Raw genomic sequence first — 57634 nt, 5'->3', positions numbered from 1 at the left:
ACCAGGCGTGCCATCGATTTCCATGAGGGCGACACGATGGACGAAGAGGCGTTGAAGGCGCTCATCCGCGCCGCCGTGGCACTCAACACGTCCTCGGATTCCCCACGGCCGAGAAGCCCGTCGGCGCGCTCCAGCGCGACTTATTCGAAAAGTTCGTCCTAGGCCTTCTTACAAACTTGCATAGCGTAGGCATATGCGGATAGCAACAATATGAAGTGCCTCGGTGAAGAAGCGGGCGAGCTTGTCATATCGCGTGGCGATAGCGCGATTGATCTTCAGGTGACCAATCAGGCGCTCGATGTGGTTGCACTCGCGATACAGCTGCCGATCCAGGAGTGTCGGCCGAGGGTGGACACCCTCGCAAGGCGAAAACCTCCCTCTGTCAGATCTCGCAGGATGCTGTCAGCATCGAAAAGCATCATATTCCCTGAAGGCAAGACGCTCATCTTCGCACCCGCCTTCAGCATCTCCCGTTGCTGCGGCTGCAGGATGCAGCGCCGTGCACGTTCCCTTTTAGGCATCCGCCCGATTGGGAGGTCTGAAGGTCTGCAAGCTAAGGCAGTTTAGGCAATGTAATTCCATGCCCTGCAGCTTAAAGACAGGGAGCATTAGGAGGTGGATATGAGCAATTGGAGTGTCTGGGCGACAGGGCGAATGACGATCCTATTCCTTGTTCTCGTCTTGGCGATCGACATTGGCGGCGCTGGAAGCATGCTTGCGATCGGGGCGGCTAAGGCACACGGGCAGAAGATTGATATTCTCTCTGGGCCCTGAAGTCCGTGAGCGCTCCGGTACCAATACCGGTGTGACGATGAACAAGCCCAGGGCAGCCTTCCATCCTGCCCTGGACAATCTATCGGCGGTGATGAGGAGTCATTCCAATGCTGCTCTCTTGAACGGTCGCAGCAGAGAGTGTGACAATCCCTCATGCAATCACTTAGCGTGAGGTGCCCCCGGCGACAGTAACTGGCACACCTCGTGCCCTGTGCCATTCCATGCCGGCAAACCGCCCTGACGCTGATCCAGCTCTCAAGGCTTCATTGGAGCGTGGGAGAGCCAGACGGCGGAACGATGCAGGCGCAGTCTTCTATTTTCTGCTGGAATATCGCGCGGCCGACAAGACCAAAGCCTGTAAAATCTGACAGACGCTTGATTTAGGCTCGATAAGTTAAGAGATGTTTTAGGTATGACTAGTCTTACAAGCAGAGGCTGGGCAATGGAGCCGCAGATCGTAGACAATGATCCAGAGGGTAGACAATGATCCAGAGGATTGCAGCCCGAGTGTCGAATCCAAGGACCCACACTTTCTTCGTGTACTCGGCCCGGGTCTAATCACGGGAGCGTCCGACGACGACCCGAGTGGAATTGCCACGTACAGTCAGGCAGGCGCTCAGTTCGGCTACATGCTGGCTTGGACGATTCTGCTCAGCTATCCACTCGTGGCAGCGGTCCAGATGATCAGCGCCCGACTGGGGCGCACGACTGGTCATGGGATTGCCGGCGTTCTCCGACTGCACTACCCGAACTGGTTCCTCCAGGTGATCGTGATGCTGCTGCTGGTCGCCAACATCGCGAATATCGGCGCGGATCTGGGAGCTATGGCCGACGCCACCCACCTGCTTCTCCCTGGCCCGCGAGGATTCTATATCCTCTTCTTTGCCGGGCTTTGCGTCTATATGCAGGTGTTTCTGCGATACGAGCAGTATGTTGCAGCCCTAAAGTGGCTGACGCTGGCTCTCTTCGCTTATTTTGCGGCAGTGGTCACGACCCATGTTGACTGGACGGAACTCGCGTCCGGTCTATTTCTTCCAACCATCCGATGGGAGAAGGACTATTTCACGACTATCGTTGCGATATTCGGCACAACAATCAGCCCATATCTGTTCTTTTGGCAGTCCGCAGAGGAGGTGGAGGATATTGGCGCACACCCACGCCGACGCGAGCTGATCGATGTCCCAGCTCAGGGTAACGCTGCTCTGCATCGTATTAGAATTGACACTCTGATCGGCATGGCCCTCGCTAACCTCGTTGCACTTGCGATCATCGTCATGGCAGCGGCAACCCTGAAGGCGAACGGGATCACCGACATCCAGACATCCGCTCAGGCTGCCGAGGCATTGCGGCCAATCGCAGGGCAGTTTTCGTTCATCGTATTTGCACTCGGTATCGTCGGCACGGGTCTGCTCGCGGTCCCTGTTCTCGCCGGTTCGGCTGCATATGCTATTGGAGAGGCCCGCGGCTGGCCTGTTGGTTTCTCCCGCCGACCGATGCAGGCGAAGGCGTTCTATGGCACAGTGGCCCTAGCGACCGCGATCGGAGTTCTTATCGACTTCAGCGGTATCAACCCTATCAGGGCTTTGTTCTGGAGTGCTGTGATCAATGGAGTGATCGCGGTTCCGGTCATGGCGGCCATGATGCTTGTCACACGCCGCTCAGATATCATGGGGCCCTTCGCTGTCACAGGGGGGCTACAGGCAATCGGTTGGACAGCCATGGGTGTGATGGCCATCGCTGCCGCGGCCATGTTCATCATGTCTTTCTGAGGCACGTTCGAGATGAAAGCTGACGCCTCTGGGATCCGTCGTAAGCTCGGGACCGAAATCCAGGGGCATCCATGCCCTGACGGACGCTCTCGTGCACATCTTTACAGAGATCACTTGGGGAACTGGTCCCGAAAAACATCTTTATCGGCGCTGGGTCCGCCGTGGCCCTTGCAGCTTCGACGATCGCATTAACGACGCCTGCTTCGGCTTTGCCTCCCCGGATCACCCCAGCCATCATAGGTGCAGGTCGCAGCGAATTAGGTGATGGCGCTGAAGCGGGTCCAGCCAACGCTTGGACGACAGGAATGATTGGATTTCCTCCTGTAGCAGTTCCACCAGCGGCCCAGTACCACGCCCCATGCTACCACGTGGAGCGCCTGTTATCTGGCCCGTGAACGGGGCAGTGGCGGCTGGCGGCATGTCGAGATCTATTGATAAGAAATGAAGTTGGAACAGAACAGCCACTGGGTAGCATTGTGTCACCCAGCGGCGGTCTGATTATTTCTTTCTGTCATTAGAGATAGTGGGGATCCACTACGAATACAAAATTGAGTCAAAGCTCGAACAGCATGGCGCCTCAGTTAACCTTGACGCCCCGCTTCCTCATCTCGGGGAAGCGGGCAGGGAGAGAAGCTCCTTGACTCTTGATGATCATGCTATCCCACGCTTCCCGTGCTGACTGCAACAAAATGTGTACCCTGCTGGCTCTGGACACGCAGAAGGACGATTTTCTTTCCTTCCTTTTGCGCCCTTATGAACTCGGCCCTCACCTCCGCTGGGCTCGATATGGCTTGGCCTCCAACCTCGACAATCACATCCCCAACCTCAATGTCCTTGGCGGCGGCGGCGCCCGAGGGGTCGACATCAACCACGATAACGCCCTTATCACCGGCACCGGGAACAGAAGACGCAGGCGCAAGCCGCAGCCCAAGCTGTGAACCATGATCTAGATGAGTTTCGGCCTGGGCTGTTTTCCCCTCCGGTTGGGTTCCGATCTGAACGCTTGTTGTCTGCTGCTTGCCATTGCGGAAATATGTCAATTCGGCCTTGCTGCCGGGCCCGAGCGCCGCGATCTTACGCGACATTTCGCGAGCATCGGCAATCGCTTCGCCATTGATCGCCGTGATCACGTCTCCAGGCTTCAGACCCGCGTTGGCGGCCGGAGTGCCATCCTCCGTGTCATCGACCAAGGCACCCTTGTCCATCGATAATCCGAGGCCATCGGCCATCTCTTTGGAAAGCGGCTGGATATGCACGCCGAGATAGCCACGTGTAACCTTGCCGCCTTTCTCAAGCTGCGCGATCACGGACTGCACGGTGTCTGACGGGATTGCGAACGCGAGGCCGACGCTTCCACCCGAAGGTGAGTAGATAGCCGTGTTCACCCCCACGACTTTGCCATCGAGGTTGAATGTTGGACCACCCGAGTTACCCTTGTTGATGGGGGCATCGATTTGTAGGAAATCGTCATACTGACTCTCACCGATGTCGCGACCACGGGCCGAGACAATACCCGCGGTCACGGTACCACCGAGCCCGAATGGATTGCCGATGGCAACTACCCATTCACCGACACGCGGTGTTGCCTCGGCGAGATGCACATAGGGATAGTTGCCGCTCTCCACGACCTTAAGAAGCGCGAGGTCGGTCTTCGGATCAGTGCCAATCACCTTTGCGTCGAGAGTGCGGCCGTCATCCGTCACGACTTGGACATCTCCGCTCTGCTCGACGACGTGGTTGTTCGTCACGACATAGCCGTCAGCTGAGATGAAGAAGCCAGAACCCAATACCATGCCTGAGCGATGCTGCCTGTTCTCGCCGAAGCGGCGGAACAACTCACGCAGTTGCGGCGGAAGTTGTTCCAAGTTCTGCGAGGGGAGGGTGCCCTCGCTCGAGGCGACGTCCTCTATTTTCACCCGCACAGCGACGACAGCTGGCTTCACATTATCCACCACATCGGCGAAAGTAGCCGGGAGCAGATCGCGCGGCCCAGCTTGGGCGGGAGGAACGGGAGAGTTCGGCGCAGTTTGCGCGGAGGCCGGCGCCCAGGATTCGACACCCGCTGTGGCCCCGAGAACGCTCGATGTGATAATGGCAATGGCAGCAACGGAGGTGAACACCTGTCGGGAACGCCGACGAGATGTGACAGGACTAAGATTTGGCATGACACCAACTCCTTGAACGAGCCCGACCGCAACAGCGGCGTAATCTCAACAAACATGGGTTGACCTCATGGTGATGTCAGCCTGTGAGATCTGACAGAGACCCCATCGCACAGCGTTCGCCGCCATCCGCTCGAACTGGCCTGCTCATATAAGCGGACGCTCTCCGAGGCGGTGGCTCAGCCCTCGCGTTTCAGGCGAGCCACGCTGAACGCGCGATATGCCAACTGATCGTCTGCTCCCTTCCGCCAAATTCAAGATCGAGTTGTCACCTTGTCAGAACTCGCAGGCTGATTGGCAGACGAGGATCCCCAATCGCTGACGAGTGTTGAATCGGGTGCCGGTTGAGTGTGTATCCGATCCGGACTTGGCGGATCGACTCGCTCCGAAAGAGATCGTCGTCGTCTCAGGGGCGCCGTCGCCAAGTCCGCTTTGAGTGAACTTGTTCTGGGCTCCGCGTATTTTCGGCTTTTATCTGGTCAATATCATCCTGTTTAGCCGGATGGCCGAGCAACTAGGCCTCGGCTGCTTGATGGCAATCGGCAAGTCGCAGCCGAAGGTCTATATCGAGACCGACACAAAGGTCACTCTCAAGGATGTGGTTGGCGTTGATGAGGCGAAGTTCGAACTGCAGAGGGTCGTGGCCTTCTCAAGGATCGGGGAGCCTACTTCCGGCCAAGCGCGGGTTCCGAGAGGAATCCTTCTGACGGGCCCGCTTGGGGCAGGAAAGGCACGTCTCATGCGAAACGCCGTTCAGATCCTGCTTGGTCGCTGATCGGATTTCCGGTGAGAGGTGGGCACGTTCAAGTCGCCTCATTCACGGTCGGGAAAGCGATCTGGCGAAAAGTTCAAACGAGAGCGCCAGCGTCGGCTGATGCTGAGTGCTAGGCAACGCTCCGCGATGCTTCGTAATGGGCCGCGGATCGAGTGGCAGGGGATCAAAAAAGCTATCTGGCGGTACTTCCGCCTTTATCACTCTTCAAAGCCGTATCGAGGCACTGGAGCAAGATTTGCTCGTCGAATGGCTTGCTCAGGAAGCAAGTCGCTCCAGCCCCCAGCAATTGGGCCCGGATTCTCTCATCGGGAAAGGCCGTGATGAAAATAATCGGCGTGCGTTGACCTTGTGCAATCAAGAGGCGTTGCAGCTCGATCCCGCTCATACCCGGCATGTGGATATCTGTAATGAGGCACGATGTATCGTCCGTATAAGAGGACTGCAAGAAATCCTCAGCGGACCCAAACATGTGTACGATCAAGCCAAGCGAGTTCAGGAGACTCTTCATCGCAACACGAACGGCCTCATCGTCATCGATAATGGAAATGACAGGAACCTTGGGCAAGTCGCCCGCCTCCTGCATGTGGGGAACCAAAACATTCCGCTGTGAAGGCGCGGAAATGCAAAGAGTATGATCCGAATTCAGCCCAGCGATATCATACTTAGGTTTATGGACGCTGCGGATGAGTGCATATCTCAGCAATGCTGACTGCTTCCGACAAGTTGGCCAAACTTAGCCGTTAACCCAGGCTGCAATGCCGAAGGCGTGGATGGCGGGAGGAAATCCATGACGGGAAACATACTCAGGCTGCATCTCGCAGCGATCCACCTTGTATAGTTTCGATGGTAGATCCCGCTCTGACTCAAACGGCCCAGCTGTCAGGTTCAACCGCTCCAGCTTTCGGGCGGATGAGAACAAGTAATTGGATAGCCGAAAAGAACCAGGGCAGTGGCGTGCTACCACGCGCAATGGCTCAGATGTTCTCACCGAGAACAATGAACAGTTCGACGGTGACAGTCAAATGTTCGTGGACAACAGCGGTAAGATTCAAGTTGTGTGTTTCGGCGCTAGCGGCTTCAGGGACGTGCGACTTGATGACCGGCCTAAAGTTCTGGGCTCACGTTCTGGAGACGTGCCCAGATTGCCTCGGCAGCCTTGGTGTAATCCCCATCAAAATGGTGGCCACCTTCAAGGGCGATCCGCTGTGCTTGGCCGAGTTCAGGAGCGGTACAGGAGGTTTCGTTGTCCTCCGCTTCGTCCTTGCCGTAGATGCACTGCGTCCGTTCGAGCGGCAGTTGGGCGAGCAAGGGAGGCAGAGGCGCACTCTCAGTCGACGCCGCACCAACGAAGCCCTCGACCGTCACCTCGAAATCTGCATTCGTGCCAAGGCCCAGGAGAGAAACGAGGGAGACGCGGTCCTTCACACTCTTCGGCAACATAGGCCAAACATTTGGCATGATATCGGCGCCAAACGAGTACCCGATGATAGTATAATGGTTGGTAGCGAACTCGGTACCGTAATGGTTTAAAAGCAGAGCCAGGTCAGCCGCCACTTCGCCAGGACTTCTCTTTGACCAGAAGTAGCGCAGCGAGTCCATTCCGACGACCGCGATTCCTCGGTCGGCGAGCCACTCACCGATGGACTTGTCGATGTCGCGCCAGCCGCCATCGCCTGACACAATGAGCGCGAGCCCCTTCACTCGGCCATCCGGTTTGATGATCGAGACAGGCAGTTGTGAATAGCCGTGCTCGCCTGTCTGGCTGAGTTGGCTTGCGCTCTCAACCAAGGCTTGCCGCGTCGAGGCGTCGTCCTGCGCCGGCACGAATTCCGCGTTTTCCTCGGGCTTCTGAAAGGCCTCTACGCGCTGACGCTCGCTTTCGGGCGCGATGACCCGCCAGGGGCCGGGCAGATCTTCCTCGCTGGGAAGAGCGAAGAGACCGTCTCCAGCTGGATCCAGCCATGGATCGAAGCAATAGGTCCGGTCGGACCGTAGAACCGGCTGGAAACCGATGCTGATCGCGCCGCCTAATGTATTCGCGGGAGCCTGAGCCAGAGCAGCATAGGCGAAAGCCGAGCCGTCACCACGACCTGCGAGAACGGGGAAGAAGTAGTGCTGGAGACCGAGTTTGCGTTGCACAGCTTGGGCAAGATCCTTCATGTCGTCGGAGACATAGTGGCACTCATCCGAGGGAGGAGACTTGGCGAGCTCTGCGCGAAAATTCTCGAAATTGAACGAAACTGCAATCAACCCGCTCTTCGCGAGAGCGATTGCATCCTGCTGACGCGTCTGCGCATGTGGCGCGTCCTCCACCAGGATCACGAGACCGCGTGCGGGCCGGTCGGAACGAACCACATCGACAGTGCCGAACTCGTCAATTTCGATAGAGGCGGTGGATATGCTGGGCGTCGCTACAGCCGACCACGTGGAGCGGCCGAGGAGAACCCCTCCGAGTGCGAGAGTACTCAGTGCCGCTACGATGATGAGGCCGCGGAATGTGATCGTTGCCTTCATGATTTCGCTTCCCTAGTCATGCTTCTGGCCGGGCTGCCCGAGATGAGACTCGTCACGTCGAGCAGGATCTGCGGAAGCACCCATCCACCGGGACAGGCGAGATAGCGCGGTTCCCAGACAGGTCCGAATTTCTCCTTGTAGGCCCGAAGCCCCCCGAAGCCATAGAAGTTCTCGCCGTTACGGGCCACGAAGGCTGCGATCTTATGCCAGCTCGGAGCAAGGCGGTGGCCCGACAGGCCTGAAAGGGGAGCCATGCCGAGATTGAACCAACGATAGCCGCGGCACTTTCCCTCCTGCATTAGGCTGACGAACAGAAAATCCATGATACCGGGGATATGGGGCAGGTGGCGCATAAGATCGACTGTGATCTCGCCGCTTCGTTGGCCGTACCAGATGTTGGCGAAGGCAAGGATTCTGCCCTCGCGTTGAACCACTGCGACATCGAAGCGGGAGAGATACTTCTCGGACCAGAAGCCCATGGAAAAGCCTTTCTCCACAGCATTTCTGTCCGCAAGCCACGCATCGGACACCCCTCTGAGCTTGAAGAGATGGGCTGGCACCTCGACAGCCGGGATGATGGTGAATTCAAGGTTTTCGCGCTTGGCGCGGTTGAGCGCAGCGCGCCAATCCCTGCCAGCCTTACCCTCAATGGTGAACGTGGTGAGATCGACACGAGCCTCTTCTCCGAGTTTGACAAGCGAGAGACCTCCGTCGAGATAGAGTGGCAGATAGGCTAGGCTTACCTGGTAGAACACCGGCCAGCCATCATGCCGATCGACCTCCTCCAGGAACCGCCACATGAGGTCTGCCGCATGCTCGGGATTGCCGATTGGGTCGCCCATGGCGATCCAGCTCTTGCCACGTACCGCGTACATGAGAAAGGCGTCACCTTCCTCATGAAGGAGGAAGCGCTTGTCCTCAAGCAACGCGAGGTACGCATCCGACCGCTCGGCATGAGCCAGAGCGGGCGCGAGGACGTCAGGATTGAGAGGCTCGGCTTCGTGCATAGGCGCCGAGCCGTGGATCATCGCATAGAGCGAGACGCCAGCTCCCGCAATTACTGCGACGAGGCTGCTGCGCAGGAATCGTGATGCATCGTCATGCCAGCTGAACTGCCACCAAAGGTCATGGCTGTAGGCAACGTCATGAAATGCTGTGAAGCCGAGCCAGATCGTGCAGCCGACAATGAATGCGATGGCGATGTGCCAGCGGGGCTCGAGAGGTTCCGCGAAGATGCCAGCCTTGCGGTAGAATGCCGGGCGATGGGTCAGGAGAAGGAGCAGCACCGAGCCGAGAACCAAGGCTTCCTCCCAATCGAAGCCTTTGGCGAACGACACCACCATTCCAGCGCCAATGACGATCACGGCAAGAATCCACGCGCTCTCGAGACGGCGCATCAGGCCGCGGGAGAGAATGAGAAGCGCTACTCCGGCAGTACTGCCAACAAGGTGTGACACCTCAGCGAAGGGCAGCGGCACGAGATGCCTCAGCGCCCGGATGCGCGAGTAGTCGCTTGGCAGGGCGCCGGAGGTGAGGAGCACAAGACCACCGAGAAAGGTCAGTGCCGCGAGGGCCATCGGCACAAACGGCAGCATCAGCCGCCGAATGCGCCGGACAGCCTTGGCCAGCTTCGTGTCCGTACGGCGCAGTTCGTGCGTGACGAAAAGCGTAATAGCGAGCAGGAAGGGGACTAAGGTATAGGTGAACCGCCAGATGAGCAGCGCTGAGAGCAATTCCGCGGTCGGGACACCCGGACATGCAAAGAACACCGCTGCCTCGAAAGAGCCAAGCCCGGCGGGGACATGACTTGCCACCGCAAGCACGATGGCGCCAGCGAAGATCGCCGTGAAAGCCGGGAACCCGAAGGTGATCTGAGAGGGCAGGAGAACCCAGAGGGAGGCTGCGGCCGCAGACACGTCGATCAGCCCGAGACCTATCTGGACGAGAGCGGCTTTGCCGCCCGGAAGGCGGACCCGTGCCTCGCCGCTCCCGATCTCACGGCCGCCTTGGCGGCTCCACAGCAGCCAGACGGCGAGGGCGGCAATAAGGGCAACGCCAATACCCTGATTGAGGCGAGCAGGAAACCGGTCGAGAGCGGCGAGCGCCTGCGGCTCCAGCAAAGCGCCGAGGCCTAAAACCGCGGCCATACCAATCCAAAGCGTAAGCCCCGCGACCGCTGTCAGCTTCGCCACCTCGGTGAGCGATAACCCGGCGGAGCCATAGATGCGCCAGCGCACAGCGCCTGCCGTCACCAAGGGGAAGCCAAGGCTGTGGCCGATGGCATAGCTCGTAAAGGAGCCGAGAGCGATCTGTCCAAGCGGCACGGATTTCTCCGTTACCACTCGGAGCGCGAGGGCATCGTAGCCGATAAGCGCAGCGTAGCTGAGAGCGCTGAAGAGAAGCGATAGCTCGATCAATGAAGGCGGTTTGCTTACGGAACTCTCCATCACGGCCTGCACATCAAAGCCAGTGGCGATTTTAACGAGCAAAGCTGCAAGGCCCATGAGGATAATCAGGGGCAGCGCAGGAACTGCCCAACGTTTGAGAGAGTGGCGGAGCGTGTCGGACATCGCTGAAGACATCTTCATGCTCCAGGACGACGGAGGCGTGTTCTCCGCCTGAGCGGCCGTCGCGGTTCGGAGGGCATGGGACGACATGGCAGCAATCTCTTATCCGTCGGAGAGGCTGGAATGGATTAGGTCAGTCTGTCGCAAAATGCTGCTCGCTAATTGTGGGCAGCAATCTAGCAATTCACGTTGCTGACCATAGAACCGATGCTCTAGGCTTGTGGCAGCAGGTCTCTAAATCAGCGTACAGAACGCTTGCTACTTCGAGCGAGCGATGATCCCAGTCCATCGCTGTCTCCTGTTTGTTGATCCGGCATCAATAGTGTGAGTAGAGTTGCGTGGTGTCAGCCTGTGAGAACTGACAGGGGCTCGGCCGCACAGCCTGTCTCATGGAGATCTCCGAACGTCCCTGCTGCAACAGACAGTTGATAGAGATGAGCCAGGTGCCGAACGTAAGGCTCTCGGTTGTGCTGATGGCGCTGCTCGAGCTCCTCCGCAAGCCGATGCCGAATAGGATCAGGGTAGATTAGGAGGCTCCCAAGCTTCATGTCATACCAGTGATCTATCTCGCTAAGAGCCGCCAAATCATCTTGGATTGCGAGCTCAAGATTTGGGAAGGATACTTCGCACTTTTGAAGATCTGAGGGTAGTTGGATCATGCTCGTTTCTCTGTTGCCCCGGAGGCAGCCCTATGCATCCCTGAGGGTCCGGGTAGGGGAAGCCCGCGTAACCCCTGGTCGGCCGGAACCGTTAAATCATCTGCATGCATCTAATTTAAATGCGCGCACGGCTCTCCTGTCAGATCTTGCAGGCTGACACTTCTGATTCCGAGCGAGAGTGATTCAGAACGAGCCGTGGAGATCAACCCCAACATTCTGAACGGGGTCTGCCGGAACTGCTGAGCTGAGCCATTGACTCTGCAGAAGCCAGTCCATGCGATCTGCTTATGCACGGAAGGGACGGCGAGCGGTAGATACTGGAAATGGTTATCCTTGTCTGCCCGGCTGCGAGGGATCTCGCCTGTTGGGAGTGGAAGCACGGCATATAGGCGGTTCCAGTTGGGCATTCTCGGCAAGATTGCTGATGCGGTATTTCGCACGCTCCCAGCAGGCATGAAGCTATCTGAACGTTGGCAAGCCGCTCGGATCCGCAACTGTGGCGGCCGCTTTCCCGGTAGTCATAGCTTAGGTGGGAGCCGCTCAAAACTGTAACAGAACCATCGAGGCTGCCGCGCATGTCATCAATGAGACTTTACGGTGAGATTCTCGGCGGGCCAGTCTTCTGCCGCAAGACCGGCCCGCCGGTGCTCACCAATTATAGCGTGGTGCTATTTATTGGCACTTGCAAGAGCTTTTGCCTTGGCCTTTGCCTCTCGCATCTCCTCGATAGCTTCGTCGTGCTGGATGAGCTCGACCTTGTAGCCATCGGGATCCTCGATGAATGCGATCGTTGTCCTACCGAATTTCACCGGGCCTGCTTCGCGGGTGACCTTTCCGCCGAGGCGGCGTACGTGATCGCAGGTAGCCGCGACGTCTTCCACACCAATTGCAAGATGTCCGAAGCCGGTTCCGACCTCGTAACCGTCATTCTTGCCCCAGTTGTAGGTCAACTCGATGGTGGCTTCCGATTCTTCATCGCCATAGCCCACGAACACCAGCGTGTACTCGCCCTCGGGCACCTCAATGCGTCGCAGCACGTTCATGCCGAGGGCTTTGGTGTAGAAGTCGACGCTCTTGGGGAGATCCTTTACTCGGATCATCGTGTGCATATAACGCTGCTTCGCCTCTGTCATCTCAAACCTCCGTTGACATGAGTTTTCGGTTTTCTGTCCAGCGGCCGGAAGCTGGAGCCAGTGTATGGCCCCTAGTGCTTGCGAGCCTACTCGTGCCGGGTTGGCGCTCCGCGAAACGCCGGCGGTTCGCGCGGCGGCGGAGAGCGTGACTGGCCACGAAAATTGCGATGGTGATACCGGTGATCATCGAGGAGACCGCCGCAATTGTCGGGCTAATATAGAGCTGCATCGTCTGCCACATCCGCACTGGCAGGGTGGTTTCGCCGGGGCCCGCCAAAAAGAGTGCGATGATGAACTCGTCGAAGGACACCATGAAGGCGAACAGAGCACCCGACAGGATACCCGGACGAATGATCGGCACGGTGATGCGGAAGAAGGTCGTGGCCGGGCCTGCTCCCAGTGAGCTAGCCGCCCGCTCAAGGGTCGCCGGATAGCCCTGCAGGCTCGCATGAACGTTCAGAACAGTGAACGGGATGGCGAGGATCACCTGGCCGAGAACGACGGCAGTCCAAGTGCCCACCATTTGCAGGCGCGCGAAGAAGAAGTACAGCGCCAGGGCGAGAACGACGGTCGGCACCATTAGGGGCGACATCATCAGACCCAGTAGGATCTTCTTGCTCGCGCCTGTCATGCGGTGCAGCGCCAGTGCCGCAAGAGTGCCCAGCGTCGTGGCAATCGCCATCACCGCCAAAGCGGTTACAAGGCTGATCCAAGCCGAATGCAGCCACTGCTCATTCGACCAGAAGTCCTCGTACCAGCGCAGCGAGAAATCCCGCGGCGGGAAGCGAAGATATTGGTCGCCGTTGAAAGAGATCGGAACCACCAGAAGCGTAGGAACGACCATAAAGCCGATTACTGCGTGGGCGAACCAAGCCGTCCAGGGCGCCACCCGGGGAGTATTCGATGCTGTGTTCATGACGATGCCGGGACAAGGTTTTCGAGGCGGGCGAAACGGCTGTATACGAAGAGAAGAATGATCGTAGCCGCGAGCAGCATGATTGACAGGAGAGAGGCCGAATTCCAATCACCCAGAAGCACAACCTGCTGCTGGATCAGGGTCCCGACCATCATGTCGCGCCGTCCGCCCAAAAGAGCCGGTGTGACGAAGAAGCCGAGCCCCATGATAAACAGCAGGAGGCAGGCAGCTGACAGCCCGGGGAGGCTCAGAGGGAAGAACACGTGCCAGAAGGCGCGAACCGGGCTGGCGCCGAGAACCTGCGCCGTCTGGGACAAGCGCGGCTTGATGCCGACCATGACCGAGTACATGGTAACGATCGCATAGGGAAGCAGGATCTGGACCATGCCGATGGCGACGCTTCCGCTGTTGTAAAGGAGACGGACGGGATTGCTGATGAGATTCGTGCTCATCAGGGTGGAATTGATGACACCCGCATCCTGAAGCAGTGCGATCCAGGCGTAAGTGCGAACGAGAAGGCTCGTCCACAGCGGAAACATGATCAGCAGCATGTACTTGCCCACCTTCTCGGAGGGCAGACGGGAGAGATAGTACGCTGTCGGGTAGCCGAGCAAGACCGCCACAACGGTGACGACGAGCGCCGTTCTGAACGTCGTCATCATCACACGCTGGTAGCTCGGCTCAACCAGAGCCTCACCCAATGAGGCGATGCCGGAGCCGACGCCGTTCTGGAAGGGCGAATAGAGCATGATAAGCGCCGGCGTGACATACATGACCAGCATGTACGCAAGACATGGTGCCATGAGCCAGCTGCTTTTCCGCAACATTCCGCCCTCCCGCATTTGGTGCCGTCAGCTTACTTCGTCAGCCACGCGCTGTACTTCTTGTACGCGTCCGCCATGTTCGTCGACCACCAGCCGATATTGGACAGCATAGTCTTGCTCAGATCTTCCGGCTTCGGCTGATACTTGAGAGAGGCGGGCTCGATGAGTTCCTGTGCCTTCGCGTTCGGCGGCAGAGTGCCGAGCCTGCTCGCGATCTTGGCTTGGACTTCCGGGCGCATTGCGAAGGCGATCAGCTTCATGGCAGCCTTCGGGTTCTTTGCACCCTTCATGACCGTGAAATAGTCCTGATGTACGATCGCCTGATTCCAGACACGGGCGACAGGCTGCCCTGCCTTCTCAGCTGCCGTCACGCGGCTCGTCCAAGCCGTCCCCAGACAGGCTGAACCATCAGCGACGAGTTGGATCGACTGCGCGCCACTGTCCCAGAAGGTGACGACCTTGGGCTGGATCTTGTCGAGCTGCTCGTAGGCGAGCTTCAGATCGACAGGATAAACCTTGTCGATCGGCATACCTGCCGACAAGACGGCCGCTTCCAGGTTGTCGATGGGGACGTTACGCATGACGCGCGGGCAGTTGTACTTGGCAGTGTCCCACCACTCGGCCCAGCTCTTCGGCGGATCCTTGATGAGATTAGTATTGTAGGTCATCACCAGGGCATAACGGCTGGAGGGAGCCGCGTAGGTCTGGGCTACTTCAGGAGATAGGCCTTCCTTTGGCACGACATTCCAGTCGATCGGCATCAGGATACCATCCTGCGTCGCCTGGGCCACGTCCGTGTCACCGGTGATGAAGACGTCCCAGACGACGTTGCCGGAGCGGCTCATGGCCTGCGCCTTGCCGATGGCGGTCGTGTGGTCGGCGATCACCTTGATCCCCGTCTCCTTTTCGAAGGGCTCATACAGCGCTGCCGCGAGCGCCTCGGCCTGCGCGCCGCCGGCATCCGCGACCACCACGGTTTCCTGCGCGACAGCCGGCGCGGCCGCCAGCAACAGCGCACCTGCGGCTCCAGCGATGAGCGCCGAGCGAACCGTGAGCGTGGTCGATTCTCTGGTTTGACTGGTGAACAATTTCATCCTCCACTCCTCTGTAGGTCGTGCGATGTGAGAGCGCTTGCCGATGCGCTCGGCGAAGATCGGACGGTTGTTGCGAACCGGTCCAATCGTCGCTCATTCGGCCGCTTCGATGACGGCTTCTGGGCGTTTGTCGTTGGGGAGAAGCACCATGTCGCGTGTCTCCCAAACAAGGTGAATCTGCTGGTTGGGGCTCAAGGATACGCTGCGGGAAGGGATGCGAGCGGTGACGATCTGCCCGCTCGGGAGAATGGCCTGGAGGCTGCTGCTTTCCCCGCGATAGATGATATCCCGGATCGTGGCCTGAAAGGCGACCTCTGTGGTCTGCGGCTGAACGGATGTGGGCTCGACCCGGATGTGCTCGGGCCTGACCACCGCAATCGCTTCGCCATGGACCGGCAGATCGCGCTCGCTCTTCACTCGAACCGATGCGGAGTTGAGGAACCCGAGCACGTATGTGTTGTCCGGTGTGTCGCTCTTCCGGGTCAGAACGCGGCACTCCAGGAAGTTGGACTCGCCCACGAAACCGGCGACGAAGACATTGCTCGGCTTCTCATAGATGCTGGATGGAGTGCCGATCTGTACGATCTCTCCCTCGTTGAACACGCAGATGCGATCGGACATCGTCAGAGCCTCGCTCTGGTCGTGAGTGACGTAGAGCGTGGTGATGCCCATCTCGCGCTGGATCTGCTTAATTTCGAGCTGAAGGCGATCCCGCAGGAGGCGGTCGAGAGCTCCGAGCGGCTCGTCCATGAGAAGGATCGCCGGCCGGTAAACGATCGCGCGGGCAATGGCGACCCGCTGCTGCTGACCGCCGCTGAGTTGCACCGGAAGGCGATGCCCGAAGCCGCTCAAGCCGACGATCTCCAGGGCCTCGCCCACCCGAGACGTAATGTTTTTCTTGGACATTCCACGCATGCGCAGAGGAAAGGCGACATTCTCCTCGACCGTCATGTGAGGGAAAAGGGAGTAGTCCTGGAAGACCATGCCGATGTTGCGCTGGTGCGGAGGAACATGAGTAATGTCCTTGCCGCCGACTTCGATGCGTCCACTGCTGGGCAGGATGAAGCCTGCGACCATCGACAGCGTGGTCGTCTTGCCTGAGCCGCTTGGACCAAGAAAGGTCACGAACTCGCCGCGCTCGATTTCGAGAAAGACATTGCGGACGGCAGGTGCCGAGGAGGCATAAGTCTTTTCGACATCGATGAGGGACAGGTATGACATGCACATCTCGTCTGGAAAGAGCGCTGGTTGGGAGGTCTTCGGGCGGCCGTCAGAACCCGGCCTTCGGCTTTGGACGGGACCCGTCGATAAAGCGGGAGTAGCGGAAGGGTGTTGGATCCACGATCGGAGCATCGCCTGCGACGAGGTCCGCCGCGAGCTTGCCCGCGCCTGGGCCAAGGCCGAAGCCGTGGCCTGAAAATCCGGTATTCAAGAAAAGGCCCGGCAGGGCTTCAACCTTCGAGATTACCGGCACTGCGTCGGGCGTGATGTCGATCAGCCCCGCCCATCTCTGAGCGATCTTTGCCTGAGAGAATGCCGGAAAAGTCTCGATCAGGCTGCGGTGGGCGCGGCTCAGGAATAGGTCGGTGGCCGGAGGGTCCAGGACGCGCAGCTTCTCGAACGGAGAAACCTGATCAGGCGACCAGTGTCTTGGGCGGCGCCACTCGCGGAGCGCTCGGCTGCCGAACTTCGGCCGCAGCCGCTTCCAGGACTTTTGCAGCATCGGGAGGTAGTCGAATGCATAGCGGAAACTGTCTGGGGTGAACTCGGTCTTGGTGTGGAAGGGATCGCCGATGTTGTAGCCACCATCCAGGCGCTTCCGGAGCGAGAACTTGTCGGCATAGATTGTAGGGCCGACCGGGCCATCCATCGGCTCGGTTCGCATCGCTGAGGCCTGGACGAGTAGTTGCGGCAGGCGGATATCAAGGTTGCCGCAAAAGATGGTCGACCAGCCGCCGCCCGCGAGCACGACTGCATCGCAAGCGATGCGGCCACGTTCTGTGATGACGCCCGCAACTTTTCCCGCCTGGATGTCGATGCCGCGAACCGCGCAATGGGTGAATATCTTGGCGCCGCGCTTTCTGGCGCCTTCCGCGATTGCCGAAGCTGCCTTCTGCGGTTCGGCGCGGCCGTCGTTGGGAGCGTAGAGAGCCCCCTTGAACTGCCTGCTGGCACCAGGAGCCAGTTCCGCAATCTCTCCCCGGTCCAGGAACTTGGCCTGAATCTGAAGGAGTTTAGCTTCGCTCAGCCACTCCTCTCCAATCGCAAGGTTTTCTTCCGTGTCGTACAGCCGAAGAGAGCCGAGGCGTCGGTAGCCGGTCTCGGCACCGATGAACTCATTCATGTCTTTCCAGAGGCGCGCGCTTTCGAGGCAAAGCGGCAGTTCGCGCATGTCGCGACCGCGCGCGGTCACCCAGCCCCAGTTCCGGCTCGACTGTTCACCGGCAATATGCCCCTTTTCGCAGAGGGCCACCGAGATCCCCTTATCGGCGAGAAAGAGGGCTGTGCTGGAGCCAGCAATACCGCCGCCGATGACAACGACACCCGTTCTTTCCGGCAGGCGCTCGTCCGAACAAACGGGATCAACAATAGGTCCCACGGTCCTCTCCATCGATCTTTTGACTGCGCTCGGCTCGGCCATGATGCGTAATCATGTCCCTCATCGTTGCCCCAAGGTTGTGATCAATCTTTCTATGTGTCAACGAAAAAGTTTACATGCGTAAAAGTTATATGCAAGACTACCTCAGTTACATCTTGCCGCTCGATAATTTTCAGTAGGGGAACTATATTGCGTCAAAAGGGCGAGCGATTAGAAGAGTGGGGCGGGGAGACCGAGTTCCTCATATCCACAGGTGTGGGGGAGGAGGGTACCGACGCATGAGCAATCGCAAGATCAGGAACATGGAAGAGTTTGCGCAGGCGACAGGGATCTCCCGTCCAACTCTGTCCAAATACTTCGACAACCCGCAGGCTGTCAGAAAGTCGACCCGCGAGCGAATCGAGCAGGCATTGGAAATCTACCAGTACCGCCCGAGCATCTTCGCCGTGAACATGAACCGGAAGCACCCGCGCAACATTGGGATTGTCGTTCCGCTCATTTCAGACCCGTTCTATACCGAGATCGTGCGGCAGATTGAGATGCGTTGCCTTGAGCAGGGGTATTGGGCCGTCGTCCTTAGCTCGCACGGCGACCCGCAGCTCGAGGCGCGAGCCATTCAGACCCTGATGTCTCTCAAGATTGCCGGAGCCATAATCGCGCCTCTCGGTTTCCAGTCGAACGTTGCCTTGATCCAAGATCTTCAGGCGCGTGTCCCATTACTGTATTTCGACTCTCGCCTGGAGGACCTCACGCCCTTCGTTGGCTCCGACAACCATCAGAGCGTATCGATCATGACGGAGTATCTCTGTCGAACCGGGGCGCACCCGACCTATCTTGGAATTCCACCAGTGAATCTGAATGCGCAGGAGCGGCAGGATAGCTATGTCGCCACGATGGAGAGATTGGGGCTTGAGCCAATTGTTGTCGAGACCGACGTCAGAACCTGGGACTTTGAGGAGTTCGGCTTCAGTCAGATCATGCGCATGATCGATCAGAAGGCCTTCCCGACGCAGACAATTCTTTGTGCCAGTGATCGGGTTGCATTTGGGGCTATGGCTGCAGCCTACCAGAGGGGACTCAAGGTCGGTCGTGGGCCGGACTGCGATTTGCGCATTGCCGGACACGATGATCACCCCTTGAGCAAATATATGTGCCCGCCGCTTACAACGGTCGCGCAGGATTACCAAAGGATGGCTGCGACGAGCTTCGAACGCCTGCTCGCCAAGATCAACATCGACAACGAGATCTCGAATGATCAGCAGTACGAGGGTGTGACCCTGCTCGAGGCCAAGCTGGTCATGCGCGACTCCGCGTAAGGGTTCTGTCGCAAATCGTGACTGAAGCTGGAGAGATGAAAACGAACTTCGCTCCACGTCATGCGGCGAGGATCTCGAACTGTTCCTGGACAAAGCCTACATCAAGGTCCGCGGGCGCTGGATGTATCTCTACCGGACCATCGACAGCCATGGCGACACGGTTGAATTCTGGTTCAGTGAGCAGCGAAATCTCACAGCCGCCAAGCGGTTCCTACGCAAGGCGCTCAAGCGGCACGGCCAGCCCGGAAGGATCGTCATCGACGGGAGCCAGACCAATCGAGAGGCGACCGCATCCTGCGATACGACAAATCGGTTGCAGGATCGATCACGACGAAAGCACACACCGATCCACATCCGCCGGAGCGCCTATCTCGACAATCGGATCGAGCAGGACCATCGTAGTATCAAACGCCGGGTCCTGCCGATGCTCGGCTTCAGGTCGATGGATGCTGCTCGCACTGTGCTGAGCGGCATCGAAACGGTCCACATGATGCGCAAGAGGCAGGCAAAGCATGCCTGCAACTCGAGCCTCCCGCTCGCAGAGTAGTTCGAGCGGCTCGCCGCATGAGCGGATACGAACCGCCCTGAGATCTTTCTGTCCACGGTCGGAAATTGCGACAGAGCCCAGGTTCGGACTCGATTTCGCAGATTGCCGGACAGATACCGGAATGCAGGCGCAGCGGTAGCGGGAGAGCTCTGGGTGGCGGCTCCCCCGGTTGATAACGGGATCAGCCTTTGAGGGCAGTGACGACCACCTCGATCAGGGCGCCGCCCCCCAGATCCGCAACGCCGACGGTGGCACGCGCCGGGAGATTGTCGCCGAAGAACTCGGTCCAGACCGCGTCCATCTCCTTCTTCTTCGACAGGTCAGTGACAAAGATCGATGCAGACACGACCTTCGTCGGATCGCTGCCGGCTTCCTTCAGGTATCCGGCGATCTTGCCCAGGATGTTGCGGGTCTGCTCGCCCATCGAAACACTTGTGTCATCAGCGATTGTACCGCCGATATAGACGAAGCCGTTTGCCTCGACGGCACGATGCATGATCGGCGTACGGATATTTCTCTGGATTGTCATGTCGTCCTCTCTTGGGTTGAAAGAAAATCAGGTGGCGAAGCGCTCGATGCCTAGTCCATCGATTGGCGTATTCGTGTTACCGGCGGCAATGAGTTCGGCCATCACTGCGCCAGCTCCTGGCCCCAGCTGAAAGCCGTGAGCCGAGAAGCCGAACTGGTGAAAGATGCCTTGGTGAATGCGACTTTTCCCGAAGACCGGAAGATCATCTGGCATGCGGGCTTCAATTCCCGCCCAGGCACGCACGATCGCGGCTCCGCGCATAATCGGAAACAGATCCCAGACAGTTTTGGCGCTCTCGGCGAGCTTCACCCAGTCGAGAACGGTGATGTTCTGGTCCCGCAAGGCTCGCCCGAGATGACCGCCGCCGATCAGGACTGTGCCATTCGCGAACTGTTTGAACGATAACTTGCGGCTGCGCAGGATGACCACCGGCTTGATGAAGTGCTCCACTCTTGCGGTGATCATCAGCATCGGCGCGATAACCTCGAGTGGCACGGGCTCCCCAAGGCAGGCCGCAATGCGGTCGGCCCATGCTCCGGCCGCGTTGACGACGTTGGCGGCACGGGCAGTTCCAGCATCCGTAGTCACCATCCAGGCGGATCCGTCAGCCTTGATGCCCGTCACACGAACGCCTTCACAGAAGCGCACCCCCAAGGACTCGGCCTTGCGTCGGAACGCCTGCGTCGTCTTGAACGGAATCGCCGCGCCGTCGCGACGGGAGACGATCCCTCCGGGACAAGTTTCCGAAACGGCGGGGACCAGGCTGCGAAGCTCTTTAGCGTCGATTAACTCCTCATGCGAGAAGCCGAGACTGTTCAGTTGGGTCACACGGGCCCGGAAACTGTCATACTCTTCCTCACTCTCGGCCACGAGGACCTGTCCGTCCGAGGTGAAACCGCAATCGTCATCGACGAGATCCGCGATGCGGTGCCATAGCCCCATGGAATAGGTCGAGAGCGGAATTTCGGCCACGTGCCGCGCCAACTGACGGACGCCTCCGGCATTCACACCGGAGGAATGACGCCCTGCGTGGTCCTTCTCGATAACGAGGACCTTAAGCCCGCGCTTAGCACAATGCAGGGCCGTCGAGCACCCATGGATGCCCGCCCCAATAACGATCACATCGGGAGATTCTTCCCCGAACACACCGCTCACCGCTCGACTGCCTTGATGGCGGCTGGTGTTTTCGGCAGCGCGGCCAATTCACCCAGGGTAATCGGCTTGATTGGTGGGCGAAGCCGATAGCCGCCGACCTCGCCGGGCGAGACACCCCGCGCGTCGGCGATCAGCTCGGTCACCGTCAGCCCACAAAGCCGTCCTTGGCACGGCCCCATTCCGCAGCGGAGAAACGACTTCATCTGATTAGGGCCGCTCACGCCCAAGGCTACAGTTTCACGCAGCTTCCCGGCCGTCACCTCTTCGCACCGACAGACAATCGTGTCATCTGCGGTTGGGACACGGAATGCCTTGGCCGGCTGGTAGAGCACGTCAAGGAAGCGCCGTCCTCGGCTCGCGCGTATCAGCTGAGCCCGGACCGGGGCAGCCGTCCGGTCGCGTTCTTGAGCCGAGAGGCGTCCGAGACGATGCCCGGCACCAAGCGCGGCGAGACGTCCGCGCAGCGCGGCGCCCTCGGCGCCAGCAATTCCTGCGCCATCACCAGCGATTGTGAATCCCTTCACAGACGTCTCATACCAGTCGTCGGTCTGTGGCACCCACGTGAGTTGGTCCTCGTCCCAGTCGAGAGCGCAACCGACCGCATTCGCGAGGTTGATATTGGGAACCACACCTTGATGCAGCAGTAGAACGTCACACGGAAGCTCTTCCTCCTTTGATCCATGGCGGAATCGCACACTCGTGACCTGGTTGTCGCCATGAGCCGAGATCGCTTTGACGCCGCGCACGATGCGCATGCCTCGATTTGCTCCCAGGAGAAGCTTGAGACCCTTGCTCAGGTAGGGCGAACGCAGGAAGTCCGGTGCGTGTCGGATCGCACGCCCCCAGTTTTCGAGCGGGGTCGTGTCGAGCATCACGGAGATCTTCGCTCCAGCCGCCCGCAACTGAGCGGTCAGGAGGTACAGGAGCGGCCCCGATCCGGCCACCACGACCTTCCCGTCCGGGACAAGACCCGACGTCTTCAAGGCAATCTGAGCGCCTCCTGCGGTCATGACTCCTGGCAAGGTCCAGCCAGGAACGGGGAACGGACGCTCCAGAGCACCTGTCGCCGCGATGACCTGCCGCGCCTGAATCACACGCGCAGCTCCGTTTATGGAGACGCCTACCTCCATACCGCCGGTCGCATCCGGGCTGTCGGGCGCCGGACCAACGCTCCACACCGTTGCTCCGGGCGCATATGAGGCTTTACTGGCCTCCAACGAACGCACGAGATCCGTTCCGCGCCAGTAATCGGCGCCGAGGGTCTCTTTTGCCGTCACCGGAGTTGTGGTGATGCCGCGATAGATCTGGCCGCCGGGCGCCGGATTCTCATCGACGAGCACGGCTGAGAGCCCCAGCTCAGCGCCGGTTGCGGCCGCAGCCAAACCGGCAGGTCCGGCTCCGATGATGAGAAGATCGTAGCACTCGGACAAAGCGGCAACATCTTTGATTGTTTTCATGCTGCGTCTCCCTTGGCCGGCAATTCCGACGCAATCGAACGAGCACCCTTCTGGGTTTCGACCACCATGCCTTCAGCCACGGGGATCAGGCAGCCTTGCCGGTTGCCGATACCATTGATCGTGACAAGACACTCAAAGCACACTCCCATCATGCAATAGGGCGCGCGTGGCGCTCCCGAGACGGGTGTAGTCCGGCAGCTTTGTATGCCGGATGCGAGCAGAGCCGCCGCAACCGTATCGCCCAGCCGTGCAGTGGCTGGATGGCCATCGATCGTAAAGGTGACGGTCTCGCCGCCAAGGTCAGGCAGCCGACGAAACATGGAACCTCCGGGAGCTAAATGCTTCGAGGGACGCAGGAAGCGTCCCCTCGAGAATATGATGGGCGAGAGTGAGAGCATGGTTGGCCGCCAGCGTCACGCCTGAATGGCAGGTCACGACAAAGGCACCGGGATAGCTCTGGGACTGGTCGTAAATAGGAAAGCCATCGGGACTCATGACTCTCAGTGCCGACCACGTTCGCACTACGTTGAGTCCAGCGAGCAGCGGAAACATGCGTACGGCGCGCTGCGCCATGAGGGAGATGACGGGCGGTGTGACAACGGTGTCGAAGCCGAGGTCCTCCTGACTATCGCCAATCATGACGCCGCCCTCGTCGGTCTGCCGCACCGTCACGATGGGGTGATGCAGGAAAGGCGCGGCCTTCTCGGTCACGATGACCTGCCCCTTGCTCGGCCGTACTGGGGCGTGAAGCCCGACCATGGGTCCGAGCCGCGCATTGCCGAGACCGGCCGCCAGCACCACCTTTTGGACGCGTACCTGCCCCCACGGGCCGTCGATCAGGAAGCCATCGCGATCCGGCTTGATGGATTCCACGTGCGAGTTCGGGCGGTAGCTGACTCCAGACCGCGCCATTGCCAAGTGGAGAGCGCGAAACAGACGCAACGAGTTGACGTGACCGTCCAGGGGACAGAATACCGAGCCGACGACATCGGGACCAATGGCCGGCAGGCGCCGTTTGGTCTCGTCGTGGTCCAGGATTTCGTACGGGTACTGCACCATTCTGGGCTGATTGTGCAGGCGGCGCATCGCGTTGATGCGAGCCTCCAGCTCGGCCTCAGAGAGGCACAGCATGAAACCGCCCGGTTGGTGATGGGCCACGTCGATATCTGTCTCATCCCGCAGGGACTTCGCCAACGTGCTCCACTGTTCGGCCGAGGTTTTGGTCCAGGCCGCATACTCCGACATACCAAGCCCTTTGGACTGGACCCACACCAGAGCGAAGTTTCCGCGGGAAGCGCGGTAGGCGATGTCACCCTCGTCAAGCACGAGCACGCGGGCGCCACGCTGAGCGAGGCCGTAGGCCGTGGCCGATCCGACCAGGCCACCCCCGATGACAGCGATCTCGGCTTCGGAAACGGTTTTGCTGTTCTGTGTCATGGCTCTAGCTCTTGGCGCTCCCGAGGAAGAGACGATCGAGACCGAACAGTCGATCGAGCACGATCATCACGACCGCTGTCATCAGAATCAGGGACGCCGAGACGGAGCTGACGAGCGGATCGATGTTGTCCTGAATGTATAGGAACAACCGGACAGGGAGCGTTGTGGTCGACGGCGAGGCGATAAACACGGTCATGGTCACCTCGTCGAATGAGTTGATAAAGGCCAGCACCCATCCCGACACCACACCAGGCATGATGAGCGGCAGTGTCACACGGCGGAAGGTGACGAACGAGTTGGCGCCGAGGGATATGGCGGCATGCTCGATACGCTGATCGATCCCGTAGGAGGCCGCCAGCACCAAGCGCAAGGCGAACGGTAGGACGACGATGATATGGCTCAGGATCAATCCCAGGAAAGAGCCACTCAAGCCGATCTGCGAGAAGAACCGGAGGAATGCAATGCCAAGAACAACGTGTGGGATCATCAACGGCGACAGAAACAATGCCGTGATGGCTTCTCGCCCAAGAAAGCGATAGCGGGCGATCGCCAGAGCCGCCGGGACTGCAAGCCCTATCGCAATTGTCGATGAAAGCGCGGCAAGCCACAGACTGTCCCGGAAGGCCCGGAGAAACTCCGGATAATTCCAAATGGCTTTGAACCACCGGAGGCTGAACCCCTTCGTGGGCAGCGACAGATAACTTTCTGGAGTGAAGGCCACCGCACACACCACAACGATCGGCGCGAGGATGAATACGACGAAGATTGCATGAAAGGCCAGAGCGAGAGGACCGTTGCGGCTCATTCGAACACCTGTGCGTAGCGCCGTTCGATCAGGCGGTTTGATCCGACAATGATGGCAATGAGCGCAACGAGGAGGATCATCGCAATCGCCGCGCCGAGGGGCCAGTTCAGCGTGTTAAGGAACTCGTCATACGCCAGAGTGGCCGCGACCTTCAAACGCCGCCCTCCGATGATCGCGGGCGTCGCGAAAGCGCTTGCGGCGAGCGCGAACACGATCACCGAACCGGAGAGGACTCCAGGAATGATTTGGGGCAGGACCACCCGTCGCCAAACTGTAAACGCGGGGGCTCCGAGCGACATCGCGGCATTTTCAACGTCGGAGTTGAGACGCTGCAGGGCCGCCAGCACTGCCAGAACCATGAAGGGGACTAGAACGTGCGTGAGTGCAATGATCACGCCGGTTTCAGTGAACATCAAATCGACCGGCTCGCGCGTGAGCCCCAGTGTGAGCAACGCTTGGCCGATCAATCCGGTCGACCCGAACAAAAGAGCCCATCCCAATGTCCGGGCGACCACGGATATGAGCAGCGGCCCGATGACAACCAGGAGAAACACACCTCGCCACCGGGGCGTCATTCGGTTCAGGATATAGGCTTCGGGTACGCCGATCAGGACGGCGATCAGTGTGACGAACAACGCGATCCGCAATGTTCGACCAAAGATCTCGTAATAGTAGTCGTCGACGAGAACTTCGTGCCAGTTCTTGACGGTGAACTCGGCAACGATCCCTTTGTACTGCCCCCAATCGTAGAACGAGAGGAGTGCCGTCATCACGAGCGGCGCGATCACAAGGCCGATGAAGACGAGGAGGGCCGGACCGCTGAGGAGCAGCGGGGCGAGCTTAGGGTTCGCCGTCATCACATCGCTCCTGAGGTTGCGATCAGAAGATCGTTCTCACCCCAAGCTAGACGAACATTTTCACCCTCCGACGGCACCGCCACACCATCGTTTTGGCGAAGAACAATAAGAGCGCCAAGCTCCGTTTCAATGTGGAACAGCCAATGCGTCCCTTGAAAAACCCGCGTGTGAACGCGACCTTGCACGCCAGGCGCCGGATCATCAACAAATGCAATCCGCTCCGGGCGAACAGTTACGGTCACCGCTCCGGACAGGGATCGGTTCGGGACCGGCAGGCGAAAGCCCGCCATGTCGACAACCTGTCGGTTGCCCTCGTTCACCACTTTTGCCGAAAGAACATTCGTTTTGCCAAGGAAGTTTGCGACGAATGCGCTGGCTGGCCGGGCGTAAGCCTCGTCCGGTCGTGCGATTTGCTCGACCCGCCCCTTGTTCATGATCACGATCCGGTCCGACAAAGCCATGGCCTCACCCTGATCATGCGTCACCAGAATTGTCGTCGTCCCAACGGAACGCTGAATGGTCCGAAGCTCGGTTTGCATCTCCTCCCGCAGTTTGGCGTCGAGGTTGGAGAGGGGCTCATCCAGCAGCAGGATCGCAGGTTGGATCACCAACGCGCGGGCTAGCGCCACACGCTGCTGTTGACCGCCCGACATGCGGCGTGGGTACCGGTCAGCCATTCCCGTCAGCCCGACGAGATCGAGGGTCTGCTTGACACGCTGCTCGCGCTCGGCGCGAGGCACGCCTCGCATCTCAAGACCGAAAGCTACGTTCTCCGCGACTGTTACATGCGGAAATAGAGCATAGCTTTGAAACACGACTCCGAGCCCACGTTTGTTGGGCCTGACACCAAAGAGATCGGTGCCGTCGAGCATTGCACGACCTGAGGTTGGCTCGACAAACCCCGCGATCATCTGCAAGGTGGTGGTCTTGCCACAACCTGACGGTCCGAGGAGCGAGATGAACTCGCCCCTCACGACCGTCAGGTCGAGAGCGTCGACGGCCAACACGCTGCCGTAAGCCTTGGTCAGCCGCTCGAGCGCCAGATAGGACATCGGTCAAATCCTTTTGAAGATGAGGTCTGGAGCGTGTTTACCGCTCGATCTCGCGAGTCCAGCGCTTGTTCCAGTCCTCGCGGTGCTGGTTGACAACATCCCAGTCGACGGCCCGCAGGTTCTTTGCCTGTTCCCCGTAAGGGATGCCCTTCTGCTCGTCGGGTGAGAGCGTTACGGTCTGGTTGACGGGCCCGAAGCCAGCGCTCTTAGCCAGAATGCGCTGCACCTCTGGGGAAACCAGGTACTGCACGAAAGCCTGAGCTTCCTTGTTGTTCTTTGATCCCGCAATCGTGCAGGCTGCGGTGCCAAGCGCGATCCCGCCCTCCTTCGGGTAGACGAACTCCGCCGGGAAGCCCGTATCGGCCAGCGCCTTCGCGCGCCCTGATCCCCAGACTGCAATTACAGCCTGTCCGTTCTGGAACAATTCCGTCATTTTCGCGGGCGACGGCTCATAGGCCAGCACGTTCGGGCCGATCTCATTTTTGAAGGCCTGGAAGCCGGGCTCGATGTTCGTCTCACCGCCGCCCTTCAGGGCAGCCTCGGCAACAAGAGCATGCACCCCATAGGTATTGTTCAGTGGGGGAACCACAAGCTTCTTTTTGAACTTGGGATCCTTCAGGTCCGCCCATGACGTAGGAGCAGCCCACTTGTTTTCTTCAAAAGCTTTCTTGTTATACATGAGCCCCGTCGCGACGAGGCCGACACCGATAGCCTTATTCGACTTGAACTTCACGACCGGATAGACGTCCTTGTAGACGTCAGCTGGTTCCAGGTCCCCGCAGAATCCAAGCGCCACAGCCTGATAGGCCGGTCCATCGTCAACCACAATTACATCGATCTGCTGATTGCCACGCTGTGCTTGGAGTTTGGCCAATGTATCTGTCGAGTTGCCCGCAACGTACTCGATTTTGACACCGTGCTTGGCCTCGAATGGTGGAATGATTTCCTTGCGAACCGCCTGTTCGAAGGAGCCGCCGTAAGAAGCAAAATACAGAACTTTTTGCTGAGCCTGGGCTTGGCTCATGGCGAGCACGCTGATCCCGGCAAGGCACACAGCGCGTGCCACACTCTTCCTCGTCATTTTATTCTCCCCTCCGCGTCTCGAACGATCTTTTGCGGATACTTGCCAGGGTTCCAGAGCACGTTCATAACGTCAAATCAGAAGTTGACATGCGTCCATGCCAAATCCTTATGGAGGCGCTCGTTGCCTAATATTAACCTCCGCCAAGTGGAAGCCTTCCGGGCTGTCATGCTGACGGGCGGCATGACCGCTGCCGCGGAACTGCTCGGGATCACCCAACCGGCGGTTAGCCGGCTGGTGCGGGAATTTGAGACCTCCTCCGGTTTGTCCTTGTTCGAGCGTCGGGGGAACCAAATTACGCCAACACCCGACGCCGTGACGCTTCTGGCCGAGGTTGAACGCTCGTTCGCCGGTCTTTCGCGGATCGCTGATCTGGCCCAAGCCATCCGAGCCCAGGCGGCCGGAAGTCTCCGCATCGCCGCTCTCCCGGCCCTGGCCTCCGGTGCGCTGCCACGATTCCTTGGGCGGTTCTTGAGGGATCGCCCGCAGGTCCATGCATCAGTTCTTGGAATGCCATCTCACCTCGTGGTCGAGGCGGTCGCTGCGGGCCAAGCAGAATTCGGCTATGCGGCCGGGCCTCTTGAGAGGCCCGGCTTTTTGGTCGACCCAATTCCGTCTGCGGCCGTTGTTGCCCTTCCCAAAGGCCACAGGCTCGAAAGCCAGACGATCATTCAACCACGAGACCTCGCTGGCGAGCGCCTCATCGGGATTGCGTCGGGAACTCTGTTTCGGTCCAGGATCGATACTGCACTGGCCGAGGTGGACTACAGCACGCTCATCGAGACGCCTTTATCCTATACGGCTTGTGTTCTTGTGGCAGAGGGTGCGGGAGTGAGCATCGTCGATGCGTTTTCCGCTGGCGAATTCATCGATCGCGGCGTTGTCGTGCGCCCATTCAAACCTCGGATTGAGAGCGGGATTGTCCAACTCAGGTCGCGCCAGCGTCCGCTGACGCCCTTGGCGCAATCCTTTATCGAGGCTTTCGCAGCATTTCTTTCGGATCTGTCGCAAACCGATCGGTAGCTGAGTTCGGCCTACGCCTCCAGTCAACTCCGGAGGTGCATGATGTTCAAAGGCCGCGATTTCGGTCGATCAGTGATCCTGCTCTGTGTGCGGTGGTATCTGGCGTATAGCCTGAGCCTGCGGAACCTCGAAGAGATGATGGCCGAGCGCGGCATCTCCGTCGACCACGCGACCGTGCATCGCTGGGTTGTTCGCTACGCGCCCGAACTGCTGGAGCGCTTCAACTCACGTAAGCCCCCCGTCACCAGCAAATGGCACGTGGACGAAACATACATCAAAGTTCGTGGATAATGGCGGTATCTCTATCGTGCCATCGACAGCAATGGGGCTCTGTCGCAAACTCGTTCCTTACTTGCCAATACCAGCCGATCCGCGCTGAACGGTTCCTGCAGAATCAAGGAGTTAATGTCCTGCCATCGTCGCGAAATGGCGCGAAATGGCCAAGAACATTCCGTCTCCTGGTAGCCTGATCCAAACCAAGGGATCTCCGCGCTCAAATGCTCTGACCTAGCGCGGTGAGAGTCCGGCCAGAGAAATGCAGGCGAACTTGCAGGCAACTGTTTTGTTGCGATTTCCTGAGAAACAGCAACAAGGAGGGAGTAGATGGCGATGGAAACCACCTGGACTCCTCAGCAGAACGCTTCACATGGGCATGCCTTCGAGAGACGGAGGTGAGTGCGATAGGAGTAACCCACATGACTTGGTCCGAGTGGGCTAAAGGATGATCACCTAATGTGAGCTGCCATGAGAGAATGCTGGTGCGCCAGAGTTCTCGGAGAAGACCTCGCCCGCAGCAAACGACCAAGCCGTTTCAGCCTTCAAAGAGGCATCAAGTATTTTCAACCGATTCATTGAGGAGGGACTGTCATGCCCAAATCAGTGCTTTACTTCAACGCGACCACAGAAGAGCACGGAGCAGAATTCTATTATCTCCCTCGTGGGGGCACCAGGGCAACTCTGATTGATCTTGTGCCGGGGCCAGATGGATCAAACCCTACCGGCTTCATTGCACTGAAAGATCAAATCTATTTTTCGGCCTATGCCCCGGGACACGGCTATGAACTTCATCGCCTCGCTCCTGGAAACTCTAAACCCACATTGATCGAAATCGAGCAGGGTCAGGGGGGCTCATATCCGCACAGTCTCACCGTGTATGGAGGTCAGCTTTACTTCGCCGCCACCACGGCAGCTACTGGCACTGAACTCTACCGCCTCTCTCCTGAGAGCGACGAACCGACCCTGATCGACATCAATCCTATCCCAAGCGGACCTAACCCGCATATCGTGGGCTCGGCCCCGAAGAACTTCCTTACTTACAAGGGGGAGCTCTACTTCACCGCCTTCACGGATGAGAGGGGGGAGGAACTCTACCGGATCTCTCCTAGGGACGATGCACCGACCCTGATCGACATCAATCCAGGTGCGGGGAGCTCGATCCCAGGCATCTTCGGTGATTTTACAGAGTACAAGGGAGAGCTCTATTTCACCGCTGATACAGCAGAGAGCGGAATCGAATTGTATAGACTCTCTCCCGGCAGCGCAAACCCCACTCTGATCGACCTCACTCCTGGTCCGATGGGCTCATTTACGAACTACTTTAGCGGTTTCGAGGAGTTTGAGGACCAACTCTATTTTGCCGGTTTCACGGCAGAGACGGGGACGGAGCTCTTTCGCCTCACAGCTGGAAGCACCACGCCTGCCGTGATGGATATCAACCAAGGTGCAGCCTATTCCTTCCCGAGCAACCTCACTGCCTTTCAAGGGAGCCTCTATTTCACTGCCTCGACGGAAGAGCATGGCACCGAACTCTATCGCCTCTCTCGTGGTAGCGATGAACCAACCCTGATCGACATCAATCCAGGCTCCGCCGACTCAGCCCCATTTAACCTGACCATCTTCAGGGGGTGTCTCTACTTCTCAGCCAGCTCAAAGGAGCATGGCACCGAACTCTACCGGATCTGTCCCGGCAGGAATGAGCCAACCCTGATCGACATCAATCCAGGTGTGGAGAGTTCTTTCCCGTCAGACTTCACCACGTTCGAGGGTAAACTTTACTTCACGGCCCGCTCGCAAGATGAAGGTCGTGCGCTCTATGAGCTCTCTCGCGGCAGTCAGAAGCCGAGCATCATTGACATCAGTGCCGGCGTGGCAGACTCATATCCTCATGAATACTTCACGCTGTGAGGATCAGGCTTTCTAAGTCTCTCTATTATAGAAACCAGCCGCCCAACCGGTTTTGATTTCGATTGATATTTAATCAAGCCGCTGCCCGCGATGTCACCTGCTGACGATCCCTCGAGCCTCTCTGCCCCGAGGTCCATAATCCACGCCGATTGGAACCACCCTCTTCATTCCGTCTTCAATCGCGAGAGCATCGCTCGCCGCGACCACGCAAAGAACTATGGCCATTCTTCGCCGTCGCGATGCTGGTCCTTCTCGCCATGAGCTATATACCGACGTTGACCATCTATTGAGTGCGGCGGGAGCCAACCGAGCGCCATCACTCGGTTCGCTCGAGCTATCTCAGCTTGTCCAGGCGATGTCACATTAACTCGAACATGAAAGTGAGCCGTGTAGATGAGCTGGCATGATCAAGTCTGTCCGCTGCACACGCCATCGCTTTCCAGCCGATATCATCGCCCACGCGGTGTGGCTTTACTTCAGGTTTCCATTGAGCTTGCCTTGGTTAAGGAGATGCTGCTTGAGCGCGGCATGGTCGTGTCCTATGAGACCGTTCAGCGACGGACTCGGAAGTTCGGACCCGATTACGCCCGCCGACTCAAGCGCAAGAGGCCGAGCCGCCATGACATTTGGCAGTTCGACGAGGTCGTGGTGACGATCGCTGGCCAGAAGCACTGATGCCGGCAGTCGAGCACCGCTCGCACAAGGGCCTCAACAACCAGGCAGAGAACTCGCATCTCCCACTGCGAAAGCGTGAATGGATAATGCAGGGCTTTCGATCACCGGGCGGCTTACAGAGGTTCACCACGGTGTTTTCCATGGTCAGGAAACTCTTCGTTCCACCCCGCTCTCGCCACTCTGCCCTTGCCACCCATCTGCATTGCCTCAGCGCTATGGCAAAGTGGAAAATCGCCGCCTGTGTCGCTGCTTGAATTCGCAATGCACCCGAATTGGCCTCATTGCGCTCAGCGGGAGTTAATGTCACAACGCCCCGGCGACAGAACCGTTCTGGGCCGCCTGTCGAAGCGCTGAAACAGCTGCCTGCGATCCTTGTTGGGGAGCATTGGGTTTTGTGGGGCAGTCGATCGGCAGGCTGAAATCTGAAGGGAGATCGCCCATGGCCACCAATTGCTTTTCAACCTGACACCCCCTTCGACCGAGCAGCAGCATAAGCTGCAACCTCCTCATGAGGAGCAAGACGCAATAGGCGAGATCCGATCGACGATCTCGAAAGGGGTCTGGCTCAGGACAACTCTCTGGTCGATCGACCAAGCTCTCTCCTAATCCCGAGTTTGCCCACGATCATCGTGGCAAGATCCGCCTTCAGTAGAACCGGTATGGCAGCCCAGGCCTGCCAGTACGAATTCCGTCATCTGGTCCAGGGATGGACCGGGTTCTCCGGCGCACTGCACGAGGAGCGCTGGATGACAGAAGCGGATCAGAGCAACCTGAACACACCGTGATGCAACCACCGGATCGGCCGACGTGAACTCACCGGCGGCGATCCCCTCCTCAACGACCCGCTGGAAAATCGCGCTCTTGCGCTCGAGGTGATCATGCACGACCTGCCAGCTCTCGCTCAGTGCCCGCTCCACCATTTCGTGCATGCGTAGCTCATCGGTATACAAGACTGCAGTCATCCGGTGCATGGTCGCGATCATGTCCCGCAGCCGGTCCGCCGCCGGGGCCTTTCGGCACGCGATCGCTTCGATTGCGCCTTCGACCTCGTGCATCAGGCGCTCGGCGACCGCTTCGTTGATCGCTTTCTTGGACTCGAAAAAGCGGTACACGTTCGCCGGGCTCATCCGGAGCGCCTTGGCGATATCCGCTACAGTGGTTTTCTGATAGCCGATCTGCCGGAATAACCGCTCGGCCGTCTCTACGATACGGCTACGGGTGTCGGGCTCAACCGAGGTGATGGCAGCGTCAGCATCCATAAGCTAAACCTATGATAAAATTCATCATTCGTCAATGAACGGCCGTGTTTTGCTTGGTCCACGAGTTCTGCTCTATGGATCAAACCTACTCCGCGGCGAGGGGGAGCGAGAACTGCCCGTCCATATCTTTTGGTCGGCCTGTCCCAGGCTCCTCCACGGAGCGGGTTCCGGAGCCGCGCTCGTCGAGGCGCTTGCGGAACCACAGCGCATAGAGCGCCGGCAGAAAGAGCAGGGTCAGGAAGGTCGCAACGAACAGACCTCCCATGATGGTGAAGGCCATGGGGCCCCAGAACGCCGATGAGGAGAGGGGGATCATCGCCAGGATCGCTGCCAGACCGGTGAGCACCACCGGACGGGCCCGCCGCACCGTTGCTTCCACGATCGCCTCGCGCCGGCTCGCACCCTGTGCCACGTCGGTCTCGATCTGATCAACCAGAATCACGGTGTTGCGCATGATCATGCCGGCAAGAGCGATCAGGCCGAGCAGCGCGACAAAGCCGAACGGCCGGTTGGCCAGGTTGAGCGCGAGCGATGCGCCGATCAGACCAAGCGGCGCGGTCAGGAAGACGAGCAGCAGGCGGGAGAAGCTCTGCAGCTGGATCATCAGCAGCGTCAGCATCACCCCGATCATCAGCGGGAAGAGCGCATAGATAGAGGCATTGCCTTTCGCCGATTCCTCTACCGCACCGCTGATCTCGAGGCGGTAGCCCGGCTCGAGCCGGTCACGGATCTGGGCCAGGGTCGGCCAGATCTGGTTCGTCACATCCGGTGGCTGAACCCCGTCGACCACGTCGGCGCGGACCGTGAGCGACAGATCGCGGTTGCGCCGCCAGAGGATCGGCTCCTCATGGGCATATTCGATGCGGCCAACCTGGGCGAGCGGCACTGCAAGCCCATTGCGCGACATCACGGTGAGGTCGCCGATGCGGCCGAGATCGAGGCGCTCCTGCGCCACTGCACGGGCGACGACCTCGACCCGTTCGGTGCCGTCGCGAACGGTGGTGACAGGGACGCCGGAGAGAAGCGTCTGCAGGGCCTGCGACACGGTCTGCGGATCGAGCCCGAGTGCACGGGCGCGCTCCTGGTCCACCACCAGCCGCACCGAGGGAGCCATCTCGTTCCACTCGAGGTGCGGATCGACCACGTTGATGTTGGCCCGCATAACCTCGCGGACGTCGGATGCAATGTGGCGCACCGTCATTGCGTCCGGGCCGATGACACGGAATTGAACCGGGAATCCGACGGGCGGACCGAAATTGAAGCGGTCGACCCGCACCCGTGCCGCCGCGAGGGCACCTTGCGCCACCGCTTTTTCGATGCGTGCCTTGATGCGCTCACGCGCCGGCACATCCCTGGCAACAATCACGATCTCCACAAACGCTTCGTTCGGGAGCTGGGGGTTGAGGCCGAGCCAGAACCGTGGCGAGCCCTGGCCGATATAGGTCGTATGGGTCAGGATATCGGGATCATCGCCGAGGATCGCCTCCGCCTGCCGGGCCGTCTCGGTCGTAACGCCAATGGCCGTGCCCTCGGGCAGGCGCATCTGGAAGAAGAGCTCCGGCCGCTCGGACAATGGGAAGAACTGCTGCTGAACTTGGCCGAACGCCACGATGGAGGCCACGAAGATGCCGATCGTGGCGAGCACCGTGAGGCCGCGCCGGTTCACGCAGGCCTGCACGATCCGGCGCAGGCCGCGATAGATGCGAGTCTCGTAAATCTCGTGCGGATTCGCATGCGTGTGTCCAGAAAGCGCTTGCGGCAAGAGCTTGACCCCAAGGTAAGGGGTGAAGATCACGGCTACGAGCCAGGATGCGACCAGCGCAATCGCGACGACCCAGAAGATGCCGCCGGCATATTCGCCGACTGCGGAATTGGCGAAGCCGACCGGAAGGAAGCCTGCGGCCGTCACCAGCGTCCCGGTGAGCATTGGAAAGGCCGTCGAGGTCCAGGCAAACGCAGCTGCGCGCATGCGGTCCCAGCCCTGCTCGATCTTCACCGTCATCATCTCGACCGCGATGATCGCGTCATCAACCAGCAGGCCGAGGGCGATGATCAGCGCGCCAAGGGTGATGCGGTGGAGGTCGAGACCGAGCAAGCTCATCACGGCAAACGTGATCGCGAGGACGAGGGGAACGGAGAGCGCCACCACGATGCCGGTGCGCCAGCCCAGCGACACGAACGAGACGAGAAGCACGATGCCGAGGGCTTCGATGAAGGAGTGCTCGAATTCCCGGATAGCGTGGTCGACCACCTTCGGCTGGTCGGCGACCTGCTCGATGTCGATGCCCTGCGGCACCGCCTGCATGAAACCATTCGTCGCAGCATTCACATCCCGGCCGAACGCTAGGATGTTCGCCCCCTTGGCCATGACGACACCCAGGCCAAGCGCCGGCTGGCCGCGCTGGCGAACCAGGTAGTCGGACGGATCTTCGAAGCCACGGGTGACGGTTGCGATATCCCCGAGACGGAACACGCGCCCACCTGCCTCGACCGGGGTTTCGGCCACGGCCTTCGCCCCGTCGAGCGCCCCCGTAACACGCACGGGGATCCGTTGGGCCCCCGTCTCGACCGTGCCGGCGGGGACGACCGCATTCTGCCGTTGCAGCGACTCGAACAGAGCCTGCGGTGGGATACCCAAGGTGGCCAGCTTGGCGTGGCTGAACTCAACGTAGATGCGCTCGTCCTGCACGCCGTAGAGATTGACCTTCGTAACGCCTGGCACCTTGAGGAGCTGCTGACGCAAGCCCTCGGCGACCTTCTTGAGCTGCGCGAAGTCGGCGCCGTCGCCGGTCAGCATGTAGAGAATGGAATCGACATCCCCATACTCGTCGTTCACGTTAGGTCCGATGAGATCGTTGGGAAGCTGCCCCCGGATGTCGTCGAGCTTTTTTCGCAGCTGATAGAAGAGCTGCGGCACCTCTCGGGCTGGCGTGTTGTCGCGAAAGCCGACATTCATCGCCGCAAAACCGGGTTTGCTGTAGGTGATAACCTTGTCGAACCATGGCAGCTCCTGCAGTTTCTTCTCGATCGGATCCGCAACTTGGTCCTGCATCTCCTGTGTCGTTGCGCCCGGCCAAGCGACCGTAATGATCGCATTCTTGATGGTGAAGTTCGGGTCTTCCGCGCGCCCGAGCGAGCGGAAGGAGAGAAGGCCGCCGACGCTGATAGCCAGGATGAGAAACAGGATAAGCGCCGGGTGATGCACGGCCCATTCGGACAGGTTGAACCGCTTCATGGCTGGGCTCCCAACCTTTAGAACTGCAGCGCTTCGACGATACGGATCCGCTGGCCCGGATCGAGCTTCTGCGCGCCCAAGATGACGACGTGGTCGCCGTCGCGCAGCCCCTGGGTGATCAGGACATCGCGGGACTGGTAGGCCGCGACCGTGACCGGCCGCAGAACTGGCCGCCCGTCGGCACCGATCACCCAAACCGCCGGGCCGCCACCCTGGTTGTGGAGTGAGGACAATGGCAGGCGCACCACTTCCGCCGCGGCCGTCTCGCCGATCGTGACAGTCGCGGTCATGCCGAACTGCACCGGCTCGTCTGCGGCTGGGATCGAAAACCGGGCCAGATACGTGCGGGTGGCCGGGTCGGCTGACGGCGAGAATTCGCGGAGCGTGACCTGATAATGCTTGTCCGGATTGGACCAGAGGGAGAGGGAGGCGACACCGGTCCGGACCGCGGCGATTTGGGCCTCAGGGACGGCGATCACGGCCTCCTTCTCCGACAGGCGCGTGATGCGGATGGCGACCTTATCGGTGCTGACCACCTGCCCCGGCTCGATCTGTGTCGCGGTGACCACTCCTTCGATGTCGGCCACGAGGGTGGCATAGGAAAGGGCATTCTCAGCGAGGAGCAGGGCGCGCTCGGCGCGAGTCAGGCGACCTCGCGCCTCCTCGGTGACGGCCGTCTGCCGGTCGAAGGTTGCGGTGGTGGACCAGCCTTGTCTCCTCAGAGTGACAATGCGCTGGAGCTCGGCCTCGGCCTGTTGGAATGCAGCGGATGCAGCCTTCAACTCGGCCTCCGCCTGTTCGCGCTGGAGGCGCAGGTCGGTTGCATCGAGGACGGCCAGGGGCTGGCCGACCTTGACCATATCACCAACAGTAACGAGGCGCCGGGCGACCTTACCCGGAACCCGGAACCCGAGATCGCTTTCGACGCGGGGGCGGATGGTCGCGACAAAGGTCCGTTCCGGAGCACGGGGCTCGAAAGCCACCGATTGCACCAGGACGGGTCGATCGAGTTTGGCCGTCTCCTGAGGTTTTGCTTCGCAGGCGGCGAGCGTCAGGGCGATACCAAGGATGAGCATGGGCAGGGATGCGGGCATGGCATTCACCTCCAGCCAAAGTCTTCTCCCGGTTGTGATGCTGGCTTGTGAGCGGATCCAAGCCAGCGCAACGCCAAAGCCCCCGCTTTCCTTTCACTCAGGCGAAACCTGACGCCTGACGAATATCGATTTTCGTCAGTTTATACTCGTCATAAGAGCGAATGATCTGTGCGCCAGAGCACGCGGAGGAGTTCCCCAACACGGTCTGCAGTTCCGCCGCACCTGTGTGTTCTTGTCTCGCAAGCGTGGCCTAGTGCTCTTCGACAACACCATCAATGGCAAATACGGCGAGTAAGAATTAGAACGCTCGAAACATTTCGATAACATATGTTATCGAACCCACTAACATCGCCTGCGTTCTGGCGTCATAACACCGTGACTTACAATCAGGACAGGCCCATGAACCAGAACAATGACTTTGACATTTCTCTAGACGGCGCCCCCATGGCTACATCAACTACGACCGGCGCTCTATCACTTCGGCGTGCATCGATTCTATTCGCTGCGTTCCTGAGCGGGTTCATCGGGGCAAGCCTTCTGCTGGCCAGCATCTGACGGAGCCGGATTTCTCTTTTTCAATCCATTCGGGACCGAACTCGCAGAGAGGGGAGCACCATGAGCAGCCCCACCTTCGACCCTCAAGCCCAGTTGAGAGATATCGAGGCCCGGCTCGCCCGGATTGAGAGAGGGATCAGCATAACTTCGGCCTGTGCGCTCACACTCACATTGTTAGCCTATGTGACACTGCCTGGGATACATCTGTAGGCAGTTCACGAAGCCGGAAGAATGTCCATCGGGATTGCAGTCGGCGAGAGCGCAGGAGCAGAAACCCCGCCCGGGGTAGAGCCGAGCAGGATTCTGTTCTGGAGGCTTGATAGGCAACGCAGCCTACGTCTCGTGTAACGGCAGAGAGTAGTGAGGCATTGGCCGTTCTCCAGATATCGAGAGAGCCGAGAAACGGAGAGGCTTGAGCAGGTCCGGTCTTGTCTTAAAGAGGCCTAGTGGGCCCAAGACAGCGCCCTACCTTCTCCCGGCAGGAACAGCAGGGAGCATCCAGATGTCTGACCATATCTATAAGGTGGTTGAACTCGTCGGCTCATCGACGGACAGCATTGAGGATGCGATCCAAACCGCTCTTAGGCGCGCGGATCAGACTCTCAGAAATCTGCGCTGGTTCGAGGTCGTGCAGACCCGTGGACAGGTCGAGAACGGTGAGGTCCGCCATTATCAAGTCGTCTTGAAGGCTGGCTTTACGCTGGAGGGTGAGTATCCGTAACGCCGGAACCAGCGTCGGACAGCAGGTCCAGCCTCTACCGAAGCCTCGTGAGCGGCTTCCTGCGAGGCAGGCGAGGGAATGGATATGACCCGTGACCACGTAGAAGTCCTATCGTCTCTAAACGCTTCAGTGCTTCAATCCTTGGGGCACGAGGCGGAGCTTAAGGACAGGCGAGAAAATCCGGCAGGCTGGATGTTCGTGCGCCTTGTGGACCAGATCAAAGCCTTTGAGGATCGACTGGACCCCACCGAGGAGATAGGCGGCTATCTCCCGACCGGGGTTGGGGCAGACGCCTTTCATATTCTCGGCGTGGCCTACTCGAACCCGGACCTTTTGATTTTCTCAGGCTTGAACCAGCATGGACGCCCCGTTCACTTGATCCAGCACTACACACAGCTGAGTCTTCTCCTCACGGCCCTTCCAAAGCTGAAGGAAGAGGAAGAGCCCCGCCGCATTGGCTTCCTCTTGGAGCAGAACGTGGGACAGGCGAAAAAATGACAGGCTCGAAGCGCGTCCAACGCCTCAAACGTCGTGCCCACGCCGTCGAGCCCGCCCGCAATATGGCCTGGTTTTACTCCATGGCTGTTGAGCGGGACCTATTCGGTAATGTTGTCCTGGCCGGGCGTTGAGGTCAGATCGGCACAGCAGGCAAGACCCGCTTGGACGAACATAGGGGAGAAGGCGAGGTTCTGGATTGGCAACAATGTCTTGCTTGGGATGCTCAGTCGAGCGTCTGGCGAAATCGCAGGACGGCGACAGTCATAGCCGCAAGCGTGAAGGCAGCGAGCGCCAGCACGTCAGCCTGGAGGTCCACAAAGCCCGCCCCCTTCAGCATGATGCCACGCACGATGCGCAGATAGTGGGTCAGTGGCAGGATCTCGCCGATCGCCTGCGCCCAGCCCGGCATGCCACGGAACGGGAACATGAATCCCGAGAGCAGAATGTTCGGCAGGAAGAAGAAGAACGACATCTGCATCGCTTGAAGCTGGCTCGTGGCAATTGTCGAGAAGGTGTAGCCAACCGACAGGTTCGCCAGGATGAACAGTAGCGTTAGTGCCACGAGCAGTACGAGACTGCCGATGATCGGCACACCGAAGAGGAGCTTGGCGGCCCCGAGGATCAACCCCGCTTGGAGGCCGCCGATCGCCAGATAGGGAGCGATCTTGCCCAGCATGATCTCGACAGGGCGGATCGGCATCGCGAGTAGGCTCTCCATGGTGCCGCGCTCCACCTCCCGGGTGACAGAGAGCGCCGTGAAGATCAGCATGGTGAGCGTCAGAATCGTGCCCATGAGGCCCGGCACGATGTTGAGACGCGTCTCGCCCGTCGGATTGTAGCGGCGGTGGATGCGCAATTCGTAGGGCAGGGCCTTCGGTGCGAGATCGGCCACCGGCCCGGTAAGTTCACGGGAGAAGACGCTCGACGACAGGCCTTGTAAAGCCGATACCGCGCCCCCGGTCGCCACGGGATCGCTCGCATCCGCGATCACCAGCACGCTGGGACGTTCGCCGCGGATCAGGTCTCGGCCGAAATGGGCCGGGATTTGTACGCCAAACTGCACCCGGCCGGACAGGATCAGGTGATCGAGTTCGGCCTCGGTCGTGGCGCTCGTCCGGATATCGAAATACTCGCTCACCCGCATAGCCGCGAGGAAGGAGCGCGCAAAGGCGCTCTCGTCCTGGATCAGCACGGCGGTGGGCAGGTGCTTGGGATCGGTGTTGATGGCGTAGCCGAACAGGAAGAGCTGGAAGAGCGGGATGACGATCATCGTCGCGAAGGTGATGCGGTCGCGGCGAAGCTGCAGCAATTCTTTGATGAAGGTAGCGTAGATGCGGCCCATCGAGGCTCTGAGGCCTTGTGTGCGCCGCTCGATGACCGGTCCGGCGCTCATGCGAAATTATCCTTCGTGCGGCTCATCAGATCGATGAACACGTCCTCGAGGCTCGCATGGCCCGGTGTCCAGACCTGGGGCCCGCTCTTGCGCAAGTCCCGCGTCGCCGTATCGAGCGCGTCCGGATCGCGCCCGCTCACGTGCAGCGCTGTGCCGAACGGTGCCACCATATCGATGCCGGACAGAGTCTTCAGGTGCTCCGCCAGATCCGCGAGTCCTGGCCCCGTAACGGTGTAGGTGGCCAGATGGGCGTTCGCGATTACCTCCTCGACCGACCCTTGCATGAGCAAGTCCCCGTAGGCGATGTAGGCGATCTCGTGACAGCGCTCGGCCTCGTCCATGTAGTGGGTCGAGACCAGCACCGTGATGCCCTCGTAGGCCAGTGCGTGGATCTCATCCCAGAAATCGCGTCGGGCTTTCGGGTCGACACCGGCAGTCGGCTCGTCGAGGAGGAGAAGTCGCGGGCCCGGCAAAATGCAGGCGCCGAGCGCCAAGCGCTGCTTCCAGCCGCCCGAGAGTTCGCCCGCGAGCTGCTCGGCGCGGTTCTCGAGCCCAAGCCGCCGGATCGCGTCCCAGGCCGCCGCGCGCGGGTCGGCAATGTTATGGACGCGGGCGACGAATTCGAGATTCTCGCGGATCGAGAGATCCGCATAGAGCGAGAAGCGCTGAGTCATATAACCCACATGGCGCTTGATCTCGGATGATTGCGTGCGGATGTCATAGCCCAGGCAGGTGCCGCTTCCGCCGTCCGGCGTCAGCAGCCCGCAAAGCATGCGCAGCGTCGTGGTCTTGCCGCTGCCGTTGGGGCCGAGGAAGCCGTAGATCAGGCTGCGATGGACCTGCATGGATAGGTTTCGCACCACCGTCCGGCCGCCGAACGATTTGGTGAGGCCTTGCACGTCGATGACGATGTCGGTGGCGGGCCCAGGAATGCCGGCTGGGGTGGCACTCATGATCCTGCCTCCTGTCCGATAGGGGTGACGGTCACGGGCAGGCCGATCGGCAGTTCGGCGCTGTCGAGGGGCCGCGCCTCGACCCGGAAGACAAGCTTGGCGCGCTCCTCCTCGCTGAAGATGACAGGTGGGGTGAACTCGGCCTCGCGGGCGATGAAGCTGATCCGCGCCTGAAGACCAACCGGGCAACTGTCGCAGGAGAGCCCGACGAGGGTGCCCAGCGCTAGAGTGGAGAGGCGCGGCTCTGGCACATAGAAGCGGATGCGCCGGTTCTCCGGCGGCAGCAGTGCGAGGACAGGCTGACCGGGATTCACCGTCTCGCCGGCCCGGAAATAGACGTCCTGGACCTGGGCCGTGGCGGGCGCGACCACCCGGCGGCGGGCAAGACGTGTCTCGGCCTGGCGCAGGCCCGCCTCGGCAGCCTGCACGGAGGCTTCGGCGGCCCTGATCTCGGCGGTCCGGCCGGCGATCTGTCCGGCCTCAATCTGGCGCTGCGCCTCCTCCACAGCCGCCCTGTCGCGCTCGAAGGCGGTGCGGGCTTGGTCAAACTGGGCCTTTGCGGCAATCCCGCGCTCGAAAAGGGTCTGCTGCCTGTCGAGTTCGGCCCGCGAGAGGGTGAGCTGCGCCTTCGCCCGCTCCTCCTGGGCCTTCAGGATGGCAATCTGCTCCGGACGCTGCAGGGCAGCCTGGAGATCGGCCAGCTGGGCCTTGGCTTGGTGCAGCCGCGCCTCGGCCTCGTTGCGTTGGGCGACCTGCATTGAGGATTCGAGCTCGAAGAGCAGCTGGCCCTGCGTGACCCGGTCGGCGGAATCGACCGCGAGGCGTTCGATGCGCCCGCCATCCTCAGGTGCCATAAAGATCAAGTAGCCCTCCACGTAGCCCTGGAAGTCGGCATCGATCTCCTGCGGGCGCATTACAAACCAGGCACCGGTCCCACCCGCTATGAGCAGGATCGCAAGGGCGGCGACAACCAGCCTGCGTTTCATGACGGGGGTCCTTTCAGCGCCTTCATCATCAGGGCGAGATGCGCCTCCAGCATCGCCCCGACATCGATCGGCTCGAGGCGCTGGAACAGGCTCGTCCAGAGGAGCGCCACCAGCCCTGGCGCGATGGCGAGCTGGGGAAACCGCACCAGCTCGTCCGAATGGAACTCGCCGCAGGCGACACCGCGCTCGGCGATAGTGCGCAGGAGCCCCAGGCCCCGGCTGATGACCTCCCGATGGTAGATTTCCGCGAGTTCGGGGAAGCGCGACGCCTCCCGCAGCAGCAGGCGCACGATGTCGACGCGGCGGGTGCCGAGCACCTCTCGGCGCAGAAAGGCAAAGAGAGCCTTGAGCTGCTCCTCGGCCGAGGTGTCGAGGGCAAGAACCTTTTGCTCGATCGTTCCGATGGCGCCACCGATCCCGGATTTCACCAGCGCCTCGAACAAGGCCTGCTTGGACGGCACGTAGAGATAGATCGTGCCCTTGGCGACGCCTGCCTGCGCGGCAACGTCGTCGAGGCGAGCCTCTGCGAAACCTTTTTCGAGAAAGACGTCGAGCGCGGCGTCGAGGATCACCTGAAGCTTGGCCTTGCGGCCGCTCTCCCTTCGAACGGGGGTTTTCTTCGATGGGTTCCGCTTCGTCGCCATTCTCGCTGCCCAGTAATATGACTGACCAGTCAGTCATATTACTCTCGCCCAAGGGCTGTGTCGAGGTTGAACGGACGAAGTGAGCAATGGCCAAGGAGATTGGGAGCGTCTCATCTTGGCACATCCCAGGCCGAAGCCAAAAAGCAGGTAACCTGATCTAAGCGGAAGTTCGAAAGGGCAGTGAACTTCAGTGTCTGGCCCAAAGCTGCCAGGGTGGGAAGCAGACTTTTCGGCTGATCAGATCACAGTGCCCATGGAGATGACTTGACGTTGAAGGTAGGTAACTTGACGTTGATGCGCTGAACTGTTGCGCGCCATGCGGAGGAAACGTTCAGAGTTCATGCACAAGGTAGTCATCCACAAGGCCGGAGGTTACGAGCAACTGAAGCTCGAAACCCATCCAATGCCAAAGCCTGGCGATCGTCAGGTTCTGATCCGCACCCACTCTGTTGGAGTGAATTACGCCGACATCTGTGTCCGGCTGGGCGTCTATGAGTCCGCGCGCCGCTTCGTAGGTTGGCCGATCACGCCGGGTTTCGAATATTCCGGCTGGGTGGAAGAGGTTGGTCGTGCGGTCAGGCATCTCAAGCCCGGCGATCCGGTGTTCGGGGTCACCTTCTTCAACGGCTACTCCACGCATGTGTGTGTTCCGGTTGATCTCGTTTGGCCCAAGCCTCAAGAATTGGACTTTGACGCCGCCGCGGGTTTCCTGGCTGTCCATCTGACGGCCTATCACGGATTGCTGCAGAACGTGGTGATCCGGCCCAGCATGAAGGTCCTCGTGCATTCGGCCGGCGGTGGAGTGGGCTCGGCGCTGGTCCAACTGTGTCGGTTGCACGACCTGCAGGTGACTGGAGTGGTGGGGGCAAGCCATAAGGTCGAGTATGTGCGCCAGCTCGGTGCAAACGCGGTGATCGACAAATCGACCCAGCCGCTCTGGGATGAGGCTCGGCGTCTCTGCCCCGAGGGCTACGATCTGGTTTTTGATGCGAACGGCCCGGAAACCCTGTCGCAGAGCTATGCGCATCTGAAGCCTACAGGAAAGCTGATGGTCTACGGCTTTCATACGTTGCTGCCCAAATACGGTGGGCGGATCAGCCATCTGAAAGCGGCCCTTGAATTGCTGAAAATGCCGCGTTTCAATCCTTTGTCGATGACAACAGACAACAAAGGCGTTGTGGCGTTCAATCTGTCGTTTCTCTTCGGCCGTACCGATCTTCTACAGGCTGCCGTGAACGATCTCACGACGTGGGTGGAGGCAGGCCACGTTCAGATGCCGAGGGTCCGGTCCTTTGCGTTGGCGGAAGTGGCGAAAGCACACCGAGCACTGGAGTCGGGTGAGACCACGGGCAAGCTGGTCTTGCGGACAGCGCCACTGTCTCCGAGCGAATTGTCGGGTTGATGACCAGACCGGAACTCACGCAAGGGGCTTGGTGGGCCGAAGCGGTGTTTGAGGATGCTGCCATCTGCACGCAGATCAAATGGTGCCTTGATGAGGCCGTGATCAGCATCGCAGGCCCGAAGCACTGGCTGTGGCGAGCTGTCGATCAGCACGGGGCCGTGCTCGACATCCTAATCCAGGGCCGGCGCAACGCGAAGACAGCCAAACGTCTGCTGCGAAAATTGCTCAAGAAGCAGGGCATAGCTCCTCGTGTGATGCCAAGCATTGAGCACCGGCAGCACAGGGGTCTGAACAACCGCGCCGAGAACAGTCATCAGCCCATCCGGCGGGAGAGCATCATGAAGCGCTTCAAGTCCGTCGGTCAGGCCCAACGCTTTCTCTCGGGTCATGATCAGATTGGAAATCTCTTCCGCCCACCACCAACACCAACGCCGCCGATCATCACAAATCTCGAATTCAGGCCTTCATGGCTTGGGCGGAGGTGACTGGCATCGCGGCTGGTGCCTGAACCGCCGATTTGGCGGACCTCCGCAACCGCAGCTCATTAACCTGGCGATGCTGTGAAGGCAGCTAGATCAACTGCAGCGACGCTGCCGGAATACCGAACATTCGGTGGAACGTCCGGCTGAAGTGGGCCGAGTCCGCAAAGCCGGCCTCGTGTGCGGCCACTGTGAGGGATGTCCCAGCGGAGATCCGCTCGACCGCGAGCATGAGCCGCCGCCAGAGCAGATAGGTCCGAAAGGGCAGGCCGACCTCGGCGGCGAAGAGGTGGCTGAAGCGGCTCTCCGACAGACAAGCGATGGCTGCGGCCTCGGCAAGCCCAACACCCTCACTTATGCGCGACGTGAGCCAGTCGAGAGTGCGCGCGATCCGCAGATCGAGGGTGCTCGCCGGAAGGACCTCGCCAACAGCCTCCTGCACGAGGGACCTGCCCAGGGCTTCGACAACTCCGTCATCGGACTGCGCATCGATCCAGAGATCCGCAAGCTTGGTTGGTGCATGCCCGAGCCGGGCGTCCAACTTGGCCACCAATGCACCCGCCATCCCCTGCATCAGCGCCTGGCCGGCTCGGCTTTCGGGCTCCACGAAGAGCAGCGCGACCTTACCCTCCGGCTCGAACGCATGGGGTACATCCGGAGCGATGACGACGACGGGGCCATCCATCCGCCCATCCCCGGTCCGTATACAAAAGCGGCCGCCCGCGGAGAGAGTGATCTGAATGGCATGGTGGGCGTGCAGACGGGTCGACGCTTGGCCGTCGGGCGCGGGCGGCACGTCGAACGCCCAGAGGCTGGCGCCCTCCCACAACACGATCCGGCCGCGCCCCACGATCCGCATGTGTTCTGTTCTCAGCTCCCTTACCGTGCGTACCTCAAGTTATGCGGAACAGTGCGAGAAGTCAGCAGCTTCGTTCAAGCGCCGCGTCCGTCGTCGGCGCATAGCTGGCGCGCTTTCACGCTGCGCCGCAATGGACCGGAAAGGAACCGACGACCATGCTGACCCTCACCTCACGCCGTATGCTTCTGTTCGGCATCTCCGCACTTGTTCTCGCTGCCGGCATCGCTGCCGCCGGCGCAATGATGCGCTCCGTTCCCGACAACCTTGATCTCGCACTTGAGAAGCCGACTGCAGCGGGTCTTTACAAGGCCGCCATTGCGCCGGAGGCTGCCTCTATCGTGGTCGGGTCGATGCATGCCTGGACGGCGACTGTCCGAACCCCATCCGGCTCTCCCGTGAAGGCGGCCAGGATCGGGATCAACGGCGGCATGCCCCGGCATGGCCACGGCCTGCCGACATCCCCACAGGTGACCAGGAGCCTTGGCGACGGCCGCTACCTGATCGAGGGCATGAAGTTCAACATGCGCGGCTGGTGGACGCTCGACCTCGCCATCGACGGCCCCAAGGGACCTGACACCGTCACCTTCAACCTAGTGCTCTGAGGAGGCCGCGATGCGCACGGCGGCCGCCATCATCCCATCCATCCTGCTCGGTGCCGGCCTTCTGGCAGCCGGGCTGCATGCCGCCTCCGCGCCTGGCGCGCGGTGGACGGAGGAGGAGCGCGCGACCATCCAGTCTCTCTCGCTTGAGGCCCTGCCGCCGCTGCCGGAGGACCCGTCGAACAAGGTCGCCGACGATCCCAGAGCGGCGGAGCTCGGACGCGCCCTGTTCTTCGACACCCGGCTGAGCGTCAACGGCGAGGTTGCCTGTGCGAGCTGCCACTTGCCCGAGCGCCAGTTCCAGGACGACGTGCCGCTGGCGCGCGGCGTCGGCACAACCGCCCGGCGCACGATGCCGATTGCCGGCATGGCCCGCAGCCCGTTCCTGTTTTGGGATGGCCGCAAGGACAGCCTGTGGTCGCAAGCGTTGGGACCACTGGAGAGCGCCGTCGAGCATGGCGGCAGCCGCACCCAGTACGCCCATGTCGTCGCCGCGCATTACCGCACTTCCTACGAGGCCGTGTTCGGGCCGCTCCCTAAGGTGAACCAACTGCCGGTCCAAGCCGGTCCTGTCGATGATCCGGAGTCCACCAGAGCCTGGGCGGCGATGCCGGAAATCGACCGCGAGGCGGTGAACCAGGTGTTCGCCAACATCGGCAAGGCCATTGCGGCCTACGAGCGCACGATCCAGCCGGCGCCGACACGGTTCGATGCCTATGCGTCTGCTCTCGGCTCCGGCGGTGCTGGGAACCTCACCGACGACGAGATTGCCGGGCTGCGCCTGTTCGTCGGTAAGGGCCAGTGCGTCAACTGCCACAACGGCCCGCTGCTGACCGACAACCACTTTCACAACACGGGCGTGCCGGCAGCAGCCGGGCTGCCAGAGGATCAGGGCCGGGCATTCGGCGCGAAGCTGGTGCGGGAGGACCCGTTCAATTGCCTTGGCAAGTACAGCGACGCGGGCGAGGGCGACTGCTCCGAGCTGCGGTTCATGGTGACGGACGGGCATGAGTTGCTGCGCGCCTTTAAGACCCCATCGCTGCGGGGAGCCGCCGGGCGCCCACCGTACATGCACGCCGGCCAGATCGCGACGCTGGCTGAAGTGGTGGCGCACTACAGCGCCGCGCCAGAGGCTCCGGCCGGGCACAGCGAGCTTCGTCCCATCAACCTGAGCGAGATGGAGCGGCGGCAGCTGATCGCGTTCCTCGCAACCCTGAACCCGAAACCGGACAGCGCGGGCAGCAAAGGCTTCTGAACGCCATCCAAGAGGCCGCAGCAGCCCGACGACAGACCGGGTTCCAACCAGTGACCGGCAATAAGGGGCCGGGATGATGATACCCTTCGACGTCGTCCGATGAATCGGACAAGGAGCATGGTTATGAACGACAGAACATTCAGCCCGCGTACGTCGCTGCGCCTTTCGGCATGGCTGCTGCTCGTGGGACAACTCCTGTACATCGTGGTCACCCAGTTTCACGCCGGTGGGGACGCCAATAACCATCCCGCCATCTTCGCTGAATATGCCGGCAACGGGATCTGGACGGCCGTGCACCTCAGCCAGTTCGCGAGCATGGCGATCCTGCTCGCGGGGCTGCTCGCTCTGTTCTTCGCTCTGGACGTTCAGGCTGGAACGGCGAGATGGGCGGGTCGATTCGGTGCCGCTTCGACGGCGGCGACGCTGGCGCTGTACGGCGTCCTCCAGGCGGTGGACGGGGTCGCCCTCAAGCAGGCCGTGAACGCGTGGGCGAGCGCCCCGGATGCCGAGAAGGCGGCGCGCTTTGCGAGCGCCGAGGCAATCCGCTGGCTTGAGTGGGGGGTGAGGAGCTACCAGGACTTCGCGCTGGGCCTCGCTTTGCTCCTGTTCGCAGTCGCTGTGGTGCGGACGGCTTGGGTCCCGCGACCGATAGCCTACCTGATGGGCCTCTCCGGCCTCACCTACCTGGTGCAGGGCTGGGTGGTCGGCTCCGAGGGCTTCTCGTCAACGCAGTCGATTGCAATCGTGCTGGCCTGGGTCCTGAGTCTGGTGTGGATGATCTGGCTGGTAGTCGTCGCTTGGCGCATGCAGGGCTCGGAGCTAACCTGTAAAGGCGGGGGTCTCCCCGCCGCCATCTAGCTATCCTGCGGCGGATTCTCGGTGGGGCCCGATCCCGACCACTCATGTTGGTGAGGTGAGAAAGGTCTCCTCCTGGCACAAGGCTGACGTTGCTCAAACTTCTGCAAAGCAGCAAAGAGCGGACCTTCACCCGTGTGTCGGCCCTTGCCATTGCTGGTCCAAGATTGCTGGTCCAAGTCCGATCGCGCCAATCAAGTTCGAGGAAGCAAGCTGCCGAGCCGAACGGTTTGCAGAAAACGTGGTGCAACGACCAGGGCAGCTGCCGCAATGCATGGCGCATCACTTCCCAAGGATCGAGCATCCCATCGTTGATTGTGCCTATCTCCTTGATCTCACCGGAGCGGCCGCTTACCGGTACCAGATGTCGACCGGAGCACTACGGACTCGCAAGACGCGAGGACTGGCGGGTCGGAAGGCATTGATGAGAGACAGGTCGCTTGCCATATCGCGAGCCTTCACCGTGAGGAGCTCACTGGTGACGATGCCGCAGCCCAGTTCACGCGTGACACCCTGGAGGCGGCTGGCCGTGTTGACGGTGTCGCCCACGCCCGCGAAGGCCGTCGTGCGCTCCGAGCCGACGTCACCTATGACGACCGGAACGTAGTGGATGCCGATCCCGATAGAGGCTTGGCCGTCGCGCGAACGCTCGTCGTCCCACTTCTCGACCTCGGCCGGCATCGCTTCGGTGCAGGCGAGGGCCCGTGGGTTGTCATGGCGCCTGAGGACCTCGACATGCTCGAGCGCAATCGCCTTCACGTCCGCGCCTGCCCGGTCCCGGTCCCGCCACAGGGCGACGAGTTCCGCGATTTGCTCGACGGAGAAGCCCAGGTCGCGGGCACGGCGAATGAAACCGAGCGTGGCGACGTCGCTTCCTGAATACATCCGGTACCCGGCCTCGGTCCGGACGGTCTTAGGGACCAGCCCGGTAGACTCGTAGGAGCGGATCATCTTGGCCGAGACGCCCGAGGCTTCCGCCGCCTGTCCGATGTTCATGGTCTGCCTCCATCATCAACCTGGCAAAGGTGCTAGGCCTTCCAATCCTGGGAAGGTCGAGCGGCCGGGCTGTGGATGGGCAGCCGGTCGTAAGTCTCGCAACGGGAACGGGTGCGGTTATGATCCTGGTATGCGAGCACCAGACTTGATTCCCGCTGTCATTCGCAGCTCCGCGATCGAGCGCCCTCTCGGGCGCGGCGAGATGCTGTTCCGTCGGGATGATCGGCCCCACGGTCTCTATTACCTGGAGCAAGGGGAGGTTCGCCTGACCCGCACGGATGTGGATGGTCGCGAGATTATCCTGTTCCGCGCCCTGCCGGGCGACACCTTCGCGGAGGCCTCGCTCTTCTCCGAGACGTACCATTGCGATGCGGTGGCCAGCGTCCCCAGCATCGTGCGCCTCTATCCCAAGGCGGCCGTGCTCGCCGCCTTCGCCGCAGATCCGGCCATCGCCGAAGCCTTCATGGCCAGCCTAGCGCGTCAGGTGATGACCCTGCGGACGCGGCTGGAGAACAGAAACCTGCGCACGGCCCGCGAGCGCGTTCTCCATCACCTGGGCCTCCAGGCCAGCGGCATCGATCGCATCGTTCGAGTTGACGGTGATCTCAAGACCATGGCGTCGGAGCTGGGGCTCACGCACGAGAGCCTGTATCGCACGCTCGCCACCCTTGAGGCCGAGGGCGTGATCACGCGGACCAAGAAAGAAATCAGGCTGTCGGCTCCGCCTGTATGATCGCGGTCATACGGGCACGGCAGGACGCGGGCTATCATGCGTGCATCAGCAACCGTGGAGTGTCCGATGCCCCTGACCCATACCACAGGCCTTGCCCTGCTTCTTGCAATGCCATTCGTTCCTGCCATGGCCCGACACCAGCATGTCCCGCCGATGTCACCCTATGCAGGGCATGAGAAACGGGCGGTGAAGGCGCTTTCGGACGAGCAGATCGCGGACCTGCGGGCTGGACGAGGCATCGGATACGCGCTTACGGCCGAGTTGAACGGATATCCCGGGCCGAGGCACGTCCTCGAGCTGGCGGGGCAGCTCGGGCTGACTGAGGCTCAGCGGCGCCGGATGCAGGAACTGTTCGATGCCATGAAGGCTGAGACGATCCCGATCGGCGAGCGACTGATCGCCCAGGAGACTGCGCTGGATCGCGAGTTCTCCAGACGTACCGTCACGACCGCGAGCATCACTACGGCGGCGGCCGCGATCGGCGCCGCGCAGGCGGAGCTTCGGGCGGCTCACCTGCGGTACCATCTCGCCGCCGTCGGGATCATGACGCCAGAGCAGGTTCGGCGGTACGGGGAATTGCGCGGCTACTTACGAGGCAAATAGGAGATCACAGCGGAGCGTTGCGCCCGGGATGTCGGGAAGGTTCGAAAGTGGCACGAAGCAGAAGTAAGCCGAACTTCAGGAATGCAGCGGTGAGCAGACGTTCACAAGGCACAGCGGAGCTTAGGTGGTGATTGGAAAGAAAGGATTGCGACAGTACCCGACGTGGAGCATCGCGATCTTAGGGCTGCGGCGCTTCGACACGACTTTGTTCGCCGTCAGGAACGTACTCGTTCCGCCTCTTTCGCACGATTTGAGTTCGCCACTCACATTCACCATCTAGGGCAATAGCACCGTGAAAAGTCGCTATGAGTGTTTTTGCTTGGAAACAGCGAGGCAGCGTTTCCTGCCACCTGTCAGATAAAACAGGCGGTGCAATAGATTCTCTACTGGCCGCGGTACAGCAATCAGATCGTTAGCTCATTCTTCGATTGACTGCCAGGCTTTGCTCAGGCACCATTTCGATGCTGTCCAACGGCGTTTGCTGAAGGAGCCGCCCTGATGAGATTACCATGGGCATTTGCAGCACTCTTTCTCGCCGCATCTCCTAGCTTAGCGACTACTGTACTTGCGCTGAAGTTCGAGGAGATGATCCGAATGGCCGACGGTGTAGTGCTCGGTACCGTCGAACGGGTTATCTCAAGGCGAGACGAGCGCAACGATATCGCCACGTACGTGACGTTGGCCAACCTCGAGTCGCTGACGGGGAGCTATCAGGAAAGATCACTGACGCTACGCTTCTCTGGTGGTGCGGTCGGGAATGAGATCGTCGAAGTCGAGGGCAGCCCGCGCTTTCGCGAGGGGGAACGGGTTATCCTGTTCGTCGACGGAAACGGTCAGCAGCTTGTGCCAATCTTGGGCTGGAGCCAAGGTGTGTTCCGTGTGGTTCGCGACCCGCGGGGCGGTCCGGAAGTCATCAGCGATAGTGTCGGAAACCGCGTCTTCGGGATTAGAGATGGCCAAGTGATCAAGGAGCGCCGCGTCGCCTCAGAGATAGAGCTCTTTGGTGAGCGGCCAAGCGGCATCAACGAGTCTGCGCCACCGCAGGGCGGTTTCGGACGAACTGAGGATGGCGAACAGATCGGCCTCCCCGCTCCATCAAGAGACCAGCGTGGGACACAAGCAGAGAGTGATACGAGGGCATTGGCAGAAGCTGGGGAAGTGATGCGACTTGACCAGTTTGCGGCCGAGGTGCGCCGGATCGCTGCAATGGCTGGCGTAAGGGGCGAACCAATTCGCTCTATCCAGGAGGGCCAAGCGGCCGCCCTCGATGACAAAGATGGAACACCCAAGGACACGACAACCGCCGAGCCAACTCGACAGGCTCCACCGGAGCGTGGTGAGTTCCCACGCCCGATTGAGAGGGAAACAAGCAGAGATCCCAATCTCAGATAGCGATGTCGCTGCTCGCAGATTGTTCCGGACCGAGTGTCATCAGGCGCTGGAGGTGACAAGCTATGACTAGGAGAGCAAGCCACAGAATGATGCTATCCCTCAAAGGGATCGCGACAGGTCTTCTGACGATGCTCGCCGTCTCACACGCCGAGGCTTACACCTACCGTACCTGCGGGGGGCACACCATCCGCTGGAACAGGCAGTGGGACAACAGGTGGATCAGTACGACTTCGTTCCCGGCTGGAAGTGTATGGGACGCACGTTACCAGAATGCCATGTGGCACTGGAACAACGTCAAGAGATCCGCTTTCGACTTCTTTGTCATGCGGGATACCGATGGAACACACAATCAATGGAACGGCCGCAGCGAGGTTTATCTCGACAACAGTCTCTCACTGCCAACCCTGGCTGTTACTATCGTGAGATATCACTGCTTCTGGTTCTTCGGGTGGCATTACGAGCTCGATGAAACCGATATGGGCTTCAATAACAACGTCACCTGGAATCTCAATCCGCTTGACTACAGTAACCTCGGCTTACCTTTCAGCTTCGAAGGCGTGGCGTTGCATGAGTTAGGACATGCTCTGGGTCTCAACCACGAGGACCGCTGGCTCGCCACACTGAACTCGAATTATCCCGCGGCCGGAACGATGGGTCATTGGCGGGAGTGGGATCCGACTGGCGATGACCGTGAGGGCGCGCGCTTCATGTATCCCGACCGCACATCGGAGGTCGACATAGCCGGATCTGTCTTCACTAGCATCGGTGGTGGTAGTTCAGCTCTGGTTACGAGCCCTGTATCAGCGGCGCGAGGATCGACAATCAGGATCCAGTTCACGTTCAGCAATCTGAGCACTTCCACCCAAACCTTCGATATCGGCTTCTATCTTTCCTCCAACGATTTCATCAGCAAGTTCGATCGCCTCCTCGGCACGAATTCTGGGGCTTGGGGCAATCCAGGCTTTACCGGGAGTTTCTTTCGCTCACTGACTATTCCGGCCGATGTGGCGCCCGGGCAGTACTGGCTTGGTTTCATTGTCGACAACGCAGAGGGCGTGGGTGAAGCAAACGAAGTGAACAACAACATGGAAATGCCTCGTCCCATTCAGATCAATTGAACAGGACGACGCCGATCTAGTCGGCAGTCGGTGATTTGATGAGAACGTCACGACAGGTGAGGGGAGTGAGCACGAACCGGCCTACCCGCGGGGCCGGGAAGATGAACAGACTATTCTCGGCAAAAGCGTAGACCATGCCGCTCGGTCCAATAGCCGGTGGCGATTGCCCTCCGGCTTTCCAACTGAAGCGAGCCATCTCCGCCAGGGAACGCGCGTCAAGTGTCACAAGACTTGAGACCGTGGAGACAAATAAGTGGGTGCAGGATGCTGCAACTGGTGCGATCGTTTCCGCCCCAAGACCGACACTTCCGATTACTGTTCGATTTGGCGAAGTGCTCACCGCCCGAACGGTTCCGTCACGAGCGACTGAAATAATGCGCCCATCATTCGTCAAGGCTGGCGTTGCCCTCGCCCGCGGGATGACCACCTCCGTCCAGTTCTGGGGGCTTGGGCCACCAGACAGAAGCCATCCTTCATCCCCGTAGTTCGCTGAGATAACGGAATGGCCACTCTGCAGCAATGTCGGCGACGACATCCGAATTTGACCAGTGGCTAAGTGCTTGCGAAAGAGCTCGGTAAACCCACCGGTTGGAGAAAAGTTGTAGCCAATGAGATGTTGGTTATTATCCGCAACGACAACCACCGGATTGGGATCTCTAGACACACCGACGCTGGGGAGAGGCGTTTCCGCCTCCACGGGAAGTTCGTTCGCGCCAGGGATCGGAACGGTGGGTGTCAAACCGAACAGGTCGTTGAGGCTGTAGCAGAATATGTAAAGGCACCACCAGTGCAAATCGCTGTCGCCAGTCACGTCGCCCAGCGTAACCTGCGTCACGAGTTGGTCGAACATGAGACTGCCGTCGTGCGAAAAGGCCAGAAGGTGCAGTTCGGTGGTGCTGAATGCCCGGTAAATTGCCGGGATCATCACGAATTCAGCGCCTTCGGAGCGCCAGAGCATAGGTGCCGCGGAGGTTGTTCCAGTGCCGTATTGTTCCGGATGGTGAGCCGGAAAGGATGTCACGGAGAGCAGAGTACCGGCCGGGCTGAAGCGGATTAGTCGCGAGTCATAGCGCAGTACAGTCTCGCCGCCACGATGATCGCGGGCAACCTGCCCGCCGACCACGTAAATTGTACCGTCTGTTCCGACCGCCGGCGAAGCCTGAAATGTAAGGATTGCAGGCGGCGATCCTGTCCATTTCAGATCACCGTGCGGAGTAAAAGCGTGAAGCTTGCCGCCACTAGTGGCTAGATAGACGGTACCATCGGACGCAAAGACCGGTCCTGAACCAGGGGCGATTTGGCCCAAGCCTTCAATTTTGCGGATGGGAAGATCGGCAGGCTTCGTGCGAACATCCACGAAGCCGGTGTTCGCCGAGTCCGCATGGGCTTGGTTCCAAACTTGCGCAGTTTGAGCTCTGACTTGAGCCGAACAGGCAACAATCGCGAGGGCTGCCATGGCCAGCGTCCATGCCGCTGCCCGATGCCTAAGATCGCATGCGATGTTTCGTGCATTGCGGCAAAGGCCAACCATGCTTCACCCCCGTAAACTGAGTGTGTGCAGGCTCTCGCCAGTATACGCTTGTCAGGCGCTACCGTCGATGCAATTCATGAGCGCTTCATCGCAGCAATCCGCAGAGTACCTCTAAAGATTTTGTCTCAAAAATCCTGTCACGTTAAGGCTGTATGAATTAAGGCCAATTCGACTGGCCCAGTGGCTAAGCAGCGAGGCAGGCCGCGTTTCTCCATTCCGCCATGCCTTTGAGGCGGTGATGGAAGGACTCGCATGGTCCGCTCCCGCCAGCGCAAGGGCAGAGGAGAACCTACGCTCAGTCGTTGAGGCTTTTGTTCGACCGGTCTTCGCCCGCTGGCACGATCCAGCGGCGGCAACGCGCGGAAAGCCCGCTTGTTGGATAGAAGCGGAGCTTCCCAGAAGTCGGCCAACTTCCGGGTTTGACCCGGATCGGGGTGCTGGCTTCTGCATTTGGGGGCGTAGGTTGTCGGCACAACTTAGATGCGGAGGTCAAGCGAGCAGCAGGATGGAACTCGACAAATCCTTCTGTCTCCCTCAGAAGCAGATATTCAACGCGCTGTGCGAGATCCAAATGGCCCATCACCACCTTGCCGCATCCCCTGAGACTTGCCATTGGGGCTACTTCGACGCCCAACAGCCATCTGTCTTGACAATCCGCAGTGGCGATCGAGTCACCATCGACACTGTTAGTGGCGGCCCCGATGTTCTGCCGACACAAGACTTTCATGTGCCACCTGAGCTTCTTGCCATCCACGCGGCTGAATCGGGACTGCCCTTCGGTCCACATATTCTGACCGGCCCTGTTGCTGTCGAAGAAGCAGCATCTGGCGATGTGTTGGAGATCCGAATATTGGACGTAAAGCTCCGCCAGGATTGGGGCTATAACTTCAGTGGCCCGCTTGCCGGCACGTTACGGGACGACTTCGCAGCCCATCACCTCATGCACATTCCCCTTGATCAGGATCGTCTGGTCGCGCGTCTCCCTTGGGGCCTCGAGCTTCCGCTACGCCCCTTCTTCGGGGTGATGGGCGTGGCACCGCCGCCAGCGTGGAAACGGTGCACATCGGTCGTCCCACGCGCATTCGGCGGCAATCTGGACAATAAGGAACTAACTCCCGGCACAACGTTGTTCCTTCCAGTCTTCGTAGCCGGTGCCCTGTTCTCCTGCGGTGATGGTCATGCCGCGCAAGGGGATGGTGAAGTTAACGACACGGCTATCGAGACTGCATTGTCCGGCACGTTCGAAATCCTAGTCCGCAAGGATCTGCGCTATACCTATCCGTGTGCCGAAACGCCGACCCACGTCCTGACGTTTGGCATGGATCCAGATCTTGACAGATGTGTCGAGAGGGCGCTGCGAAACATGATCGCCCTTATTGTGGAGTGCTGTGGCATTTCCCGCGAGGATGCCTATGCGCTGTGCAGTATTGCAGCCGATCTGCGGGTGACACAGATGGTCAATCAGCACAAGGGCGTGCACTGCATGCTGGAAAAGCGGTTCCTGAAGAGGTGAAGCGGCACCATGTAAGCAGTGCGATCATCGCGCCTGCGGCGCCCACTCGTGGGCCGGTCTGACAACATGAAGTCAATCAATTGTCCATTCTTGTCGACTGCACGGAAGAGATACTTCTAGCGCCCGCCGACCCGGACATATGTCCCGTCTACACGCCATGAGCCGGAACGGAAACCCTGATATGAGCGGACTCACTTCTCGATCTCCGGGGCGTAGCGCTGGACGCAACGGAAGAAGGTGCTTGAACAGAGACAACTGAGCGGCTTCCTGATAGGCCGTCCCTCCTTGTCCCACCAAGGTAAATGCAACGAAGTCCTTCAGGGTCTTGAATAAACCGAGGAGTTAGGTTGGCTGGACTTGCCTAACTAGGCAGCAATTTCATATCTCACCCCTCTCCGCCCTGAAGTGAGTCTTGGTCTGAAATGTCGGGTTCGGACTGCTTCCTTCGGATGCTGTCTATGACAGACCGAAGCTCACGGCGGAGGCGTTCCAGATCGCGCTGTAATTGCTCAATCCGTTCGACCAGTGCGGCATCAGTCGAGGTCGCAGGGACATCACTCTTTGTCCAACCCTGATGATCCCGAATGATAGCCTCCAACTCCGTGAGCAAAGTCTGGCCGACGCCCGGTGCTGTGAGCCACCTTCGGGGTGGGATGCTCGCCACTTCCTGAAGGGTAGGATGGCGCCCCTGAAACTCGGCCAAGATTGCCGACCTCAAGCGACTGGAACAACGCTCTAGCGGAAAGGGGTCGCTTGGCTGCATCGGGCTCCATCACAGGTGAGTGAACGAGAACTCAACTGTAGCACTAAACCGTAGCCGTAGTAGGATTGCTATCCTGTTTATCCATGACCGTAGCCTGAAGGTTGGCCTAGCTGCGCCGAGGTACGACAAAAGGGTCTTGCCGAGGCTTCAGAAACGGTTTGGGCATGTCACGTCAACGGGGAATACTGCCCTATACTCGTCAGAAAAAATCTCGCGCCGACGGAAATCTGCGGATCCGTCGCAAACTCCTTGTTGTAGAGCTTCATCTGCCGCTCTCCCGGTTCACGGACGGAG

General features: G+C 60.0%; 47 protein-coding genes and 6 pseudogenes. 22 read left to right on the top strand and 31 right to left on the bottom strand.

The annotated features are described in order from the left end of the window. From AA309_RS36880 to AA309_RS25775, 3 genes and pseudogenes are all read left to right on the top strand, one after another. Nucleotides 1-162: pseudogene (locus tag AA309_RS36880) on the top strand (DUF1801 domain-containing protein); the annotation flags it as partial. 459 nt (nt 163-621) lie between these two features. Continuing rightward, the gene (locus tag AA309_RS35480) at nt 622-774 is read left to right on the top strand and encodes a hypothetical protein (RefSeq protein ID WP_160310548.1); all 153 of its coding nucleotides are present in this window, start codon (nt 622-624) and stop codon (nt 772-774) included. Nucleotides 775-1238: 464 nt separating this feature from the next. Then, the gene (locus tag AA309_RS25775; protein WP_047191868.1) at nt 1239-2543 is read left to right on the top strand and encodes an NRAMP family divalent metal transporter; all 1305 of its coding nucleotides are present in this window, start codon (nt 1239-1241) and stop codon (nt 2541-2543) included. Between the two features lie 656 nt (nt 2544-3199). Here AA309_RS25775 and AA309_RS25770 read toward each other — a convergent pair. Further along, nucleotides 3200-4708 (bottom strand): Do family serine endopeptidase, encoded by a 1509-nt coding sequence (locus AA309_RS25770; RefSeq protein WP_047191867.1) that lies wholly within the window; start codon nt 4706-4708, stop codon nt 3200-3202. Nucleotides 4709-5147: 439 nt separating this feature from the next. Between AA309_RS25770 and AA309_RS25765 the strand changes: the two genes are divergently transcribed. After that, a complete protein-coding gene (locus AA309_RS25765) occupies nt 5148-5480 on the top strand; it encodes a hypothetical protein (protein WP_047191866.1) in 333 nt (110 codons plus the stop codon). A gap of 172 nt (nt 5481-5652) precedes the next feature. Here the strand turns inward: AA309_RS25765 and AA309_RS25760 are convergent, their stop codons facing one another. The 9 genes from AA309_RS25760 to AA309_RS25720 form a co-directional block, all read right to left on the bottom strand. Further along, entirely contained in the window at nt 5653-6045 is a 393-nt protein-coding gene (locus AA309_RS25760) for a response regulator transcription factor (RefSeq protein WP_047191885.1), read from the bottom strand. A gap of 539 nt (nt 6046-6584) precedes the next feature. Next, nucleotides 6585-7994, bottom strand: coding sequence for an AcvB/VirJ family lysyl-phosphatidylglycerol hydrolase (locus AA309_RS25755; RefSeq protein WP_052955005.1), 1410 nt, complete (start codon nt 7992-7994; stop codon nt 6585-6587). Then, nucleotides 7991-10651, bottom strand: a complete 2661-nt coding sequence (gene mprF, locus AA309_RS25750; RefSeq protein WP_052955004.1) for a bifunctional lysylphosphatidylglycerol flippase/synthetase MprF — start codon at nt 10649-10651, stop codon at nt 7991-7993. Before mprF ends, AA309_RS25755 begins: the two co-directional genes overlap by 4 nt. A gap of 1237 nt (nt 10652-11888) precedes the next feature. Then, on the bottom strand, nt 11889-12353 hold the full coding sequence (gene gloA / locus AA309_RS25745; protein ID WP_047191865.1) for a lactoylglutathione lyase: 465 nt from the start codon (nt 12351-12353) through the stop codon (nt 11889-11891). Nucleotide 12354: 1 nt separating this feature from the next. Further along, nucleotides 12355-13269: an ABC transporter permease gene (locus AA309_RS25740; protein WP_052955003.1), complete on the bottom strand. Its 915-nt coding sequence runs from the start codon at nt 13267-13269 to the stop codon at nt 12355-12357. Then, nucleotides 13266-14072, bottom strand: a complete 807-nt coding sequence (locus AA309_RS25735; protein WP_160310547.1) for an ABC transporter permease — start codon at nt 14070-14072, stop codon at nt 13266-13268. The genes AA309_RS25740 and AA309_RS25735 overlap by 4 nt, the downstream gene beginning before the upstream one ends. 53 nt (nt 14073-14125) lie before the next feature. Next, nucleotides 14126-15187 (bottom strand): ABC transporter substrate-binding protein, encoded by a 1062-nt coding sequence (locus AA309_RS25730; RefSeq protein WP_047191863.1) that lies wholly within the window; start codon nt 15185-15187, stop codon nt 14126-14128. 93 nt (nt 15188-15280) lie between these two features. After that, nucleotides 15281-16408: an ABC transporter ATP-binding protein gene (locus AA309_RS25725; RefSeq protein ID WP_200902053.1), complete on the bottom strand. Its 1128-nt coding sequence runs from the start codon at nt 16406-16408 to the stop codon at nt 15281-15283. Nucleotides 16409-16457: 49 nt separating this feature from the next. Then, nucleotides 16458-17786: an NAD(P)/FAD-dependent oxidoreductase gene (locus AA309_RS25720; protein ID WP_047191881.1), complete on the bottom strand. Its 1329-nt coding sequence runs from the start codon at nt 17784-17786 to the stop codon at nt 16458-16460. Nucleotides 17787-18064: 278 nt separating this feature from the next. Here AA309_RS25720 and AA309_RS25715 point away from each other — a divergent pair, with 278 nt between their 5' ends. After that, entirely contained in the window at nt 18065-19102 is a 1038-nt protein-coding gene (locus AA309_RS25715; protein ID WP_047191861.1) for a LacI family DNA-binding transcriptional regulator, read from the top strand. Between the two features lie 85 nt (nt 19103-19187). Further along, nucleotides 19188-19649, top strand: a pseudogene (locus AA309_RS25710) (IS6 family transposase); the annotation flags it as partial. Between the two features lie 181 nt (nt 19650-19830). Here AA309_RS25710 and AA309_RS25705 read toward each other — a convergent pair. The 9 genes from AA309_RS25705 to AA309_RS25665 are packed head-to-tail and all read right to left on the bottom strand — an operon-like array spanning nt 19831 to nt 28022. After that, entirely contained in the window at nt 19831-20178 is a 348-nt protein-coding gene (locus AA309_RS25705; RefSeq protein WP_047191860.1) for a RidA family protein, read from the bottom strand. A 27-nt stretch (nt 20179-20205) separates the two neighbouring features. Beyond that, complete coding sequence (locus AA309_RS25700) at nt 20206-21324, bottom strand: NAD(P)/FAD-dependent oxidoreductase (RefSeq protein WP_047191879.1); 1119 nt, start codon at nt 21322-21324, stop codon at nt 20206-20208. Between the two features lie 5 nt (nt 21325-21329). Further along, entirely contained in the window at nt 21330-22790 is a 1461-nt protein-coding gene (locus AA309_RS25695; RefSeq protein ID WP_047191859.1) for an FAD/NAD(P)-dependent oxidoreductase, read from the bottom strand. After that, the gene (locus AA309_RS25690) at nt 22787-23110 is read right to left on the bottom strand and encodes a (2Fe-2S)-binding protein (protein WP_047191858.1); all 324 of its coding nucleotides are present in this window, start codon (nt 23108-23110) and stop codon (nt 22787-22789) included. Before AA309_RS25690 ends, AA309_RS25695 begins: the two co-directional genes overlap by 4 nt. Continuing rightward, nucleotides 23091-24227 (bottom strand): NAD(P)/FAD-dependent oxidoreductase, encoded by a 1137-nt coding sequence (locus AA309_RS25685; protein ID WP_047191857.1) that lies wholly within the window; start codon nt 24225-24227, stop codon nt 23091-23093. Before AA309_RS25685 ends, AA309_RS25690 begins: the two co-directional genes overlap by 20 nt. 4 nt (nt 24228-24231) lie before the next feature. Further along, entirely contained in the window at nt 24232-25032 is an 801-nt protein-coding gene (locus AA309_RS25680) for an ABC transporter permease (protein WP_047191856.1), read from the bottom strand. Beyond that, complete coding sequence (locus AA309_RS25675; RefSeq protein ID WP_047191855.1) at nt 25029-25889, bottom strand: ABC transporter permease; 861 nt, start codon at nt 25887-25889, stop codon at nt 25029-25031. The genes AA309_RS25680 and AA309_RS25675 overlap by 4 nt, the downstream gene beginning before the upstream one ends. Then, nucleotides 25889-26941, bottom strand: coding sequence for an ABC transporter ATP-binding protein (locus AA309_RS25670; RefSeq protein ID WP_047191854.1), 1053 nt, complete (start codon nt 26939-26941; stop codon nt 25889-25891). The genes AA309_RS25675 and AA309_RS25670 overlap by 1 nt, the downstream gene beginning before the upstream one ends. 37 nt (nt 26942-26978) lie before the next feature. Next, a complete protein-coding gene (locus AA309_RS25665) occupies nt 26979-28022 on the bottom strand; it encodes an ABC transporter substrate-binding protein (RefSeq protein WP_047191853.1) in 1044 nt (347 codons plus the stop codon). A 123-nt stretch (nt 28023-28145) separates the two neighbouring features. Here AA309_RS25665 and AA309_RS25660 point away from each other — a divergent pair, with 123 nt between their 5' ends. The 4 genes and pseudogenes from AA309_RS25660 (at nt 28146) to AA309_RS25645 (ending at nt 32158) form a co-directional block, all read left to right on the top strand. Further along, the gene (locus tag AA309_RS25660; RefSeq protein WP_244470496.1) at nt 28146-29045 is read left to right on the top strand and encodes a LysR family transcriptional regulator; all 900 of its coding nucleotides are present in this window, start codon (nt 28146-28148) and stop codon (nt 29043-29045) included. A gap of 42 nt (nt 29046-29087) precedes the next feature. Beyond that, a pseudogene (locus tag AA309_RS25655) lies at nt 29088-29333 on the top strand (IS6 family transposase); the annotation flags it as partial. A 579-nt stretch (nt 29334-29912) separates the two neighbouring features. After that, on the top strand, nt 29913-31229 hold the full coding sequence (locus AA309_RS25650; protein ID WP_047191851.1) for a hypothetical protein: 1317 nt from the start codon (nt 29913-29915) through the stop codon (nt 31227-31229). 403 nt (nt 31230-31632) lie between these two features. Beyond that, nucleotides 31633-32158 (top strand): annotated as a pseudogene (locus tag AA309_RS25645) (IS6 family transposase). Nucleotides 32159-32207: 49 nt separating this feature from the next. On the opposite strand, the gene AA309_RS34670 reads toward AA309_RS25645, so the two are convergent. From AA309_RS34670 to AA309_RS25630, 4 genes are all read right to left on the bottom strand, one after another. Then, complete coding sequence (locus AA309_RS34670) at nt 32208-32396, bottom strand: hypothetical protein (protein WP_150117762.1); 189 nt, start codon at nt 32394-32396, stop codon at nt 32208-32210. A 110-nt stretch (nt 32397-32506) separates the two neighbouring features. Continuing rightward, nucleotides 32507-33163 (bottom strand): TetR/AcrR family transcriptional regulator, encoded by a 657-nt coding sequence (locus AA309_RS25640; RefSeq protein ID WP_047191850.1) that lies wholly within the window; start codon nt 33161-33163, stop codon nt 32507-32509. An 85-nt stretch (nt 33164-33248) separates the two neighbouring features. Continuing rightward, nucleotides 33249-36398 (bottom strand): efflux RND transporter permease subunit, encoded by a 3150-nt coding sequence (locus AA309_RS25635; RefSeq protein ID WP_047191849.1) that lies wholly within the window; start codon nt 36396-36398, stop codon nt 33249-33251. Between the two features lie 17 nt (nt 36399-36415). Then, nucleotides 36416-37492: an efflux RND transporter periplasmic adaptor subunit gene (locus AA309_RS25630; protein ID WP_084731660.1), complete on the bottom strand. Its 1077-nt coding sequence runs from the start codon at nt 37490-37492 to the stop codon at nt 36416-36418. A gap of 1057 nt (nt 37493-38549) precedes the next feature. On the opposite strand from AA309_RS25630, the gene AA309_RS25625 reads away from it, so the two are divergent. Further along, entirely contained in the window at nt 38550-38768 is a 219-nt protein-coding gene (locus AA309_RS25625; RefSeq protein ID WP_047191847.1) for a dodecin, read from the top strand. An 84-nt stretch (nt 38769-38852) separates the two neighbouring features. Then, complete coding sequence (locus tag AA309_RS25620) at nt 38853-39266, top strand: DUF6173 family protein (protein ID WP_210166523.1); 414 nt, start codon at nt 38853-38855, stop codon at nt 39264-39266. A gap of 223 nt (nt 39267-39489) precedes the next feature. Here AA309_RS25620 and AA309_RS25615 read toward each other — a convergent pair whose 3' ends face one another. Genes AA309_RS25615 through AA309_RS25600 form a run of 4 tightly spaced genes read right to left on the bottom strand, consistent with a single transcriptional unit; the run spans nt 39490 to nt 43242 of the window. Beyond that, nucleotides 39490-40659, bottom strand: a complete 1170-nt coding sequence (locus AA309_RS25615) for an ABC transporter permease (RefSeq protein ID WP_047191846.1) — start codon at nt 40657-40659, stop codon at nt 39490-39492. Beyond that, nucleotides 40656-41612 carry an ABC transporter ATP-binding protein gene (locus AA309_RS25610; protein ID WP_047191845.1) on the bottom strand — a complete coding sequence of 319 codons (957 nt, stop codon included), beginning with the start codon at nt 41610-41612 and terminating at the stop codon, nt 40656-40658. The genes AA309_RS25615 and AA309_RS25610 overlap by 4 nt, the downstream gene beginning before the upstream one ends. Next, nucleotides 41609-42598, bottom strand: a complete 990-nt coding sequence (locus tag AA309_RS25605; protein WP_052955000.1) for an HlyD family secretion protein — start codon at nt 42596-42598, stop codon at nt 41609-41611. Before AA309_RS25605 ends, AA309_RS25610 begins: the two co-directional genes overlap by 4 nt. Next, complete coding sequence (locus AA309_RS25600) at nt 42595-43242, bottom strand: TetR/AcrR family transcriptional regulator (RefSeq protein WP_047191844.1); 648 nt, start codon at nt 43240-43242, stop codon at nt 42595-42597. Before AA309_RS25600 ends, AA309_RS25605 begins: the two co-directional genes overlap by 4 nt. A 340-nt stretch (nt 43243-43582) precedes the next feature. Here AA309_RS25600 and AA309_RS25595 point away from each other — a divergent pair, with 340 nt between their 5' ends. Then, the gene (locus AA309_RS25595) at nt 43583-44644 is read left to right on the top strand and encodes a synaptic vesicle VAT-1 family membrane protein (RefSeq protein WP_150117760.1); all 1062 of its coding nucleotides are present in this window, start codon (nt 43583-43585) and stop codon (nt 44642-44644) included. Between the two features lie 77 nt (nt 44645-44721). Next, nucleotides 44722-45152: pseudogene (locus tag AA309_RS25590) on the top strand (IS6 family transposase); the annotation flags it as partial. Between the two features lie 62 nt (nt 45153-45214). Here AA309_RS25590 and AA309_RS25585 read toward each other — a convergent pair. Next, entirely contained in the window at nt 45215-45982 is a 768-nt protein-coding gene (locus AA309_RS25585; RefSeq protein ID WP_047191843.1) for an AraC family transcriptional regulator, read from the bottom strand. 155 nt (nt 45983-46137) lie between these two features. On the opposite strand from AA309_RS25585, the gene AA309_RS25580 reads away from it, so the two are divergent. From AA309_RS25580 to AA309_RS25570, 3 genes are all read left to right on the top strand, one after another. Continuing rightward, entirely contained in the window at nt 46138-46584 is a 447-nt protein-coding gene (locus tag AA309_RS25580) for a FixH family protein (RefSeq protein WP_200902052.1), read from the top strand. Between the two features lie 10 nt (nt 46585-46594). After that, nucleotides 46595-47836, top strand: a complete 1242-nt coding sequence (locus AA309_RS25575) for a cytochrome-c peroxidase (RefSeq protein WP_052954999.1) — start codon at nt 46595-46597, stop codon at nt 47834-47836. Between the two features lie 123 nt (nt 47837-47959). Continuing rightward, nucleotides 47960-48694: a DUF4386 family protein gene (locus tag AA309_RS25570; protein WP_047191842.1), complete on the top strand. Its 735-nt coding sequence runs from the start codon at nt 47960-47962 to the stop codon at nt 48692-48694. 348 nt (nt 48695-49042) lie between these two features. Here AA309_RS25570 and AA309_RS37875 read toward each other — a convergent pair whose 3' ends face one another. Beyond that, nucleotides 49043-49372, bottom strand: a complete 330-nt coding sequence (locus AA309_RS37875) for an adenylate/guanylate cyclase domain-containing protein (RefSeq protein ID WP_244470497.1) — start codon at nt 49370-49372, stop codon at nt 49043-49045. A gap of 36 nt (nt 49373-49408) precedes the next feature. After that, nucleotides 49409-49687: pseudogene (locus AA309_RS37870) on the bottom strand (MerR family transcriptional regulator); the annotation flags it as partial. A gap of 130 nt (nt 49688-49817) precedes the next feature. Here AA309_RS37870 and AA309_RS25560 point away from each other — a divergent pair. The 4 genes from AA309_RS25560 to AA309_RS25545 all read left to right on the top strand — a co-directional run bounded on the left by AA309_RS25560 (nt 49818) and on the right by AA309_RS25545 (nt 53533). Beyond that, nucleotides 49818-50420, top strand: a complete 603-nt coding sequence (locus AA309_RS25560; RefSeq protein ID WP_047191841.1) for a Crp/Fnr family transcriptional regulator — start codon at nt 49818-49820, stop codon at nt 50418-50420. Nucleotides 50421-50486: 66 nt separating this feature from the next. Next, nucleotides 50487-51023, top strand: coding sequence for a periplasmic heavy metal sensor (locus AA309_RS25555; RefSeq protein ID WP_052954998.1), 537 nt, complete (start codon nt 50487-50489; stop codon nt 51021-51023). Nucleotides 51024-51617: 594 nt separating this feature from the next. After that, nucleotides 51618-52415, top strand: a complete 798-nt coding sequence (locus AA309_RS25550; RefSeq protein ID WP_150117758.1) for a hypothetical protein — start codon at nt 51618-51620, stop codon at nt 52413-52415. Nucleotides 52416-52501: 86 nt separating this feature from the next. Next, on the top strand, nt 52502-53533 hold the full coding sequence (locus AA309_RS25545) for a matrixin family metalloprotease (RefSeq protein WP_160310546.1): 1032 nt from the start codon (nt 52502-52504) through the stop codon (nt 53531-53533). A gap of 16 nt (nt 53534-53549) precedes the next feature. On the opposite strand, the gene AA309_RS25540 is transcribed toward AA309_RS25545, so the two are convergent. Beyond that, nucleotides 53550-54989: a PQQ-binding-like beta-propeller repeat protein gene (locus tag AA309_RS25540; RefSeq protein ID WP_150117756.1), complete on the bottom strand. Its 1440-nt coding sequence runs from the start codon at nt 54987-54989 to the stop codon at nt 53550-53552. Nucleotides 54990-55635: 646 nt separating this feature from the next. On the opposite strand from AA309_RS25540, the gene AA309_RS25535 reads away from it, so the two are divergent. Next, the gene (locus tag AA309_RS25535) at nt 55636-56577 is read left to right on the top strand and encodes an acetamidase/formamidase family protein (protein ID WP_047191870.1); all 942 of its coding nucleotides are present in this window, start codon (nt 55636-55638) and stop codon (nt 56575-56577) included. Nucleotides 56578-57634 lie beyond the last annotated feature (1057 nt).

Source organism: Microvirga vignae, assembly GCF_001017175.1.
Taxonomy (GTDB): domain Bacteria; phylum Pseudomonadota; class Alphaproteobacteria; order Rhizobiales; family Beijerinckiaceae; genus Microvirga; species Microvirga vignae.
The sequence above is the reverse complement of the archived record's forward strand: the minus strand, read 5'-3'. Positions and strand labels throughout refer to the sequence as shown.

Bases quoted from the DNA above. Each gene is read 5' to 3' on its own strand.
- AA309_RS35480 (WP_160310548.1), top strand. From the start codon at position 622: ATGAGCAATTGGAGTGTCTGGGCGACAGGGCGAATGACGATCCTATTC.
- AA309_RS25620 (WP_210166523.1), top strand. From the start codon at position 38,853: ATGACCCGTGACCACGTAGAAGTCCTATCGTCTCTAAACGCTTCAGTG.
- AA309_RS25740 (WP_052955003.1), bottom strand. From the start codon at position 13,269: ATGAACACAGCATCGAATACTCCCCGGGTGGCGCCCTGGACGGCTTGG.
- AA309_RS25715 (WP_047191861.1), top strand. From the start codon at position 18,065: ATGAGCAATCGCAAGATCAGGAACATGGAAGAGTTTGCGCAGGCGACA.
- AA309_RS25685 (WP_047191857.1), bottom strand. From the start codon at position 24,227: ATGACACAGAACAGCAAAACCGTTTCCGAAGCCGAGATCGCTGTCATC.
- AA309_RS25665 (WP_047191853.1), bottom strand. From the start codon at position 28,022: ATGACGAGGAAGAGTGTGGCACGCGCTGTGTGCCTTGCCGGGATCAGC.
- AA309_RS37875 (WP_244470497.1), bottom strand. From the start codon at position 49,372: ATGCCGGCCGAGGTCGAGAAGTGGGACGACGAGCGTTCGCGCGACGGC.
- AA309_RS25555 (WP_052954998.1), top strand. From the start codon at position 50,487: ATGCCCCTGACCCATACCACAGGCCTTGCCCTGCTTCTTGCAATGCCA.
- AA309_RS25570 (WP_047191842.1), top strand. From the start codon at position 47,960: ATGAACGACAGAACATTCAGCCCGCGTACGTCGCTGCGCCTTTCGGCA.
- AA309_RS25695 (WP_047191859.1), bottom strand. From the start codon at position 22,790: ATGAAAACAATCAAAGATGTTGCCGCTTTGTCCGAGTGCTACGATCTT.
- AA309_RS25640 (WP_047191850.1), bottom strand. From the start codon at position 33,163: ATGGATGCTGACGCTGCCATCACCTCGGTTGAGCCCGACACCCGTAGC.
- AA309_RS25605 (WP_052955000.1), bottom strand. From the start codon at position 42,598: ATGAAACGCAGGCTGGTTGTCGCCGCCCTTGCGATCCTGCTCATAGCG.
- AA309_RS25770 (WP_047191867.1), bottom strand. From the start codon at position 4,708: ATGCCAAATCTTAGTCCTGTCACATCTCGTCGGCGTTCCCGACAGGTG.
- AA309_RS25545 (WP_160310546.1), top strand. From the start codon at position 52,502: ATGATGCTATCCCTCAAAGGGATCGCGACAGGTCTTCTGACGATGCTC.
- AA309_RS25755 (WP_052955005.1), bottom strand. From the start codon at position 7,994: ATGAAGGCAACGATCACATTCCGCGGCCTCATCATCGTAGCGGCACTG.
- AA309_RS25730 (WP_047191863.1), bottom strand. From the start codon at position 15,187: ATGAAATTGTTCACCAGTCAAACCAGAGAATCGACCACGCTCACGGTT.
- AA309_RS25670 (WP_047191854.1), bottom strand. From the start codon at position 26,941: ATGTCCTATCTGGCGCTCGAGCGGCTGACCAAGGCTTACGGCAGCGTG.
- AA309_RS25690 (WP_047191858.1), bottom strand. From the start codon at position 23,110: ATGTTTCGTCGGCTGCCTGACCTTGGCGGCGAGACCGTCACCTTTACG.
- AA309_RS25625 (WP_047191847.1), top strand. From the start codon at position 38,550: ATGTCTGACCATATCTATAAGGTGGTTGAACTCGTCGGCTCATCGACG.
- AA309_RS25585 (WP_047191843.1), bottom strand. From the start codon at position 45,982: ATGCGGATCGTGGGGCGCGGCCGGATCGTGTTGTGGGAGGGCGCCAGC.
- AA309_RS25575 (WP_052954999.1), top strand. From the start codon at position 46,595: ATGCGCACGGCGGCCGCCATCATCCCATCCATCCTGCTCGGTGCCGGC.
- AA309_RS25635 (WP_047191849.1), bottom strand. From the start codon at position 36,398: ATGAAGCGGTTCAACCTGTCCGAATGGGCCGTGCATCACCCGGCGCTT.
- AA309_RS25540 (WP_150117756.1), bottom strand. From the start codon at position 54,989: ATGGCAGCCCTCGCGATTGTTGCCTGTTCGGCTCAAGTCAGAGCTCAA.
- AA309_RS25775 (WP_047191868.1), top strand. From the start codon at position 1,239: ATGATCCAGAGGGTAGACAATGATCCAGAGGATTGCAGCCCGAGTGTC.
- AA309_RS25535 (WP_047191870.1), top strand. From the start codon at position 55,636: ATGGCCCATCACCACCTTGCCGCATCCCCTGAGACTTGCCATTGGGGC.
- mprF (WP_052955004.1), bottom strand. From the start codon at position 10,651: ATGTCGTCCCATGCCCTCCGAACCGCGACGGCCGCTCAGGCGGAGAAC.
- AA309_RS25550 (WP_150117758.1), top strand. From the start codon at position 51,618: ATGGCCGACGGTGTAGTGCTCGGTACCGTCGAACGGGTTATCTCAAGG.
- AA309_RS25595 (WP_150117760.1), top strand. From the start codon at position 43,583: ATGCACAAGGTAGTCATCCACAAGGCCGGAGGTTACGAGCAACTGAAG.
- AA309_RS25615 (WP_047191846.1), bottom strand. From the start codon at position 40,659: ATGAGCGCCGGACCGGTCATCGAGCGGCGCACACAAGGCCTCAGAGCC.
- AA309_RS25560 (WP_047191841.1), top strand. From the start codon at position 49,818: ATGCGAGCACCAGACTTGATTCCCGCTGTCATTCGCAGCTCCGCGATC.
- AA309_RS25580 (WP_200902052.1), top strand. From the start codon at position 46,138: ATGCTGACCCTCACCTCACGCCGTATGCTTCTGTTCGGCATCTCCGCA.
- AA309_RS25725 (WP_200902053.1), bottom strand. From the start codon at position 16,408: ATGTCATACCTGTCCCTCATCGATGTCGAAAAGACTTATGCCTCCTCG.
- AA309_RS25650 (WP_047191851.1), top strand. From the start codon at position 29,913: ATGCCCAAATCAGTGCTTTACTTCAACGCGACCACAGAAGAGCACGGA.
- AA309_RS25675 (WP_047191855.1), bottom strand. From the start codon at position 25,889: ATGACGGCGAACCCTAAGCTCGCCCCGCTGCTCCTCAGCGGTCCGGCC.
- AA309_RS25630 (WP_084731660.1), bottom strand. From the start codon at position 37,492: ATGCCCGCATCCCTGCCCATGCTCATCCTTGGTATCGCCCTGACGCTC.
- AA309_RS34670 (WP_150117762.1), bottom strand. From the start codon at position 32,396: ATGCTGCTGCTCGGTCGAAGGGGGTGTCAGGTTGAAAAGCAATTGGTG.
- AA309_RS25705 (WP_047191860.1), bottom strand. From the start codon at position 20,178: ATGACAATCCAGAGAAATATCCGTACGCCGATCATGCATCGTGCCGTC.
- AA309_RS25610 (WP_047191845.1), bottom strand. From the start codon at position 41,612: ATGAGTGCCACCCCAGCCGGCATTCCTGGGCCCGCCACCGACATCGTC.
- AA309_RS25735 (WP_160310547.1), bottom strand. From the start codon at position 14,072: ATGGCACCATGTCTTGCGTACATGCTGGTCATGTATGTCACGCCGGCG.
- gloA (WP_047191865.1), bottom strand. From the start codon at position 12,353: ATGACAGAGGCGAAGCAGCGTTATATGCACACGATGATCCGAGTAAAG.
- AA309_RS25680 (WP_047191856.1), bottom strand. From the start codon at position 25,032: ATGAGCCGCAACGGTCCTCTCGCTCTGGCCTTTCATGCAATCTTCGTC.
- AA309_RS25600 (WP_047191844.1), bottom strand. From the start codon at position 43,242: ATGGCGACGAAGCGGAACCCATCGAAGAAAACCCCCGTTCGAAGGGAG.